This is a genomic window from Mesorhizobium sp. M0292 (assembly GCF_040321695.1).
In the GTDB taxonomy this organism is placed as follows: Bacteria; Pseudomonadota; Alphaproteobacteria; order Rhizobiales; family Rhizobiaceae; genus Mesorhizobium.
Map to the genome: position 1 here is coordinate 57,672 of NZ_JAMYSB010000019.1, position 57,671 is coordinate 115,342.

General features: G+C 58.3%; 34 protein-coding genes and 2 pseudogenes (2 of these 36 cut by a window edge). 14 read left to right on the forward strand and 22 right to left on the reverse strand.

Annotation, left to right across the window (positions count from 1 at the left end):
• The 10 genes and pseudogenes from NKI96_RS24455 to NKI96_RS24500 form a co-directional block, all read right to left on the reverse strand.
• Nucleotides 1-155 carry the 5' end (the start) of a helicase-related protein gene (locus NKI96_RS24455; RefSeq protein ID WP_352806636.1) on the reverse strand. 2,944 nt of this gene lie to the left of the window's left edge, so only the first 155 of its 3,099 coding nucleotides appear in the window; it begins with the start codon at nucleotides 153-155; its stop codon lies beyond the left edge, outside the window.
• Nucleotides 152-2,002: a phospholipase D family protein gene (locus NKI96_RS24460; protein WP_352806639.1), complete on the reverse strand. Its 1,851-nt coding sequence runs from the start codon at nucleotides 2,000-2,002 to the stop codon at nucleotides 152-154. Before NKI96_RS24460 ends, NKI96_RS24455 begins: the two co-directional genes overlap by 4 nt.
• Nucleotides 1,999-3,120 (reverse strand): DUF6361 family protein, encoded by a 1,122-nt coding sequence (locus tag NKI96_RS24465; RefSeq protein ID WP_352806641.1) that lies wholly within the window; start codon nucleotides 3,118-3,120, stop codon nucleotides 1,999-2,001. Before NKI96_RS24465 ends, NKI96_RS24460 begins: the two co-directional genes overlap by 4 nt.
• Nucleotides 3,121-4,788: 1,668 nt before the next feature.
• Complete coding sequence (locus NKI96_RS24470; protein WP_352806643.1) at nucleotides 4,789-5,166, reverse strand: hypothetical protein; 378 nt, start codon at nucleotides 5,164-5,166, stop codon at nucleotides 4,789-4,791.
• 27 nt (nucleotides 5,167-5,193) lie between these two features.
• Nucleotides 5,194-5,805, reverse strand: coding sequence for a hypothetical protein (locus tag NKI96_RS24475; protein WP_352806646.1), 612 nt, complete (start codon nucleotides 5,803-5,805; stop codon nucleotides 5,194-5,196).
• A 506-nt stretch (nucleotides 5,806-6,311) separates the two neighbouring features.
• Nucleotides 6,312-7,484: pseudogene (tuf, locus tag NKI96_RS24480) on the reverse strand (elongation factor Tu); the annotation flags it as partial.
• Nucleotides 7,485-7,975: 491 nt separating this feature from the next.
• On the reverse strand, nucleotides 7,976-8,827 hold the full coding sequence (locus NKI96_RS24485; protein WP_352806648.1) for a hypothetical protein: 852 nt from the start codon (nucleotides 8,825-8,827) through the stop codon (nucleotides 7,976-7,978).
• An 897-nt stretch (nucleotides 8,828-9,724) separates the two neighbouring features.
• The gene (locus NKI96_RS24490; protein WP_352806651.1) at nucleotides 9,725-10,351 is read right to left on the reverse strand and encodes a M12 family metallopeptidase; all 627 of its coding nucleotides are present in this window, start codon (nucleotides 10,349-10,351) and stop codon (nucleotides 9,725-9,727) included.
• Nucleotides 10,352-10,936: 585 nt separating this feature from the next.
• On the reverse strand, nucleotides 10,937-12,151 hold the full coding sequence (locus NKI96_RS24495) for an MBL fold metallo-hydrolase (RefSeq protein WP_352806654.1): 1,215 nt from the start codon (nucleotides 12,149-12,151) through the stop codon (nucleotides 10,937-10,939).
• The gene (locus tag NKI96_RS24500; RefSeq protein ID WP_352806657.1) at nucleotides 12,151-13,995 is read right to left on the reverse strand and encodes a gluzincin family metallopeptidase; all 1,845 of its coding nucleotides are present in this window, start codon (nucleotides 13,993-13,995) and stop codon (nucleotides 12,151-12,153) included. The genes NKI96_RS24495 and NKI96_RS24500 overlap by 1 nt, the downstream gene beginning before the upstream one ends.
• An 821-nt stretch (nucleotides 13,996-14,816) precedes the next feature.
• Between NKI96_RS24500 and NKI96_RS24505 the strand changes: the two genes are divergently transcribed.
• The 4 genes from NKI96_RS24505 to NKI96_RS24520 all read left to right on the forward strand — a co-directional run bounded on the left by NKI96_RS24505 (nucleotide 14,817) and on the right by NKI96_RS24520 (nucleotide 18,704).
• Nucleotides 14,817-15,905 (forward strand): peptidoglycan-binding domain-containing protein, encoded by a 1,089-nt coding sequence (locus tag NKI96_RS24505; protein ID WP_352806660.1) that lies wholly within the window; start codon nucleotides 14,817-14,819, stop codon nucleotides 15,903-15,905.
• Nucleotides 15,906-15,921: 16 nt separating this feature from the next.
• Complete coding sequence (locus NKI96_RS24510; protein ID WP_352806662.1) at nucleotides 15,922-17,796, forward strand: cell wall hydrolase; 1,875 nt, start codon at nucleotides 15,922-15,924, stop codon at nucleotides 17,794-17,796.
• 15 nt (nucleotides 17,797-17,811) lie between these two features.
• Nucleotides 17,812-17,976 (forward strand): aldehyde dehydrogenase family protein, encoded by a 165-nt coding sequence (locus tag NKI96_RS24515; RefSeq protein WP_352806665.1) that lies wholly within the window; start codon nucleotides 17,812-17,814, stop codon nucleotides 17,974-17,976.
• Nucleotides 17,977-18,416: 440 nt separating this feature from the next.
• Complete coding sequence (locus tag NKI96_RS24520; protein WP_352806668.1) at nucleotides 18,417-18,704, forward strand: hypothetical protein; 288 nt, start codon at nucleotides 18,417-18,419, stop codon at nucleotides 18,702-18,704.
• Between the two features lie 1,284 nt (nucleotides 18,705-19,988).
• On the opposite strand, the gene NKI96_RS24525 is transcribed toward NKI96_RS24520, so the two are convergent.
• Both NKI96_RS24525 and NKI96_RS24530 read right to left on the reverse strand, forming a co-directional pair.
• Complete coding sequence (locus tag NKI96_RS24525) at nucleotides 19,989-20,885, reverse strand: HNH endonuclease family protein (RefSeq protein WP_352806670.1); 897 nt, start codon at nucleotides 20,883-20,885, stop codon at nucleotides 19,989-19,991.
• A 4-nt stretch (nucleotides 20,886-20,889) separates the two neighbouring features.
• A complete protein-coding gene (locus NKI96_RS24530; RefSeq protein ID WP_352806673.1) occupies nucleotides 20,890-23,757 on the reverse strand; it encodes an AAA family ATPase in 2,868 nt (955 codons plus the stop codon).
• Between the two features lie 566 nt (nucleotides 23,758-24,323).
• Here NKI96_RS24530 and NKI96_RS24535 point away from each other — a divergent pair.
• Nucleotides 24,324-24,440, forward strand: a pseudogene (locus tag NKI96_RS24535) (ornithine cyclodeaminase); the annotation flags it as partial.
• 307 nt (nucleotides 24,441-24,747) lie between these two features.
• Here the strand turns inward: NKI96_RS24535 and NKI96_RS24540 are convergent.
• A complete protein-coding gene (locus tag NKI96_RS24540; RefSeq protein WP_352806676.1) occupies nucleotides 24,748-25,308 on the reverse strand; it encodes a hypothetical protein in 561 nt (186 codons plus the stop codon).
• A gap of 19 nt (nucleotides 25,309-25,327) precedes the next feature.
• Here NKI96_RS24540 and NKI96_RS24545 point away from each other — a divergent pair, with 19 nt between their 5' ends.
• Nucleotides 25,328-25,900 carry a hypothetical protein gene (locus NKI96_RS24545; RefSeq protein ID WP_352806678.1) on the forward strand — a complete coding sequence of 191 codons (573 nt, stop codon included), beginning with the start codon at nucleotides 25,328-25,330 and terminating at the stop codon, nucleotides 25,898-25,900.
• 604 nt (nucleotides 25,901-26,504) lie between these two features.
• On the opposite strand, the gene NKI96_RS24550 is transcribed toward NKI96_RS24545, so the two are convergent.
• The 3 genes from NKI96_RS24550 to NKI96_RS24560 form a co-directional block, all read right to left on the reverse strand.
• Nucleotides 26,505-27,662 (reverse strand): patatin-like phospholipase family protein, encoded by a 1,158-nt coding sequence (locus NKI96_RS24550; protein ID WP_352806681.1) that lies wholly within the window; start codon nucleotides 27,660-27,662, stop codon nucleotides 26,505-26,507.
• Nucleotides 27,663-27,994: 332 nt separating this feature from the next.
• On the reverse strand, nucleotides 27,995-28,324 hold the full coding sequence (locus NKI96_RS24555) for a hypothetical protein (protein ID WP_352806683.1): 330 nt from the start codon (nucleotides 28,322-28,324) through the stop codon (nucleotides 27,995-27,997).
• Nucleotides 28,325-28,813: 489 nt separating this feature from the next.
• Complete coding sequence (locus NKI96_RS24560) at nucleotides 28,814-30,595, reverse strand: S8 family serine peptidase (RefSeq protein ID WP_352806685.1); 1,782 nt, start codon at nucleotides 30,593-30,595, stop codon at nucleotides 28,814-28,816.
• Nucleotides 30,596-30,606: 11 nt separating this feature from the next.
• On the opposite strand from NKI96_RS24560, the gene NKI96_RS24565 reads away from it, so the two are divergent.
• Both NKI96_RS24565 and NKI96_RS24570 read left to right on the forward strand, forming a co-directional pair.
• On the forward strand, nucleotides 30,607-37,815 hold the full coding sequence (locus NKI96_RS24565; RefSeq protein ID WP_352806688.1) for a hypothetical protein: 7,209 nt from the start codon (nucleotides 30,607-30,609) through the stop codon (nucleotides 37,813-37,815).
• Between the two features lie 9 nt (nucleotides 37,816-37,824).
• On the forward strand, nucleotides 37,825-44,256 hold the full coding sequence (locus NKI96_RS24570) for a hypothetical protein (protein ID WP_352806691.1): 6,432 nt from the start codon (nucleotides 37,825-37,827) through the stop codon (nucleotides 44,254-44,256).
• Between the two features lie 197 nt (nucleotides 44,257-44,453).
• On the opposite strand, the gene NKI96_RS24575 is transcribed toward NKI96_RS24570, so the two are convergent.
• The 3 genes from NKI96_RS24575 to NKI96_RS24585 form a co-directional block, all read right to left on the reverse strand.
• Complete coding sequence (locus tag NKI96_RS24575; RefSeq protein ID WP_352806694.1) at nucleotides 44,454-45,326, reverse strand: hypothetical protein; 873 nt, start codon at nucleotides 45,324-45,326, stop codon at nucleotides 44,454-44,456.
• A gap of 326 nt (nucleotides 45,327-45,652) precedes the next feature.
• Nucleotides 45,653-46,447: a retron system putative HNH endonuclease gene (locus NKI96_RS24580; protein ID WP_352806697.1), complete on the reverse strand. Its 795-nt coding sequence runs from the start codon at nucleotides 46,445-46,447 to the stop codon at nucleotides 45,653-45,655.
• The gene (locus NKI96_RS24585) at nucleotides 46,444-48,675 is read right to left on the reverse strand and encodes an AAA family ATPase (protein WP_352806700.1); all 2,232 of its coding nucleotides are present in this window, start codon (nucleotides 48,673-48,675) and stop codon (nucleotides 46,444-46,446) included. Before NKI96_RS24585 ends, NKI96_RS24580 begins: the two co-directional genes overlap by 4 nt.
• A 375-nt stretch (nucleotides 48,676-49,050) precedes the next feature.
• Here NKI96_RS24585 and NKI96_RS24590 point away from each other — a divergent pair, with 375 nt between their 5' ends.
• The 5 genes from NKI96_RS24590 to NKI96_RS24610 all read left to right on the forward strand — a co-directional run bounded on the left by NKI96_RS24590 (nucleotide 49,051) and on the right by NKI96_RS24610 (nucleotide 54,552).
• Nucleotides 49,051-50,979 (forward strand): gluzincin family metallopeptidase, encoded by a 1,929-nt coding sequence (locus NKI96_RS24590; RefSeq protein ID WP_352806702.1) that lies wholly within the window; start codon nucleotides 49,051-49,053, stop codon nucleotides 50,977-50,979.
• A complete protein-coding gene (locus NKI96_RS24595) occupies nucleotides 50,961-52,313 on the forward strand; it encodes a ComEC/Rec2 family competence protein (RefSeq protein ID WP_352806705.1) in 1,353 nt (450 codons plus the stop codon). The genes NKI96_RS24590 and NKI96_RS24595 overlap by 19 nt, the downstream gene beginning before the upstream one ends.
• A 487-nt stretch (nucleotides 52,314-52,800) precedes the next feature.
• Nucleotides 52,801-53,055 carry a hypothetical protein gene (locus tag NKI96_RS24600; RefSeq protein WP_502900300.1) on the forward strand — a complete coding sequence of 85 codons (255 nt, stop codon included), beginning with the start codon at nucleotides 52,801-52,803 and terminating at the stop codon, nucleotides 53,053-53,055.
• Between the two features lie 62 nt (nucleotides 53,056-53,117).
• On the forward strand, nucleotides 53,118-53,312 hold the full coding sequence (locus NKI96_RS24605; protein ID WP_352806708.1) for a helix-turn-helix transcriptional regulator: 195 nt from the start codon (nucleotides 53,118-53,120) through the stop codon (nucleotides 53,310-53,312).
• Between the two features lie 55 nt (nucleotides 53,313-53,367).
• Nucleotides 53,368-54,552: a tyrosine-type recombinase/integrase gene (locus tag NKI96_RS24610; protein WP_352806711.1), complete on the forward strand. Its 1,185-nt coding sequence runs from the start codon at nucleotides 53,368-53,370 to the stop codon at nucleotides 54,550-54,552.
• A gap of 866 nt (nucleotides 54,553-55,418) precedes the next feature.
• Here NKI96_RS24610 and NKI96_RS24615 read toward each other — a convergent pair.
• From NKI96_RS24615 to NKI96_RS24625, 3 genes are all read right to left on the reverse strand, one after another.
• The gene (locus NKI96_RS24615; RefSeq protein WP_023744399.1) at nucleotides 55,419-55,874 is read right to left on the reverse strand and encodes a VOC family protein; all 456 of its coding nucleotides are present in this window, start codon (nucleotides 55,872-55,874) and stop codon (nucleotides 55,419-55,421) included.
• A 236-nt stretch (nucleotides 55,875-56,110) separates the two neighbouring features.
• On the reverse strand, nucleotides 56,111-56,347 hold the full coding sequence (locus NKI96_RS24620) for a tautomerase family protein (RefSeq protein ID WP_023737317.1): 237 nt from the start codon (nucleotides 56,345-56,347) through the stop codon (nucleotides 56,111-56,113).
• A gap of 23 nt (nucleotides 56,348-56,370) precedes the next feature.
• Complete coding sequence (locus tag NKI96_RS24625; protein ID WP_023744398.1) at nucleotides 56,371-57,081, reverse strand: SDR family NAD(P)-dependent oxidoreductase; 711 nt, start codon at nucleotides 57,079-57,081, stop codon at nucleotides 56,371-56,373.
• 364 nt (nucleotides 57,082-57,445) lie between these two features.
• Between NKI96_RS24625 and NKI96_RS24630 the strand changes: the two genes are divergently transcribed.
• A protein-coding gene (locus NKI96_RS24630) for a sensor histidine kinase (protein WP_352806718.1) crosses the window boundary here: on the forward strand, nucleotides 57,446-57,671 show its 5' portion. It continues 401 nt past the right edge of the window; the window shows 226 of its 627 coding nt (coding positions 1-226); its start codon is at nucleotides 57,446-57,448; its stop codon lies beyond the right edge, outside the window.

Genomic DNA, 57,671 nt, shown 5'->3' on the forward strand with positions numbered 1-57,671 from the left:
TCCGACATCGAACGTGCGATCTCCTTGGCGACAACGGTCTTGCCCAGGCCCACCTCGTCCGCGACCAGAAAGCGCCGCCGTCCGCCTAGGTCGGCGAAATTGGATAGCGCCGCCATGACGGCGGCCTGCTGAAACGGTTTGGGCGACGCGCTCATCGGCCTCTGCCCCTGTCGCCAAGACCCTCTTTGAGCTTTCTCCAGAGATTTTCGAAACGCCTAAGCAGTTCGCCGGCTTGCGCGTCCTCGTGTCTAACCTGCTCGCGCACCGCCGGAAGATACTCGGTGACCCTTCGCTCGATCTCGCGAAACTTTTGCCGGTCGCGCGACCAGGCCGCCAGTATCTCTTCCAGCGTCGGCAAACCGGGATCTAGTCCGATCTTCTGACTCGGAAGTGTCGGCTCTTTTCGCTTTTCGGTCGTCCAGTCTCCCTCGTCGCGGCCGTCATCGGCCAGCAGTCCGGCCAGCCAAAGCAGGAACCCCCTCGCCCCCAGCAAACGCACGAAAGCGGCACGGTCGCGCTCCTCACCAAAAGGTGGATCGACCGGCGCACGCTGCAGCCAGGAGAGGCCTTTTTCGCCGCGGCTGACGCGCAGGCGAACAAACTCGCTTCGTTCCGACAGCGGCATGGCTCCAAGTTGCAACGTTGTTGAATCCCGCGGCCACACCATGAATTGACCCTGCAGGGAGCCGGCCTCGAGCACGAAGTCGACTTCCTCCGGATGAGGTCCGTCAGGATGGATATCAGAGATGTGCTGCAGGCGGGCCTCGTCACCATCGAAACTGAGCGTGGCGGCCCATCGCGCGGCCACCTGCGCGCGGGCGCGTTCGAGGGCCTCCTCCTCCAGCATGGCGGCATCCGGCTCGTATTCTTTTTCAGGCGCGCTAACGAGCCTTGCTGAGTTGGTGAGCGCCTTGAGCCCTTTTTCTACTGCCTCGGTGATCCGCAGTTCGGCCATCACCTCCACATTGCGGCCCGACCAAGCGCGATCGGTGGCGTTCGCGCTCCCAACCCACAAGGTCCGGTCACGCCCCACACGCACGAACAAGAGCTTAGCATGGAGGCCCAGACCGATCTCTTCCTCTTCTTCCTCTTCGTCATCTGCCGCCGTGGGTTCGGCTGTGTCGTGAGACTGCGGCGCCTCCGGTTCGGGATCGCCGACCGGATAGTCCGGGGCGTCGAGGGCCAGAAGTTCGTCAAATGCGCTGAGCGAGGGGCCCAGGCGCTCGATCTCGCGCATGGTCGTCAGGAGCACACGCCGCGGCGGTTTCTTCTCCTTTGGCGTCTGGCTGGCCAAGAAACGCTTGTCGATGAACGGGCTGACAACCACGACCTCATCGGCATTGGCCGGCGGAACCGGTATTGGCAGAGCGCCGGACCCGGTCGACCAGCGGATCCGCTCAACGGTCACGCCCGGTGGTGCGCGCCAAGCGATCATGGAGACTGCAGACGCCAAAGACGCCGGGCGAATACCATTGAGCGCTGCGCGCTCTGCCAGAGCACGTGCGAGTTCGCCAGACCCACTTATCGGCTTTGCGCCGTCTCGGCCCGAGACCAGCAGCAGACCCATATCGCGGTTGACGCATTCGGTAAGATTACGGCTTCCGATCCACAGCCGCCAGCCGACCTCGTGATTGTTGTTTCGTGTGCGCACCAGGGCGGCTTTGGGATGCCAGCTATGCATCGCCTCGTCGAAATCGACCTCACGCACGAATTGGTCAAGCACAGCGGCGATGCGCGGCGTTCGGCGCATCTTTGCCAGGCGGCCACGCTGGATAATGATGCGCATCTTGCCACGGAGCCGTTCGACCGCGTCGGCAAGATCGCTCGGACTGCCACGACCCGCATCGCTGTCCTTGCCTGCCAGGGCAAGCAAAGCGGCGCCAATGGACGCCAGATCAGCCGAATAGGAGGCCAAAAGCGCCAGGTCGACGTGTTCATCAGGACCGGGGCGAAGAGCCTCGAGGAACGATAGCGCCGGCCAGTTGTCGACGGCAGCGCTCATTCTGCATCCATCAGGTCGTTGAGAAGCGTGCTGACCTGCGACCATCTGTAATGGAGTGGCGTTGCAAGACCATGTTCATCGCTGGACCACTCCAGACGTCTAGCACGACCATTGGGCGTCGGCGCCAGGCGTGCTCGCGGCCCCTTGCGAGCTTCCGCCGCTGTGTAGATGTAAAGGAGCGGAACGGGATCTTGTGTCTTTGACGCTATCCAGTCCTTCGTGGCTAAGACGACAGCCCGCAGTTTGACCGGCAACGCCCCGATATCGCCCTCAAGCCCCTTGACATCGAGATTCGCCGCAACAGGACCGAGTTCCCTGGCGATCGCTGTGAGATGGTTGCGATGGCGCGTCGACATCTCGCGTTTGTCGACCGCCTCAAGTGTATGTTCTAGCAGTGCGTCATAGACCGCGCGGCCTATACCGGCGAGGCTTGCGACCTGCTCGGCCCGGCCAAGCGCGAACTGGTCTGGGCCAGCCAGCGCCCGCGTCTCGGCAGCCCACATTCCAGAGGGCGCGCCTATCTCTGCCCGCACCAGCCTGGAGAGCAAGGAAAGTTCTTTCCCACCAATGGGACGCAACTGGCCGAGGTGTTCGCGCAGGAACGATGCCTCTTTAGAGGTCAGCCGTAGCGTGATGGGGCCGCTTCGCCAGCTACCCGGTCGTTCGGGAAGCGCAAGGAATGGCGGCTCGGGACTCAGGAGCGGCTGGTCATCGTCATCAATCGCTGCGCCGGCACCCTTCAGCTGCCGATGAGCTTGTGACCGGGAGATGGTTCGCCCGTCGGCACGCGACCGTAGAATCCCCCAAACTGCCAGCGCATTCCAATAAACGGTAGACGGCGGCTGACTCGAAGCTTTGGGAAAAACCCGCCCTCCTATCACTTGGGATTCGCCCGCGTTCTTTAGCCGGCCAGCCAACTCCCTTTCACGCTCGCGCAATGCCCGCACGGCGGCCGGTCCTATCAGGCCGGCTAAATCCTCGAACAGCCAGGGGACGAAGAATGCATAACGGGCGCGGGTGTGCAGCACCGAGGTGCCCGGGAAGAAGCGGTCTGCATAGCGCTGATGGATAGTCAGAAACCCGATCTCGTCACGCACACCTGTGGATTCTTCATCCATCTGCGCCTTTGCGCGAGCCAGCGCCGCGCGCGACAAATAGGTCCATCCCAAGGACGGCTCGATCGGCGCGTTGCCTCTCATGCGTTGTCGACCAGTTCCGGCGTGCCCCCTTCCGGACAAGGGAACCTTGCCGGCCCGGCATGATCGCACGATCTGATCTACCGGCTTGTGAATCAGCCCCGCTGACGCATGGCCCAATTTGCAGCGACAGCGGGATGTTCTCTATAAACGGACTATCCACCGCCATTATTGAAAGTCAACAGTACAGTCAATGAAATCCGGGTATTGTACCGAAGGGGCCTTGAGGTTGAGCTTTGTGAACAAATGCTCACGGTTCAGATATTCGCAGCCCTTCACACGGTGTTTTGCACCGCCATGAGCCCCTAAAGATCAATGTAGCTGTCTCGCTAGTGATTCACCTGCCATCCAGATTGTCAGCAATCCATGCGATCGAACTCTATCTGACCGCGCTTTTGCTCCATCGTGGACACCCAGTCAGATTCGCAAAATGCAGCACGACCTATTGGCGCGAACGTAACACTCGCTGAAAGCCGGGCTGCTGCTTCGCACGAAAGCAGCCAAGCATCTTCACTCCCTAAGCCAGAACCGGGAATATCTCGTCACCCGTTACGGCCCTGAGCTGGCAGCAACCGCCTCGCAGATAAACCGCCTCACCGCCACCCTTGAAGAGGTGGCGGCAAAGGTCACGATATTGATCGCGCTGCCCCCTAGAACGCCGCGGCAGTCAGAGCTTGCGGGCGGCGAGGCTCAAGATCGGGTTTCTGCGGCCTCGCCGTCCGCTTCGGTTGCCAATCCAATGACATGATGCACCAGGAATACGTCGATGTAGTACGCAACTTCGTCGCGTCGCATTGGCAACTTGTCTGGGGTGATCAGCTCAGTAAACAGTTGATTGTCGACGTAGTCACCAGCATCCCAAAGGCTTCTGGTTAGCACCTCGTTGTTGGGTTCTATCCGCTTAAGGCAGCCTCGAACGCTGCGTTGGCGGCATCAATAAGTACAGTGCGGTCGGCCCCGGCGACTGGCAGGGACACAATAACGGCATGGGAATCCATGACGAGTTTTCCTCTTGAAATGGCGGGTATCTTGCCTCAGTATTTTCGGCCGCCATGCCGACGCTGGTTTTCAAAGTGGCGGCCAATCGAAGCGCCAGGCGCCACCCTAAGCTCACATGCGCAAGAGCAGGATACGCTGGAATTCAGCACACGCAATGCAGCGCGAAAGGGAAATCACCGGGAAAAGCTTTCCCAGAAAACCCTGCAGAACTCGCTGGGCCACTAACGTAGAGGGTTATTTAGACCCACCGAGCCCGCGAAGTTCGAGCCGAAGAATTCGACCATGCCTTTCCGATCTGAAACGGATCGGTCATGACCTTTAATTGCCTATGAGCTGGTAAGCGCTGGGCATTAGGAACCGATGCGCAAAAAGTGGCATCGTAAGCTCAAGGATGCGGGCGCATTCGTCGTTTTCCGGTCACGGCAACAATTTTGCTCCGAAAAAGCTGAGCTGTGTCAGCGGCCATGCGAAACCCAAAACGAACGCAAGAGCGGAGATCGTCAGGCTTGCCGCCCAGGCAATCGAATACCGCCGGCTCAATTTCCACGCATGCTCCGCCTTTGCATGCTTTTCGTGTGACTGACTAATCAGCTAATTTCGAGTTCGATTCGCTTCGTCGGCGAGCCGCTTGGGAGACGCAATCACTTCGGGCATCGCTTTAATCGCTTCATTGATCTTTTCCCGGTTGTGCGACGCTGCGAAATGTTCGCTTTGCTCGTCCGCTCGCAAGGCAAGAAAGAACAGGCTGGAGCCTACTCCCACGACTCCGATTAGAAACGACCAGAGGGAGGGCTGGAGGAAGCGAAAGACGTAGGCTGGATCGGGTAGGTTGGCGGCCAGCGAAGTCATCGATATTGCGCCGCCCGCCGAGCCAACACCAAGCCATATATGCAACTGCCGCCTATAAGCTTCGCTCTCAGCGTTCTTATTTTGAACGACCCGCAATGTGTCAGTGGCGTCTATTTTCATTTCATCCATTCCGCTCGACAACTACCGTCAGGATGAGTGCCAAAACAATGGAATAATGCGATGACGGATAAACAAATTTCTACCAGTCCCCTCTGACGAATGACTCGACCTAAACCACAATGAATTCTCGACCTGATCATCAACTGATAAATCCGGCCTAATGCCAGTCAAACGTCTCATCCAATCGTGTAGAACAACGTTGGCTTTCTGCTGGCGAAGGTAGATAATGATCTCACCGTGATCTTGGTTCTCAGATCCCGTCAGATAGGTACATAACTGGCGGAAACCTTTTTCCAGCCAACTATAACCATTGTGGATTTTTGCCTCGGCAACCCACAAGAATCGACCTTTTCCTCTTACCAGGATGTCACAGTGACCACCATTTTGAGTGTCATGGGAGGCGTTTATTAGAAATCCTTTTAATTGCTCGACTACATTGACCGTAAGAGCATCCTCGCTATGACTTTGGTTTAGGTGGCGATTTTCAACCAAGCTGTCATAGGAAAAATCTAGGACCCGTTCCAAAGCTCTAACTCGACCCTTGTCGGTTGCGGCAAAGTGATAGGCAACGACCGCCCCGTTACACATGTCTCCAACCAATCTAGCGAGGTCCTCAAGAGTGGGGCCATCACTACTCATTCAAACACCCTCAGTCGTTCGGGGCTCACGTAGAATTCGGGATAGATTCTGGACCTCACGTTGTCCAACTGGCCCAAGACCGGATGATCTATTCGGTTTAGCAAGAGGGCGTTGTCAAATTGATCCGAATCGAGCTGTATGCGCCTTCCAGTAGCATCGACAAAAATTCCGCGCACGTTCAACGGCGCGATCTCTAGTGAAGCTAAAACAAAGATCGTGGATACTAATTCAAAATTGATAGTGTCTTCCGCAACCACTCCCTGTATGTCTTTTAGAGAGAAGGGAGTTTCTGATGGAAGGTCAGAATCAAGCAATGCGTCGATAATTCTAATTGCCAATTCAAATATATGTGGGTTATCGGACACTTTCTCTATCTCCCGCTTCAAAGCCTGATAGCCACGCCTCTCTGCGGACCGTGCTTTAAAAGTGGCTTGTTCAGTTGCAATAGCTAACTCTGCGCCAATTGCAACAACGCCTGTTTGGACAGGAAAACGCGGCCTCTCGTCTTCGATGATACTTGCGACCACTCCGGCACCGACGGTGCGGCCGCCTTCACGGATGGCGAAGCGCAGCTTCTCTTCCATGGCGATCGGCACGATCAGCTCGACATCGACCGTGATGTTGTCGCCCGGCATTACCATCTCGGTGCCTTCCGGCAGCGTCACGATGCCCGTAACGTCGGTCGTGCGGAAGTAGAACTGCGGACGGTAGTTGGTGAAGAACGGCGTATGACGGCCACCTTCCTCCTTGGTCAGGATGTAGGCTTCGGCCACGAACTTCTTGTGCGGCTTGACCGTACCCGGCTTTGCCAGAACCTGGCCGCGCTCGACACCTTCACGGTCAACGCCGCGCAGCAGCGCGCCGATGTTGTCGCCGGCCTGGCCCTGATCGAGCAGCTTGCGGAACATCTCAACGCCCGTGCAGGTCGTCTTGGTCGTCGGACGGATGCCGACGATCTCAAGTTCCTCGCCGACCTTGACCACGCCACGCTCGACGCGACCGGTGACAACCGTGCCACGGCCCGAGATCGAGAACACGTCTTCGATCGGCATCAGGAACGGCTTGTCCAGCGGACGAACAGGCGTCGGGATGTAGGCGTCGACCGCAGCCATCAGCTCGCGGATCGCGTCTTCGCCGATCGTCTTGTTCGAATCTTCAAGAGCAGCCAGCGCCGAACCCTTGATGATGGGAATGTCGTCGCCGGGGAATTCGTTCTTCGACAGCAGCTCGCGAACCTCGAGCTCGACCAGTTCGAGCAACTCGGCGTCGTCGACCTGGTCGACCTTGTTCAGGAACACAACGATCGACGGCACGCCTACCTGACGGGCAAGCAGGATGTGCTCGCGGGTCTGCGGCATCGGACCGTCAGCGGCCGAAACGACCAGGATCGCGCCGTCCATCTGCGCGGCACCGGTGATCATGTTTTTCACATAGTCGGCGTGGCCGGGGCAGTCGATATGGGCATAGTGACGACTTGCTGTTTCGTATTCGACGTGGGCCGTAGAAATCGTAATGCCCCGCGTTTTCTCCTCAGGCGCCGCATCGATCTGGTCGTAGCGCTTGTATTCGCCAAAATACTTGGTGATCGCCGCCGTCAGCGACGTCTTGCCATGGTCGACGTGGCCAATTGTGCCGATGTTCACGTGAGGCTTAGTACGCGAGAAGCTGAGCTTAACCATTCAACCGCAGAGTCATTGCTCAATTGCCCAAAAATCGGTGACCAGATTGGCTTCGCCGTATAGCGGCTTAATATATCATACAGCACTGATCTTGGCGAGCAACCGCGATAGATTTTGCAAAATAATCAGCCCAGATTCTCCAAGGCCGATCGATCTGGCACAGTCTAACAAGGCTTGTAGAATTCCCTAGCGATCCACCGGCTCGAAGCCCAGATGAGTGCCTCGATCAAGTTCGCACCGCAGCTGAATCAGACATTCCCACCTCCTTCTTAAGGGCGCGCTATTCCACTAGAGGCGCAACACAGAAAGTTCGAAAGGTTCCAAGAACCCCAGTCAATCCTGAATTGTAGAACTTTTGAACGACCGCTATTGGGCCGCAATGAGACTGGCCGCTTTTGGAGAGCGAGGGTGTCAAGTGGACTTACGGAATCTGTCTATCTAGCCAGGTACCGGTCGAATCAAGGTCGATGCACGGCGACCGATATTGATGATCACTTCGTTTCCGATATCCCGGGGCGCATATCCAGAGTTCCGGCAACAGAATCATCCATTTTTAGTGTGAGGAAGGGGGTAAGCCTGATCAAAGCGGCTTGCTCGATCTCACGCTCCTCGCCCCTTGTTTTCCCTGGCTGTTCTTCGGTTGTAGGTAACCGATCAGGGTTTTTTGATACTTCCAGGCGTAGCTTTGATGCACTAAAAGCTGACCGCAAGACCAGGAGTCCAAGAACAACAACGATCGAAATAAACGCAAGGATATAAATGGCTTTCGAAGGGCTATGTTTTAAATGCTCTATCCGAGAGATCCCTTTTATGAAATTATCCCAAGTGCTTTCGTCATGAAACGCAAAAGGGAGCGCGAACAAGGCGGCAACGCCGGTGCCCAAGAGTAGGAAGCTAAGGGTCGACTGCACACGACGCTTCGCTCTGACTGCGGGCTCTTTAACTCTACAGTATTCCATGGCGTGCCCAGCTCTTCCGACTCGCTTTGCCCGTGCCTTGTGGAAGGCGGCAAGCAGCGGCTGCAGCAGATCAATATCGATGTCCTCCTGTTTAACCGCGATCGCGACCATAGCGAGAGCCTTGGAGAGCCTGCTGTCCGAGATAGTACGCTCGGCCACCTCCCGAACTTCGGCAGCGCTTTCCTTTGCTGTCGCCAACTGCATGAGCATGACCGGCGCGGGATCGAACACCCTCGCACGCTTTTTGTTGTTACACGGGACACACGCTGGCAGCCAGTTCTCGCATGAGTTGACATCGAACTCAGCTGGAAGGCCGTATAGCTGGAGAACTTTTGCGAGTTCGGCGGGCGTTTTCAGCAAAGTCTCGGGGATGATGTGATCCACTTGCATCGACTGAAGGTCGATAGGGCGCGTGCAGAAATAGCACTTCTCGCCGTGGACCGAGTAGATGGCCCATCGTTCGGCCGCTGAGAATCCTCGCTTACCCACCAAGCCCCCCAGGCTAGATGGCGATTATGAGCTTGCTGAAGGGGATTTTCAACTTGGTGTCTGCTGCACACTGCCGTCTGCACGTATTCGATGAACTGGAGCGCCTGGAGCGCCGGTGGAGACAGTGAGCATCGCGATACTGTAGTTGCCGTTTCCGCTGGCAGCCCCATTAGGACGATGTCACCTGACCACGAAGATAGGGCCGCGCCGGCCAACACTAACTCCTCTTGGGGTGCAGAAGGCCGCCAGTTGAGTCCCCGCGATAATAGCATCTTTGTTGAGCTCGGCGGCGAGCCCTTCCATCCTCGTCCGCGCACCGCAAACGAACCAGCGACGGCGTGGTTAAACGCATGGCACCGCAGGTAGCCACGAGATCACACAAGTCCCTTGTCGGCGCCAGCGTCGGGTCGAAGTAGAGTAAGCTCGGGAAAGCGAACCGTTCCCCCCAAGCCCTGTTCGCCGCCTCGAGGCGCGTCTGGGCGTGAGCCTGTTTGGATCGAACGACGCGATCTGTATCGCCGACGCCGGCGATGCCAAAAGCTGGACACCAGTTGGACTGCGCCCGGACACTACCAGGTTTTCTTTCCGTGTGAGTTAAACCAACGGCACAGTGGATCTCCGCCGGGCACTTGCACCCGAACCCTGCTGTCCGAGCAGCGTTGGAGGTCGCGCATAGCGATCAGAAGGGATGCGCTAGCTCAGCACAAAAGATAGCGTTATGGATTTCGAACTTGCTATCCAAATCATGCACCCTGCCTCAAGAATGGAACCAAGCGCTTCCACTTACAGCGATCACTTAGGATAGAGGGAGCCCGCAAACTCGTAGTCGAGTTCATCAATGTCGGTGCCGCCCGCGATCGGGTCGCCGGATTTCGTGATCTCGCCAGGGATTTCATAGCACATGATCGAGTTGCTGTCGGAGCGGGGCGTGCCGAGGAGCGAACCATCCTCGATCGGCGTCAATACCTGCTGCTCGACCTCATCCTCGCTCCAGCCCTGCGTCTCTCCGAAATACTGAACAGCGCGTTCGCGGTCGATCAGTTCGACAAGCTGTCGGCGCATATGCTCATGCGGGAAGCCGAGCGTGTGCCCGGTCTCGTGACGCACGACGCGTTTGAACTCGGATTCGCTGGTGGCCATGGTGAACGCTTCAAGGTTCATCGTCGGCTGATCCTTCTCGATATGAAGGATATCGGTACCGAGATACGACCAATAGCCGCCCTGATCACCGCCAGCTATGCGCGCGATCCGGACCTGCGCCTGCTTTCGCGTCTCAACGAAGGAGACGTTTGCGCTCTTGGCCCAAGCGTTCATGTGCAAAACGATGCGCGCGCGCAAGTCAGCCGGCGCGTCGTCAAGGAAGCCGACCGTGAGCCGAACCCCACCAGCAGGCCAGCGTCGAGGAATGAGAACTGACAACGTCGCGCGGTTTGCCGCCCCCCCCCGTTCGTACCAGTTCGTCGATGACTTGGTCAGGCAACCTCCGTGGTGTGCAGGTCAGTCGGATCGTCATTGCCAGTCTCCTTTCTCGATCAGCAAATTACTGGGTCGGCGGCACCAAGACCGCCGCGCGGGAAAATCCTATTGTTGTTCGTTGTCTGGCCGGTCAGCAGGCTTCTCCGGCTTTACCGGAGGCGTCGACGTACTCGTGGGTGGTGGCGCCGGCTCGGGTTCTGGGCCCGGTAACGCATGTGTCGCGAGCGCCGCGATCCTGGCGAAGAGAAATGGCGCCGATTATGGAGGTAACGGCTGGTCCGATCTTGCCAAGGCTGCAGGCGAGCGCTGAGGTAGCCTCAAGAGCTCGGTCATTTCGGGGACCGACGCCGGCGCCAAACTTCGTGCCCAACTCGGCCATAGCTTTAGCCGGCGCAACTGGCTTCGGAGAGAAGAGCCCAGAGCTCTGTACGACATACAAAATGACGCAGATGACGCTCATGACAAGCGTGATCAAAGTGACCCAAGCTGCGCCGTCCATAATTCAATCCCCCTCGATTGCTCCGCTCCTCACCCAGTCCACTCGATGTAAAGCCCCTTCGACACCTCGAACGGCGCGCCGGTTACGTCCTGTTCGGCGTCCGTCCGCGCGATTTTCGCGTGGCGGTCGTTGAGTGCGGCCAGCAACTTCGCCCGCGGAATGTTCGGCCATTGCTTTACCGGCTTGGTCGAGAACAACGCGGTCAATGGCTTGGGGATGATTTCCTCGACCAAAGCCCTCGGCGTCGCGTTGTGGCTGCCGTGATGTCCAACTTTGAGCAGGTCTACCTTCTCAAGGACCGCGCGGCATTTCTGATCGGCCATGATCGCTTGCCACGAGCCCCATTGCGCGTCGCCCGGAAACAGCATGAAGTAGCCATCCGCCTCCACGACGATGACCAGGCTTGTGTTGTTAATGGCCTTATCCAAGGCCGCCGCCAACACGCCGGAGGGCTGAACCAGCGCCTTCTTGACTGCCGCCCTTTCCTCGAAGCGAAATGTTCGCCGAGGTCCGAGAGGTACGTAATTGGGGGCGCTGATCTGGTAGTGCTGGGAAAACGGCGGACCGACGCGCCGCTTTGGAATGCGTGTCGGCCATTTCAGATATCCCGCGCCCTCGGGCGGATCCATGCTTGCCAACGCCTTCGCATCGTGCGTCGGGCCAAGCACATGAAAGGTAACGCCCGCCAGGCCATTTACTGTCCGAGCTTCGCAGGTCGTATTCTCAGTGGGCAAAAACGCCCGCCGGGGCGCCCCGGCGAAGCCGCTGTGGAGCGTGGTCATTGCTTTTTCATTGGTCAACGCGTTCAGCGCGATGGCTTGGAGGTTGCGTGCCCTCGCCTGAGCGACCGTTTCTCGTGCTGGCGTGATTTCGAGCGGATTTTGGTTGCTAGGTGCGCCGGCAAGTGCCAACGCCAAAGCCGAATGGCGTTCGCGGATTTGGGTGGCGCGCGTGTCCGTCGGATCCTCCGTCCAAGGCATCCAAACTTCGCCCACCTCGACGTCGGCCCAGCGCGGATCATCGAAGCCCCAAACGTGATCCTTATGCCGGTGCGTCGCTATCACCAGGGCAAGGCGCTTTCCGGAAGTCTCGATGATGTCGGAGACAATGTTATCGAGCTGCGCCTTCTTTTCGGTGATCGTCCCGCAATCGATCAGCACATACTTCGAGCCAGCATCATCGTGAAACCCTAGCAAGAAGCAGTCACCGAACCCGACCTCATACATCCGGATCGTGTGTCGCATCACAGCGCATCCTCATGTAGTGCTCGAAGGCTCATCCGTGCTGCCATGCGGTTTTTAAACTCGGACTGGTCGAGATAGTTGGTTCGTGGATCAGCCTCATCGAGATCTTCGACGAAAGCACGCTGCTTGGCCACTCGAGCATCCGCACGGGCCGAAATCGCAGGGTCAAGCGTATGCGCTGGCAAGGGCTTCGCTATGACGTAGCGCAAGGTCCCGTCGACCCCGATGATGGCAGTGGTGCCTCCCCTCACCGGAACGCCTCCCCATTCGGGGTCGGAGGCAGTCGTCTTGTCAGTTTCGACGAACTGCGCGACAAGCTCGATCTGGAGCGCACCGGAGGGCGCGACGCGGAATACGGCGTTAAATGCCGACACATACACATCCCGGCGCCCTGTGAGCTGCAGCGCCTTGCTGTTCTGCTGCGCATAAGCGACCAGCGCGTCCCGCATCATCTTCGACGAGTCGCTGCCGGTTTCCTCATTCATATCATCGCTTATTGACGCAGGCCGCTCATCCGACCGTTTCGCAATCTTGGGGTCAGTCGAGATCTTTGTGAAGCGAGCCGCTTCACGCCGCAGCAGTTCCGGCAAGAGGGAGCTGAGGCTGTCGACCATTGGTGCCTTTTCGGGGTCGGCGGCAGGCCAGCGCAACGATTCCTCTGCGAGCGACGTCGCCCCATCGGGATAGATGCCGCGGCGCCGAAATCCTTCGATTAGTGCTGCGCGCTGCCCCCAGGCGTCGTCTGGGTCGAGTTCGAAATCTGCGGTCACCAGCGCTCGCAAATAGTCCCCGAAAGTTATGTCTACCGGCGGGAGATAGTCGAACGCGCGGATGCACATATTGAGCTGACGCTGCGCCGTCTGTGCGGCCTCGCTCGCGATCCTGGCGATGAGATCGGGATGGAGTTCGCCCGGCGGAAGCTTCCCACTGCCCCCTGTGGCGATGCGAACAAGGTCCGCAATGCGTGACCTGAACGTGGCCAGGAACCCATCGAACACCGCCGCCACCAGGATAGCGCCCCGCGCGTGCGGCTCGGTCACATTGCCGTAGCGGCGCGGGTCGGGCGTTTCCGTATCTATCGCCGAGCGGAGAGCTTTGCCGGTGCCGGTTGCTTCGCCGAACTGTCTTGCCAGGTTCACCAGCAGCGAACCATCGACGATATCGCCTCCCCCAAGTCGAATTTCATCGATCAGCAGATCGCGGTAGGAAAAGTGCTGGAGAAGCGCCACGATGTCAGAAAAGCCCTCGTGAAACGCCAGAACGTCGACATTTGACGGTTCCAGAAAATAGCGGCGGAGCCGATCGACGATCGCATGCGTCATTTCATGAACGATGATGTCGTGGCTGAGGCAGGTGAAAATCGTCTGATTGGGGATGTTCCGTCCAGGCTTGGCGGGGTCAGCAGAGAAGTAGCCGAACAGCACCGCGTGTAGATCGCGATCGTAAAAGGCATTCTCACCTTCGAAAGCGTGCGGAAGCAGACGCAGCTTGTTCCGTACGTCGCTCTTTTTCAGCGAAACTCGGCGACCGAGCGCCCGATCGAAGTTGGTCAGGGTTCGCGAGGCGACCGCATAGACCATTTGCTGATGGAAGTGCGGATCTGCTTCCGAAGGCGCGAGGCCAGACTGCATTAGGATAGAAGCATGGTCGAGATTGACGGCATCGTAAAACAAGTCATTCCCAGCGTCGTAGTCGACGACCTCTAGGCGGGCGCCGATCGGCCCGGCATCGAGCGGTTCATTCTCAATGCTGATGGTGGTCGTTCGAGCGGCTTTGTAACCGCGCGCTGGATCAGTCGCATAGATCCGCAATGGGCGCAGTGACGGCCGCGGAATGTCGAGCATTGCAATCCCCCACCCCACCCAAGCGGAATCAAGATGCGACAATTCGATCGTAAGATAAGACCTCACTCTAAGAGTAACGTAAGGCCCGCCTCATGGCTAGACTGTAAGTAAAATCACTCGGTTACGATTCGTCTCATCTCGACGGAATCGCCAGCAGTGTCGCACTCTGCGCCTCTTTTGATCGCCATCCGAGCACAGCCTGCTGAATCGTAGAGCGGGCCGCCTTCGCTCTTTTTGCCAGGACGGGTGCGTTCTTCCAGCTAGCAGACCAGCCTGTGGCTGCAAGCAGGCTGGCAGCTTCTGCCGTCGCGAACGCATCTTAAGCCGTCGTTCCTGCTGGCATAGTTATGGACGGATTTTCCGAACACGATGGCTCCTTACGGGAACGTCCGAAATACCGACCCATGCTGACTTTCCATTCAGATACGTCGAAGCAAAAAGAGGTGAGCGCAATAATCAGTTGATAGATGTGCGTATAGCGGCTGCGCGACGTTGCATCGCGGCCCGAATCGGCGCGTTCATGACGGTCATTTCCTTGCCTTTGTCCGCCATGGCAGGGCAATTGCTTGCAAATTGAGTGCCACAACTAGGGGCGAAAAATGCGGTTTCGCAGCGGTACGCAAAGAATTTGTTCGACCTTAACATTGATGGCGATCATCGTCCTTAGTGCGTGTACGACGGACCCCTCGTCTTCAATGGTTCTTCGGGCAGATCGGGTAAGGGCCGCCGCAAGCAACAGGGTGGACGTGGTCGCCTCGATGGTCCGGTATTCAGGGCTCCCGGCAAAGCCTAGTCTTGAATCGCCTGACTGGAAACTGGTCGTGCTCGGGGGCTATGATTATGTCGACGAGGACCTTTGCAAACCATTTCTGAACAGCCTGTTTGTTGCTGAGCGGAAGTTGCGCGCCACGCACAACCAGATCGAGGACGTAGGCACTGCGGCTATATCCATAATGTCCTTCGCGGGAACATCTGTGGAAGCGATAGGCTATGTAGCGGCTTCCTTGGGGCTCGCCCAATCAACTGTCGACAACTATCAAATCATTCGCCTAGTGGATCTTGGGCCATCACGCGTTCTTCAGTTGGTCAACCGGGCTCAGTCTGCCTACAGAGAACAGACAATGAGGCGTGGCGGCGACTATGATCATGAGATCCTGGCGATGAATGCGGTCGCCGGCTACCTCGACCTTTGCCGCATATCTACTATCACGTCGCTCATCGACAAGGCGGTCGACAACACAGACTTCGTCGCCGACACATCAAGCACCTTGCCCGCGCCGCAGCTTCTGACTGTGGGCGGCATGCAAGTTTCTCCAAATGCTGCCCTGAGGAATGGCGAGCGGGGTCAAGCGCAATTCGTACCAAAAGATCCTGATTCACCCATCATCGTAACACCACGTGGTCCCACGAGGATCACCGGCGCTATAACCAACTATGAGAGGGACATTGACCTTTCGGATGGCAAGCTTATTCAGCAGGCGCTTTGCGTGAAAGATGACGGAAACTTCGGCGGTCTGGAGAGCAAGACGAGGCTCGCCATCGAGCAGTTCAAGCTTGCCTGGGCCTACACCGTCAAAATACCAGGCAGTGATCCTCCCAGAACCATCAACGGGCCTGATCAACGCCTGGCGATACTTTCAAAGGGGTCGCAGGCGCGTTGCAAAGCGTGGGCTGACAACACATTTGAGATGTTCGTATTCCCGGAAGCTCAGAACGTCGTGGAATTCAAGGAGCGCTTTATTACGACCTTGAATGAAGAAAAGATTTCTCCCGAAATAGTGGCAAAGATAGAAAAAGGTGATAGCTTTGGACCTAATTTGCGCGAGGCAATTAAGGCGTTTCAACAAAGCAAGCAGTTGCCCATCACAGGCATATTGGACAAGAAGACTTTTGACCTGATAGTGAGCTAATAATGAGAGCACGCCAATGACGACAGCAATCGCGAAGTTTGGCTTCTTTCTCAGATCGAAAGCGGGAGGAGAGCTTACCAATCATTTCGTTCTGGCCGAGACAGAGTTGACCGTGCTCGATGAGAGTTCTGTGGACGGCAAACGTTGGGTCAGTGTTGACGACCAAGGCACAAAGGGATGGACGCGGCAGGATAACCTGCGTGAAGCAGAACTCCTCCGTTCGATAAATGAAACGGAACTGGCGGCCGTCGCCGTCGCCGTTGCCAAGGACCTCCAAACCAATGCGGGCTACCTGTTAGCTGTTGCCCATGTGGAGAGCAGAGACGACTGGAGAAATGGGGTCATAACCGCGAAGGAGGACAGCAAGAGCGCTGTCGCGCCATATAGGTTTACCCAAGATAGCTGGAAGCTTATCGCGGAAAGCGATCGTGGACGGGAACTGGGGTTGCGTGACGCGGGACTGAGTTTTCCCGATCAGCAATGTCTCGCTGTGGGACTTAAGAGCAGGCAGGATGCTGAAGTCTTGACCAAGGACCTGCAGCGCTTCGTAACATCGATCGACCTGTACCTTGCCCATATCTTCGGCGCAAAGGCTGCGATGGCACTGCGGGAGCCTTCAGCGCAGACCAAAAAGCTCGGCGATATGGTGGATAAGCTCGGGCTCAGCGCAGGCGCGCTTCAGGACCTGCTGGCCAATCGCGGCGGGCTGACGGTGAATGCCGGGGTTGACGCGGTCGTCTCCACGTTCCTAGAGCGTTGCGGTGATGCACTGCAGGCAGGCCTGGACCGGGCAGCGACGCTTCTCCGCGACTTTTCGGTCGAACTGCCCGATGGTTCAGACGCGAGCTTCAGCGATATCCCCGCCGACTTCAAAGGGGTCGTGATCAAGGTGGAGCCCGACGACGTTGATGCGCTGGGTCGGCTGTGCAGCAAGGAAGTGGGGGTGTTTGAAACGTTTGGAGAGCAGGTCCTTGTCGACGGGGTGGGCGCAGTAGTTGATACTGTGTTCAATCGAATGGTCGATAACTCAAAAGAATTTGAAAACACCATCCAGGCGGTTATCGACGAGAAGTTTCAGTTTTCGCCGATCCTTGAGACGCCGAACAGAACTTGGCGCGAATTGGATCCGTCACCGAAGGTGTCTGCGATCGTTGACGCGCATTTAAAACGGCGCGCCGCCGGTGGTTCCAGCGTCATTTTGGGCGCAATGCACTTCTTCAATCCTCACTCATCAGATCCGGACTGGGGCGCAGAGGTAAGGGCGCATCCAACGTATATCGGTGGCAATCCCGACACCAAATTCGTACACTATCATGGATTTCCGAGGAAGGCCGGGGCATTCTACAAGCCACCCGGGCCCTACCTGATCTTCTACGCGGGCCGGGGACATGCATTCAATGGCGACGGTTCGGCTATGGCCGCTCTATCGGTCCCGGCAGCCGACGACGAAGTAACCAAGTTACTTCGTGACCATATTGCCAACGGCAAGATTCGTTTCCAACCTCCGAAAGACAAGTTTCGAGGCATGCTCCTTGGTACCGGAACCGATGGTTCAGCAACACCCTCCCTTCGGCGACTCGTTCTTCACTTAGCAAGCGTTGTCGATACGTTCATCGAAATAAGCTCGATTGTTCGCCCTGGCGGCGGCAGCTTCCACCAACTGGGCCAAGCCGTGGACATCGGGAATGAGGATGTCGCCGGGAGGCTTTTGCCAAAGGTTGCGATACAATCTGTCGTCGATTCCTTTGGAATCGACGAGATCATTTTCGACTCCCGTAAGATTGGCCAAAAAACAAACCGATTCAACTTCGATGGGGGTAGCCCGCACTCCTTCGATGATGCCACGATCAATGACCACGGAAACCACATACATTTCGCTGTGAAAGCTTAGACTACAGCACGGTGTTTGCACAATGCCGGCCAGTGCTGCGCGTCCGACAGCCGGCTGATTGTCCACGACAGCGTAGAGAAGGCGCTGACAGACCGCATCCTTGAACTCATGGCCAAGGTGCGCGTCGGCGACTCATTAGGCCCGGAAACCCGTGTTGGCACGATCGTCAACGAGACGTAGACGTGACGTCGCGGGTTCTAAGCCTCATCGAGCAGTGCAAGTCGCAAGGCGGAAATTTGGCTACGACAGCCAGCAAACGGCGGATGTGCACTCGGAAGGGCGCTGGCGGGACGTGCGGGAGTGCGCACGCATTTCGCGCCACTTTCGCTATGGCTTGCGTGTAGCCAATGTTTCAGCAATCCTCGGTCGATGAGCGTGCGGGACGTTTGGCAAACGATTAGAGATAAATTGGCCTCTAGCCCGGCTGGTGCTGTTGAGTACTGGAGCCACTTGCCGATAACTGATGCTGGCCGGACTTCTCGTCTCGAGGCGTACTATCCGCCAGCGGAGTTGGAACGACAGCGTGAAGGTGCTGAGCGGGCAGCTGAGCGCGCTGCCTCCCACCTCGCCGCTGAGTTTGAGAAGGCAAATCTGCGCCGAGAACGACGCCGCGGCGGACAATGATCCGTCGCTCTTTTCCCGAAGAGCTTGAAAGCGCCGCCGATCGCATCGCGGATATCTCGCGAGCGGATTTGCAGGTCATCCTTCGTCACGCTGCCCTCTTGCTGAGAAACATCGCTGGCGTGCCCCTGAAGCCTGCGGTCGCGGTCGCTCTGGATTCGATCGCCACCGAGATGGGAATTGGCCGGTCGGACCTCATTCAGAGCGTGTTGCGCGAGTGGCTGGAGACCAACGCCTACCTGCCGGTGCGAATCGACGAGGAAAGCGAGACAAACGGAAGCGCCTAGGCACAGTTCCACGATCACGCCATACGCGTAGGCGGCCTTTCTGTTACTTTGTTCTGCCGGTGGACTTGATTGCCAGCCTGGCCGTCGCCCTTACCCCAAAGCCCCCGCAGCGCGGCTAGAGTGCTCCGTGTGGACGGCCCGCGCGCGGAGGTGCGATTGCGCGGTGGCATATTATGGCCTTCCTGTGTGAAAAGGTGTGGGGTGGATTGCCGATTGCACCCGGGCCCTCATAGTCGCAACATGAAGGTGCAGTACGTTGAACTTGTCTTATTTGAGCAATCGCTCGCCAATACCGACGGTATGAATCGCCCGTTTTCGACGTCCGTCTCGACGGCGACATGCGATTTCAGAGAATGGCGGCAATTGGATACGGTGCGGAAGGCACTGTCGCGATCGTCATGGACAGAGACGGACAACTTACCTCGGCGCCTATCGACGGAGGCGAAGGCTGGATTGCCGAAATAAGGGCTTGGTACTCTCTGGCGATGGGCGAGCAAATATCTACCAGTTACTGCGAGGCCGCTGCCAAGCTGCTTGCGAAACTGCGGAACTCCGGCAACCTCGTTTGAAGGGCCGCGGCAAAACGGGCGCGCTCGCGCTTGCCGCACAGGTGGCGCGGTCACTATTGCCTTATTCCAGTTATCGCAGCGGAACATCGACCAACTGGCTGAAGGCAAAAATGCCACGCGATCGGGAATTTCGATCTGTTGAGAGTTGAGCAGGAGCTGGCAAACCGACATTTGCGCTGCTGGCCGATCGGGAAACCGGGCAGTATGTCGGCTCGGCGTTCATTTTCTCAACCGCGAGATGCGCGGACTCGAATCGGAACCCGAGCCCGCTATTAAGTATGCTCGGGATGCAGCTTCTCTCCGCGACGAGTCGGGATACCGTCGCCCGCCGATCTGCAGAGCGTGATTACTTTGGTTCAGCGTCGGAGCCCTCCTCCCGATGCCTTTCGACACTTCGCGTCCTCGAGGATTTGGTGCTAGGCGAGGCTTACTCGGACCGTCGCCGATAAGAAAACACCGGTTCCTCAATAGTGGGTTTGGCAATGTAGCGGTCTTCCGACTCGCCCCCCCCCGATCGTGAGCGGACGCCTCCATGATCAAGTCTGTCCCACGGCGTAACCGGACGTTCCAATCTCCTTCATCAGCACGTGTAATTCGGCTGGAGGAGTAAGACAGAAAGTTCGAAAAGCTTCCAAGAACCCCACGCGGACTGGAAACCGCGGCGGACAATTCGGTTTACGGACATCCCGGCGAACTTACGCGGTCGACTAGGATATCAGCCGCCTCCGCCGAAGTTGTCGGCCGTCATGCGGGCCTCATGTGACTTCACAATGAGATCTAGAACATTGGGGCTCAACAGATCTCTGTGAGGTGCCAGCCCTCTCAGCAAGCCTTTCCAGCATGCCAATGTATATGCGGCCTTTTCTTTAGCGATTTCATATACTCTGCGTTCACAATCAGCCACCATTCGCTGGTTCTGATGCGTCTTTGCGGCCATCAGATCGCCTACCAATTTTTCGGCCGCCATCATCATATCCAGCCGGTTTTCACGAAGATTCTCGCGGTTGAGGCCAAGAATGCTGATGGTGGCTTCGCCCTCTGGGGTTCGGCCTTTCAATAAACCAGTTTCCTCCAGTTCGAGATGGGTCAACGGATCTTCCTGCACCGGATTGATCAGGAGCGGTAACTCGAGATCCAACGGATCCTCCGGACTGTAGGCCCGCTTCCCCTTTATCGGAAAGCAATCCTCCTTACCGTAGGAGGTTAAACCTTCTCCGTCATCGAACGCGTGCTTGCGACGCCGGTTGCAGTCGATGCACGACATCAAAAGGTTGTCCACATCATAGGCCAGCCAGAAATAACCAGGATGCGGAGAACTCTTGCCCTCGATACTTGTATTGACGATGTTACCGAATTGATCGGTCACCCTGCCCTTGGGTCGGAAGTGTTCGACATCTCCAGGCTGGTTTTCGATCTTGCTTTCACAATAGGCACATTTCTGGAGGTGTGTTTTCAAGATAAATTCACGAAAATTCTTGTAATACTCTCCGATTGTTGGTTTCAGGGGAGGATTCTTACGGAAATCAGCGATGTCTTTTTTGCGCAGTTCCAACGCCTTATCCAATATCTGTTGGTATTCGGCGGGCACAACCGTCTTCTGAATCTTGCGCACGTTATCACAACTCACTCTGTTGTTTGTAAGAGTCACGAAATTTGGCGATCTCGTCGCTTGAAAGTGCTTTAACTGATATTTGGGGTTTGGCCTCAACGCCCGACCATCCCACCTTCGCGAGCTCCTTTCCAAGCTCAACGAAGGTCTCGTCCTCGGCTGGATCGCGCTTCAGCTTGTTGTGAAGCTCCAGATACTCGGCGATCTTCGTTTCGACTTCGGCGGAGCGTGCGTTGCGTAAGCCCACCAGGTCACTTTGCATGATCTGATCCGCGGACCTGCCATAGGTTTCCTGCGCCGGCCTGCGAATTGCAGTACCTCCGTCAGCCGTTCGTTCAACGAAGCGGACTTCCTTGGCATAAAGCGAACTGGCAATCAGGGCGGAATGTGTGGTCGCTATGATTTGAACGTTTGGAAAGAACTGCTTCGTGAGCGACACCAGCCGCCTCTGCCAGTCAGGATGCAGGTGAACATCGATCTCATCGATCAAAACAATAGCGGGGCATAGATGCGGATCCTCTTCGATCTCGTAGACGTCATAAAGCCTCTGCATCAGGACACCGATCCAATTGAAGATCGATGACATTCCCTGGCTTACCGAGTTGAACGCAATACTCTCCTTCTTCGCGTCCAGGCAGCGAAGCCTCAGCATCGTCCTTTCATCCAGGTCGGCAAAACCGACGAAATCGCCGGGAACAAGGTCGGCGACAATCTGATCCAGCAGTTTGCGGATCGCCGCAGCCTTGGCGGACCCTTGCGCGCTCTGGCTCAGAATGTTTACGACCCACTGCTTGAAGTCGGCCATACGGGGATCAACGTCGGCCAGGATCAGCGGCGCCACGTCGGCCGGTTCGGGAGGCCGTTTCGCCAGGGTGCGAGGTCCGCCCGGCTCGGGCGCCGGTGCGCCCCGCAAAGATGGAAAACCCAGGACCAGCGCCTGCCCTGCCTCGACCGGCGATATCTTTCGACCGACGGCTCTCGTGCCACGATCTTTGACGAAATTTATTTCAAAGGTCTGCTTCCCGAAACCGAGTACGATCCTGCCGCTTGAACATCCCTCCTTAAGTAGCGAACCCGCGCTTCGCTGGATTCGTTCCTCGCTGGCGATGAGCGCGATTCCAATGGCACGAATGATAGCCGACTTACCAACACCGTTTTGACCCATGATCACGGTCCAGAGTTCTGCGGTGCTCTCTGGCTTGCCGTCTGCCGTGAAGTCGACCAGCAGCTTTTGAAAAGGACCGATGTTCTCGAGTTCCAGCCGCTGGATCCTCTGAGATGCGAATTCCCGATCTATACTTGCCTTACTCGTTGCTGGCGGACTGTTCCTGACGCACTTGGCCAAAAGGTCGGTGACAAAAAGATCGACCGCCCGGTCATCGGGATCGCGATATTGAAGAACCTCCACACCATACCGGGCGAGTGACGCTGCATTCAGATCGTTGCTGGGCGAATAGGGCACGAGCGCGAAATGACGGGCACCTTGCGACTGCAGTGGAGAGTTCAAAGCCTGCAAATATTCCTTCAATGTCTGCAACGACATGCCAACGAAGAAAAAGCAGCGTGTGTCCAGCATCAAGGCGATCTGGCGCATATATTCCGGCGAGAGCAACAAGTTCTGCCGATACTCCGCAAGGGTGAGCGACAGGTTGCTTCCGTTAATGTTACCCAAGACCCTCAGATAGAAGGGACGTTTCTCGAGCAACGCATCACGCAATGCCGCCCCTTCTTCCGGCATCAAAACTATTTTTCGTTTCGACGTCGTGCCCGAGTTATCGAACGCTGCGGAGAAAATGTCCTCGCCGATATCGCTGAAGGTGAACGAAAGCACTCCCGACCAGGGCAAGCTGGCCAGTCTCCTGTGCAGTTCGAGATCGACCGTTGCGGTGTCCTTCAGAAGGGAGCGGATTTCGGCGATAAGACTCTCGCGCGGCACCACGGTCAGCAAGGCATCGAACAGGTTCGAAATCTGGTTGATGTCCGGGTCTCGTTGCAAAACTTCGGCGATCGTTCTTTTAAGCGCGGGCGGAATGGAACTTGCGAAATGTTCACTGATCGCGACCATCGACTCGCGCCAGGTGGGAAGGCCAGCCTTCACCGCGAGGTCTGCGCCGATACCGAGAACCGCCGAACCGCGCGCGAGCGCGTCTAGAAGCGCCGCGGGAACTTGCGGGACAGGTCTCAGCGGAACTGAGTCCGTCGCCTCGGCAGAGCTTGTGTTCACTATCCAGTTGTCCGCACGTTGCGCGCGCGCCGCCAGTTCCGCGGCCCGCTCATTATCCTTTTTGGCAGCTCCTTTTCTTCTGAGATAAAAATATGAAAAAATTGAAAATATCGTCCCCGAAAACAAAATAAGTGCAGTGATTGCAAACAAATTTTCAATCTTACCAAAACCTGATACTTCCAATATGGCAGCCCTGGATTTTATCAACGACCCCTCGTCCACCACTGAAACGGCCAGTTGCTCGCCCAACAGACTATTGAGTCTGCCGACGATATTTCCTCGTACGGAAAGATCGGCCTCAACAAGTATGTAGGATTCACCGTTGCTGAGCTTATTTGTCCTAATACCTGTCAAAGTCAAAGGTATTGCCGATGGAATGTCAGACGGAAAAATGATGACTGTAAAAGCCGACAGCCTGCTGGCAATAAAGGAACGCACCTCGGGGGTTATGGCCAAAGACGCGTCATTCTGAAATGTTATGTAAACTTGTGCCGTTGCGACTTGATCGCGCCTTATGCTTTTTGGGTTGAATTCAACGACCTCGATTCTTGTCAGGAATGGCGCGCTCGACGACGAATTCTGGGCCTGAGTCACGCCGGTGCCGATAAAAAGCGTGAGGATTGCAGCCAACACCCATAGAAGCCGAGCCATCTTTCCCGAACTTTCAAGACAGAGTGATACTATTAGGAGCCATCATACCAGATTCCATCCACAGGGAAACGGCGTGCACAGGCACAGCAATCGCTCTAGCACTTTGAATCCACCGTATTGGATTCGATTGTTCTTTTTGAGCATAAAACCCGTTGTGCTGTGCGGTAAGGCTATCATAAGAATATCTAATTTTCGAGATCTAAAAAACAGACCACGCATTCAATGAAGATAAGGAAACTGCACCGGATAATTCGTCTGAGCGTTTTTGTAGCATTGCCAGCGACTCTTCGTCCGGCACGCCCGGATAGGCGCCCACCGTCGTCGACACGACACTGGCTCGGGGCTTGCCATCAATCTGGGGTTTCAGCTTTTGCTGAGGCAGCAGCCATGCCGAGCAGGCTCCCCATGCCACGCTGGCGCAAAGACGCGCCCGTCGCCCAATGCCCTAAGGCTGTGTGTAAATCGTCTTGGCGGTCGTATAGAATTCCCCCGCGTAGCTGCTTTGCTCATCGGGTCCATAGGATGAGGCTTTCCGCCCGCCGAATGGAACGTGGTAGTCGACCTGGCAGATCACGATGTTCTATTCAGTCGGTTTCGCCATCGAGGATTTTTCGGCGCTGCGCTATGTGCACGACCAGCTACAAGCGACCGGCCTCTATGAGGAACTCGACCTGCTGGACCCAGGCAAACTGAACGCCGCAGCGGACAATGAGGGTCACGGCTATCCCGGCGAACATCCGCATAGGAGCGGTCGATATCGTCGGCAGAAGAGCGTCCGAAAGGGCTGTAGGCGGCTCTGTCGTGGGAACGAAAAAAGAAGAGAAGCAGAACTGTCGTGTGCAATTTTTGCACACGACAGTTCATAACTATCTGATTTTCTTTAAGACCCCATCCATCAACATTGCTCATGGCTGATCTCCAAGACGGGTCGCCGAGAGCCTCTCTCTCGACTGTCAACCCGTCACACAGCCAAGACCGCAGCCTCTCACTCTAGCCGAGCGCTGCGGGGCAGCTTGACTCGCAGAAGCGACTGCCCGAGAGCACGGGGCTCGGGCAACGCGCTGGCCTTTCCCCTTCATCCTCGGGCCTCAGGTACAAGGTGGATTGGAGCTTCTTCTTGCCCTTGAAAAACTCCTTTCGAATGTCTCCCCACCCATTATGGAGTGGCATCGTTAGGTCGTGGTCGATCTGATCAGGACTCAATTGGACATACCGGGTGGTTCCGATGAACCGCCGGTTTGCCAGGAAGTCAGCATTCTTTAGCGCGTGCTCGATCCGGTCGAGTGCGGGCTTACGCATTTTGATTTCATAGTTGCTACCGTTGATCAGCTGGGCTCCGCGCAACCGCAGCAGGACTTTGCCTTCGTCCTTGATCTCGTTGAACTCTTTGAGCATATCGGCCGACGACAGCAGGAACGATCGCTGCTCATCTTCCTTTCCCGCAAAGACCAAGAGAAAAAATTCGTTATAAGGCGAGCCGTTCTGGTCTGTTACGTATGACCTATGAACCTTAATGTAGGTGCTTCCATCTTGTATGAATTTGACCTGCACTACCCCTAGGCGCGGCGAGATGGAAGAGGTCGCCGAGGCCTTCGGCAAGATTATCCAAGCCACCGACCCCTTGGAGGCACTGCGCGTCTATGAGGAAGAGGTGTCGGATCATGTCGGTCGAGGCGCATTTCGAGATGAGATTAGTTTCCGCTGTGAGTTCTTCGACGAGGATTTCTTTGTAATCGTGAAAAATCACCGTGCCCGGCTTGCCAAACTCAAGGACCTAGGGATTGAGGGCGCCTATTTCGATCTAATTCAGAATTATGAAGCAGCATCTCTCAAGCAAGTTCTCGACGTCCTTGAGAGCGACCCAACTTTGAAAGCCGTCCAAGTCTCCGTTTCTTACGACAAGAAGACCCTCGCCGCTCCAACCGTCGGGGTATTTCCAGCCTCGGCCCCAAAGGGCGAACCGGAAGTCACAGAAAGCGAGGAGGGACGGCAAATCTTTGTCGTCGCTCTTCCGGACGGCATCCACGATGTGACATCCGCGGATAGGGAGGGATTTCTCAGGGAGCGCATGTGGCGTTTCAGAAAGGTGTTTCTGACGGAGCTCGATAGAACCTACCTGGGGGAACACCTTGTGGACTGGTAAGCAGCGCCCCCGGCGAGGCGTGCCGCTCGACTTGTCGCTACTTGGTCTTCTGCGCTTGCTTTCGTCGCTCTCGCCACGTCGACACCAACATGACCTGGAAAGAGAATGCCCAGAATGAAGCCGAACTCGCTATTGCGCGTGTCATGGTACGCGCCGGAAAGCCGCTCTAGGCTGTCAACTCCGAAGCGATTGCTGGCGACACTGACGGAGACGGTTGCTCAGGAGAATGCGGTCGGCGCCGGCGACTGCCGGCGCTCCAAGGAAAAACGGCGTATAAGCCGCAGTTCTGCGCGCGTCCGCAACAGCGGACATTTGTCGCGCGCAGGACGGAGGAAATTCGCCCCCGTAGCGGGCGGTGAACGGGACAGCTGTAGGAGCGTCAGCATAGCGCCGGCCGCAGGCCGGGACGCGGGACCGACTGTCCCCGTCCGCGGCGGTCCGCATGCTGTGACACGGGTGGAGATTTGTCGGCCAAGGTCGGCAATCGACAGCCTGACAGATCGATTGGGCAGATTGCGAAAGGCGTGCGGGAGGCAGAAGGCAACAAAAGCAGACTAGGCATCTGCTTGAAGCGTTGCCCGTAGGTGCACATAACTCGTTCTGGCTAGTAATCGCCAGGGAATGGAAATTTGGCAGGCGCGGTGATTGATATCCCAAGCTTTGCTTGAAGCGGCTCTCCAAGATGCGCACGCAGGCCCGCATCGCAGATGGCATAGCCCCAGTTCATCAGCTTGTTCTGAACCGCACGGGGCATTCGTTCAAGCCTGGTTGGCAATTCGGCAAGCGAAGTTGGATCTCGCGACGCACACTTCAAGGGATCGTCGGTCAATTTGTAGTCGTCGAAGTTCGTGCGGACGCCCCAGTATGTCCCGCTCCGCTCACCACTCTCAAAAGACTTTATCAGCTGGCGTTTACGCAGGCTGCGAACCTGATTGTCGACGGTATCAAGAATGCGAAGGGAATGTCGGGGCCAGTCATGGTGTGGATTTTCTTCGGCAACGATCTTTTGTCCCGCATCACTAACCAGGACCGTTGCGAACCGCTTGATCGTTTCCAATCCGAGATTGTCGTAGACCCCACCGTCGCTCAGAATTGCGTTTGTCGTGAATGGAGGGCGGTTTAGGTCGGCTCCCTCTACAGGCTCGGCAGGTTGTGAGATTGGCAATGTCAGGGGCGATAGAAAGGGCGGGAACGCAGAAGACGCAGCGACTGCGACACTAAGCTTCACGTCAGGGTTCCTGATAAGTCCTACCCTGTAGTCGCCCATGTATGGTCGCGAGAAGCGCCAGATCGCAGCTGATTGAATGTTGGTGGCATTGATCACGAAACGAGGAGCCGTATCCGCCGTGTCATCGGGCAGCTGTCTTAGGGTTGCCCCTTTGAACAGAACGTCGTCGTAAGTATCGGCCAGACGCTGGCTGATCGTGCCCGGTAGAAAAATGCCCCCGAATATGGCTCCGACATCGACAGACGTATCCGCCATAGCTCGAATCCCGTCGACGAACAGGTCAAATCGAGCCGCTTGGCCGCCCGAGAACTGAAGTTCGCTCCAGCGCAATCCCAAATACGCGGAGGTTATCGAACCTCCCGATACGCTGGATATCCTGCCAATTTTGCCAAGCAGCCCTACTTCGTTGAGACGATACAAAGCGCCAACGTGAAACACCATCGCGCGATAACCGCCACCTGACAACGCAAGTGCAATCGAATCATCTGAATTGCTTTCGGGAGGCTCCGCCAAATCTGTCGGCTCGATGGGCACAGCAGTCTCCTCTCAGGATCGTCTCTTGCTGTCAACCCTTAGCTACTGTTTTGGAACCTGCAAGCGAAATCTAACCCAAGTCAAATTTCGCCAACGATGCCTCCTATTCTGTCATGGCGAGCGTTGCTTTTACCCAGATGCGCAATTCGAGTATCGGACGTCGGGCAATACAACCGTTAGCGGTGCCGTGTCGCTCTCTGGCAGGCAGGAAAGTACGGTAGAAGATCGGCTTGCAGATCCTGCCGCAATTTGTACGGCTACCGACACAGCACGGAGTATCATTGCTGCCTTGTCCTCCTTCAAGCGGGTGTTCCCGCGGTTTATGCTATCGCTCAGCCTCCCGCCGCCAGTGCCGCAGGCGCGGGTTTCTCACGAACCGCAGCAGCAAGAATATCGAGCTCGAACATGGGTTCCCAGTCACTCCCGGGAACCCGCGACCCGGCGACTTCTCCCATTCGCCCCCTGAACACCGCTGAAAGACACCAAGGCCAACTTATCGCCGCCACATCGAAAAGATCCCGGCTTCCAAGCGCAAGTGCCGCGACTGCGGGGACAACTTGAATCCCCGCGTCTTTCGAATAAATGAGGACGAATGCTTCGGTCGTATAGGCCAGCATCTTTTTCAGCTGATCAGTCAGACGGTTATGGTCGTTTTGGCCCATGGACTTGCCAGGGGTGAGTTTCTTCGCCTGAACCAAAGTCGTTGTGCTGATGCGCCACTCAGGTTCGTCGCAACGAACCGTATGAGAACATCAACCCCGTTCTCGGCCTCGTCGCGCTTCTTTGTGAAGGTGGCTCGCAGGACCACGCCAGCCCGTCCCTCCTGCAGAGGCCCACGCGCGGCAAGCCGGGTCGAATTGACCAGCGCTCCAAACAGATTCGCGGTCGTCGATTCCTCATCGGGCCAATCGGTCCCGAAACATTCAGCAAAGAGCGTCTCTTGCTGTTCCCCTAAGTGGACGGCAAGGTCGTGTAGTTGCTCCTGGAATTTCTTGGCGCTCACCGCTCGGTCCAGTATTTGACGACGAGATGACTGATAACAGGAATTAATTGCCGATCGCAATTGCTTCGGAATAGCGGCTTCTAATCGACCGACAAGCTTACCTGGAAAGAATTCAACGATGCTTGGCGCCGGACCGCGCAGGGCCTGATCAGGGCGCGGTGACCAGTTTCAGGGCCTTGTCGACGTCAAGCCTCCCGGCGCCCCAGACATTGTCGTCAAGAGACTTGTTTGGATCCGTGCGCAGGATGGTGACGATCTGCGCTGGCGTGAGCGTCGGATTCTTCTCCAGCATCAGAGCAATGGCGCCGGTGACATGCGGCGCGGCAAAACTGGTTCCGGCTCCCAGATCATAACGATCAGTGGTGCCTGGCGGCGGCTCTTTTTTCTTTGGGTCGGGAGGAATCGCAGCCACGACAAACTCCCCCGGTGCGGCAAGTGTCAGTGCCGGGGTAACCGCGTCCGCCGCCGGACCTTGGGCTGAACTGCCTGCGATCTTGTAATCGGTGATGGCATTGCCCTTGCGGTCCTTGGTCACGAAAGAGGCGACAGTTACCATGTTGGGAACGGCGACCGGAACGGTGATCGTCGTGGCGTCCGACACCAGGCCCGCCGGTCCAAAGCTGACACCGCGACGAAGCAACGCGCCCCATGTTATCCACGCGTGCCATTTGACGTCGGCGGTCTTGGGTGCGCTCAGCCGGATCGTCCATGTCCCGGCTATCGGCTTTAACCACAGGACCACCGCGCCGAGCCCAAGCTGGTCCGGTCGCTTTCGATTGCTTGCCATGATCAGCGAAGCCGGCGCCGTGCAAAGTCCGTCGTAGGGGACGTCGTAGGTTGAACCATTCGGCGGAGTGATGGTAGCGCCCAACCTGGGATCGCTCCCGCCGTAACCGTACCAGATCTGAACGCGGATCCGCGAGGCACGCTTGGCCACCGCTGCGGTCATCGTCAGCTGCAGGCTGACGGCAGTGTTTTTCTTGATCAAGCCGGTGGCGTGTCCGCCAAGACCGCCGCCATTGCCGGCGCTCTTGACCAACGAAATGCCACTGGAGTCGATAAAGGATTTGAACCAGCGTTCGACCTGCCCATCCGGCAGGTGCGGACCGTGATGCTCGCCAGCGCTGAGGTTCATCACCGCGGGCTTGCCCTGCATCAGCTTGCGCAAAAAGCGCATCGCCATCGCCCAGTCATGCGGAGAGCGCTTGACCACGCCGATCAGGTCGGCCTCGGGCGCAATGCCTATAGTTTTGCTGTAGGCTCCGGTGCTCAGACGACCGTTGCCTGCCGCAATGCTCGCCACGCGAGTGCCATGTCCGCTGCCGCGCAGCATCCTGAGGTTTCCCGAAAGTTTTTCTCGGCGCTTTGCCTGCTGCTTGGTCTCTCCACTTATTGGTTTGCTAAGCGCAAAATCGATATCGGCCTTGGAATAGACCAGCCCTTTCTGGAAGCCGTCTGGCGCGCCCAGACCGTCAATCGGGGCAGTCTTGCCGCGGGGATTCATGTCCCACAGCGTCAGGAAGCGCGACGAGCCGTCGGGATTGCGCAGTGATTGATGGAAAACATCAATGTCGGCGTCGATCAGCCCGATAATGACGCCCTTGCCAGTCAGGCCCTTGAAACTTTGCTTTCCATCCGTGCCGGTGACGACTTCGTTCGGCGTGTTGACGACTTTGCGGCTCACATCCAGCTCCGGGATGAAATTCGGCAGAAGCTGCAGGTAACCAATGTCGGGATCATCAAGCAGCCGCCCGACTGTGCCCAGCGACATCTCGACAAGAGCCGTTCCATCTTCGATCGGCGCCAGCAGTGTGATGCCTTTTTTCGTCAGATCTTCGTCAGAGCCGCTCCAATCGAGCATCAGTTGCACGAGGCGCTGCTGCGGCTCGTACTGAAGCAGGAGTTCGAGATCTGGGTCGAGCGTTGCCAAACCTGCCCCCATTGCTGGTCGTCGCCGTCCGCCATCATCATTTCAAAAGTAATGCCACAAGGCAACATTTTTATTCTCGCACACTTTACTTATTGCATGTGGCGCAGATTTGTACTTTGCTGCTGATGAACAGGGGAGCGGTGTTCTCCCCGGCGGTGGGGACTGCCATGAGCAAGACGGCGTCGGGCAAGACTGCTGACGATCATATTGCATTCATCGCCATCCTGGCGACGCTGGACAAAGATCGACCTGGGAGCTTTGAGGTCGTTGCGGTAGGAACCCGCGCCGGAAAACCGGAAGAGTGGCGCTATGCCCGTCTCCCGCTGAAGACATTTCTCGAACTGGGCCAGCGATCACGGACTATCTTCGGGAACACCGTTCAGGACGGCCTGGTCGATCCTGGCACCACTACACCCGACGACGCGCCGGGGCCGACGCTGGCGGCTCAGCCCCAGGCTTATTCCAATGTGGTGCTGGTTGCGTTTTACACGTACGATCAGGACCCAGGGGACGGGGGGCCACAACCGGTCGCGCGGCTCGACACCGCGGGCTTCGTCGAGAACGCAGATCGAAGTCTCGATCCTGGACTCCCGACCTCCGGCAAATGGCATGTATCGACGCTCTATATCGTGCCGCATGCTACGCAGGGCGGCGTTCTTACCGCCTTTGAGCTGCAAGCACATGTGCCGATGGCGCTCAACGGCCACAATGTCGGCTCAACGGACAAGAATGGCGATCGGTTCGACAGCCGCATTCTGCTTCAGTTGTCGGCCACGCAGAAAACAAAACCGCGCTCGCTCTGGGACAAAGCCTCTTCTTCGGGCTCCGTGCCGGCGCCGAAGGCGGAACGGGATGCACTGTTTGACAAGCTGTCGCTGTCCATCACCACGAGTTCCTTTGATTCTGGTGATAGCCGCCCTTCCCTCGATGCAAACGACAAGCGGCTGTCCGAACTGGGCTACACGACACAACAAGGCACGATGAACGTCATCCCGCTCTGGGCGGACAATGGGCTTAAACAGCCTAGCGCAGCAATCACAGTTCGCCGGTGGTGGGGATTCAGGGTCGCCGAATATCGGGCCGGGACAAATATTGCGAGGCGGATAATCCTTCGCCTCGAATGTCAGTACGATCCGTTCATCGACGGTGGATCGGATAGTTTCCGCGGCGCCGTCAAAGCCCTGCTAACCGATCTGGCGCCTGATGCCACCACTATAGCCACCTCGCTCAAAATCCCTATCTTTTCGCAGGAACAGCGGCTGCAGGATGTTTCGGCCAATCTGGCCCCCGGCAAGCCGGTACGGTGGATCGTCGCCGCGCGCCTGGAGGCGAAGGCCAACTCGACAGCGCTGGCCCAAGCCCTGATGGTGGGCCTGGAGACCACCGGAATTGCGGTCGAAAATTCGCTGCGCCGAATTGCCGATGGCTCCCAGATCAGTGTGCTGCCACAGCTGTCAGATTTTGCGGTGGCCGGGGCGGCACTCCCTTGGCATATAGTCGGGCAGTTGGTTGAGAACCGCGCCTGGCGCCGCCTGATCCGGCCGGCCACCGGCAAGAACCCAGCCGATCCGCGCCGAACTGTGCTCTGGAACGTCGTCGAGCCAAGGATGCAGGACGACTACTGGAACCCACCCAAGACGGCCATCGGCAATTTGCACGTGACGGCGGCGGCGACGTTTCGCGGCATCGTGTCGAGCGACGGCGCGGTCTTGGGGAGATCGATCCGGCTGGCAATCCTGGCGCCTGGCCGGGCGACCTTCGACAGCACCGAAGACGTCCCCTGTACCCTCTGGCCATCATACCAGCCAGCTGTCACCGCACGCGACAATTTTGGCGACGTCGACGAGAGCGTACGCTTCGGCCTGTACGTCGAAGCGATGCCAAACAATCTGGATGTGGTGATAGGGGCCTTCCGACTGAACCTCCGGGCTGAACGGCCAGGCGACCCGCAGCAGATGCGCGACCAGATGTGCCTGATCCGTCAGTATAACGGTTCAGGCACGCGACTGGCGCATGGCGTGGAGCTTGCGCTGACCTTGCCGGTCTACGGCTTGCAGCCTGGAGGACAAGACGCGCCGAGCGGGGCGACGAGGACGGCAACCCGGGATCCGACACGCCAGCTGCTGGCCGATGACCTCAGGCCCAACGCAAGCGATCCACTGCTGTTTCCTGCCACTGATCCGGCGGTGAGCCGCTACGAACTGGTGGTGCGCGAGACGGCCGGGCGCGGGCGCGACCACGAGGTCCGGCTCAAGCTGCGCAGCGTCAACGATGACCGGACATCCTCAGCGACCGGGATGGTCCTGGTGATCGATCCGGAGCCATTCAGGGTTGCTGGCGTTCGCTACATCGAACCGCGCGCCGCGTCGAGCGACGAAGCCAATGAGGTCGCGGTCTGGAATGCCGGAGGCGAGGGTGGGCTGTCCTGGCGGGTCAGGGATGAGAATGAGCGCGTCGAGTTGCTGCTGCCACCGCAGGTCATTGGCGAGGCGATGGAGAAGAACCGGGCCGACGACGCTACGAGGCCGCCCGATATTTCGCCGGGCAAGCCGGCAGCGGTACGGTTCGGAGCCCCGACGGTCGTCGAGATCGATCCCACCTATGCCGATACCGGTTATCATGAACCGGGCTGGAACCTGCGGCGCATTCTTGGCTTCCCCGGCCAACGGTCGCCCGGCGCGCGCCTGCGCCAGCTTCGGGCTGAACTCGTCTATGGCCTCACCACAAGGCTGGTGCCCCAGACTGACATCTGGATAACCGAGATCGGGGCGACGATCGGCGTACCACCGCAGAAATATCCTGACGCGGCGGCTCCCCAGAGCCCGAAGGGACAGCACATCGCCTTGGCCAACGCGGTGATCGGCGCGGAAAAGCGGAGACTGTCCGTTGAAAAGCTCTGGGCTGGCGCACCCGATCAACCTCTTCGGATAGAACGAGGTCTTTCGTTCGGGCTGCGGCACCGGCGTCGCAATGCCGATGGCTCGCTTACCGATGGCGGACCGGCGACGCCCTTCCGCTGGCCGATACCCGGCGATATCCCGGCGGACCTGCCATTGTCACCGTCGCAGCGCACTATTATCGACGGCACTTTCACTGTGTCGCGCGATGATCGTGACTCGTTTTCGGGCGGCGTACCCTGGGCGTTTGAAAGCGCCAACATCCTCAGCGAGGTCTATCGGGAGCCACTCAGCGAATCGGGCCGCATCGAGGACGTCCACCTCTCGGCACTTGGCGCATGGGCCGGGCAACGGGCGCTGTTTGCAGAAGACAAGTCGGTGATCGATACCGAAGTCACGATGGGGCGGCTCCAGCGCTACAAGCTTGAGCGCATCGGCCGCATCGGCGCGCTGTGGCATCGGGCCAAGCACGTCATCATTTACGAGCGCACCGTTGTGCCGCCGCGCCAGTTCTACAATCGCCCTCCGATTGGTGCGCAGCAGGACGATCATCTGGGCCGGCCTGTGCTGCGCAAGGTGGAAGAATATGTCGAGCTCCTTCAGCCGACCCGGCGCTACCCCGAGAATGGCACCTCAATATCGGCAGCGGGATTTCTCACCGGTGTCGAGTTCAAGTCAAAGCGTATCCCTGTCGACAGCCGCTGGGGCGGCGATGTACGACGCGAAGGTTGGGCGGTCCCGCTGTGGAACACGGCATTCGCGGAGCCGGCAGCTAGCAAGCTCACAGGCGCGCTGGACAATCCCGACGATCCATCGCTGGTCTACCCCAAGCCACAGATCCGCTGCCTGTTCGCAGCGGCTGACGGCGGCGAGGCCGCGATCGAGATCGATGAGCCACAGAAGTTGGTTTTCTACACCTCGACGCTGGCGGGAGAACGCGGCGACAATACAGATGCGTGGCGTGCGGTACGCGATGTCGATTTCGTCGACCTACCGGTGCCAGTCGCAGGTCAACTGAAACCGAACAGCGAGCAGCTGACCGACGCCATGCTGGCGCCCGAACCGGCACACGTGCCCGGCTATGAGCGGCTTACGCTGAAGCTCAAGCTGACCGAGGAAACGGTGGCTCTAATGCATGGGCGCGCTGGCGATGGCCCAAGCGCAATGATGCACAACGTCACCATCGCACGATCGAGCCCTGCGAGCGGCACCAGCGCCGCCATATCGCGCGCGGCTCTGGTGGACCTGAGCATGTTTGCGGCCAACACGCGCGCCGAGATCGACGGCGCCATCGGCCGCGCCTTGGGCGTGCTTGAACGTCTGGACCCCAAGCTCAACCGATCCGGCACCGTCACAGCCAAGGATACCATCAAGGCTGCTATTCGTGCTGCGCTCCAGAAGCCGCTCGGGATCGCCTTTGAAAAGGTGCCCCCTGTCGCGGCGAAACTCGGTGGTGCGGTTCCGATGGACAACGGCACGCTGCGCAGCCGCCTGACCAGCGATGCCACCGCCGAAGTGTCGCGGCTGGCCAACGCGGCAAGGGCCTTGCTGGACGAAGCGCTAGACGGCGTTCAGCGCCCGCTACGCGCGGCTGGTGGATTCGCTTCCGGGGCACAGGCCCTGATCGAAGCGCTGAATATGCCGGGTTCGATCGATTACTATGAACTGCCGGAAGATCAACGCATCGAGTTGGTCGACACGCTGCGCGACGTGCGAGAGCGGCTTTGGGATGTCGCCGACGACGTCAAGGCCGACCTCAAGGGGCTGGCCGAGCGTGCGACGTTCGACATCGCGAAGGTCGTCGTCGCGGCCGGCGGCGAGATCCGTGCCCAGGGTGCGGAGATCGGCAAGTATCTCATCCTGGTGAGCACTGCGCTGGACGAGCTTCTAACAGCGCTGAATGCCGCCGCGGGCACGATCGACGATGCTGTGATGACTGCGGCGGTCAAGACAAAGGCTGCTCTCGATCCATTCGCCAAGGCGGTTGCTTCGGTGCGCGGCAAGATCGACACCGGAAGCAACTCCACGTCTCTGCGAGCCTTGATCACGATTTGCAGCGCCATCGAATCCGGGGCCGATCTTGCCACCACGACGTTGATGCGCCTGAATGTCGGCGACCAGATCGGGCCGGTTGATGGTGTCGTAAGAGGCGGGCTGAAACGTATCATAGATTTCGCAGCCACCCTACGCTCGACGCTTGAAACGCTGGTCGACGGGGTGGCAGACGCTAGCGGACCGCTGGCCGCGCTGCAGGCGCAGGCGGACCAGGTTGTGCAGCAGACGGTCTTGACGCTAGACCAGGCGGTCGATGAGCTCGCCGAGCAGCTCACCGATGAAACGTTGATGGAGTTCATCGTCAGGGCTGTCGTTGCCCTGTCGCAGCAGGTCGAGGGAGACGATTTCACTAGTTGGGCGAAGGATGCCATTGACGCCCTCAAGGACCTGTCGGCGGGCATCGTCCATGCCACCAAGACGCTCGAGGATGCCGTGCTTGCGGCAGACAAGGTTGCGCGTACCGTAATCGATCAGTTCGAAGCGGCGGCCAGAGCAAAGATCACCGCGGCGGTCGACCAGTTGTTTGCCGCTGCCAATGCCATCGAGGACTTGCTGCGATCGGTGCTGAGGACCGATCTTTCCGGTGCCGTCCTTGCGGCATTCGGCCTCGACCAGCCCGAGGCAATCGCCAGGCAGATTCAGGACGCGGCTGAAGCCGCTGTCGATCGTATCGCGCAGGGCGGTGAGCGCTATCTGGAGCAAGTGAAGGCCGAAATCTACGCGAGCGCGGCGCAGGCCACGCGCCAGATCGAGGAGCGTGGCCGTCAACTGCTCGGCAGCATCCAGAGTTCGGTGGCCGAGGCGCTCGGCAGCGATCCCTTGGCTCTTGCCGACCAGGCGGTCCGCCTGGCGCAAGAGGGCTCAGACGTTCTTAGACTGATCCGGGCTGTCGGTGACCCGCCCAAGAACGACCGGCTGGGGCTCAACAGACCCCAGGTCGCCTATGTGCTCAAGGAAGTCGACAAGATCATCGACATCACGCCCGCGGTGTCGCTGGTCAACCGGGTCTCCGACACGCTCGCGGCCGTCGACCAAGCGGGCAAGGCGATTGGCGACCTGATCCCTGGCATGGGCTTTCGCCTGCCTACTGGCAGGCTTGCCGAGAACATGGTCCCCGACGCCCTTAAGGACCTCTCCGTCGCCAAGTTGATCCCCAATATTGGTGGGCTCGACCTGCGCGGGCTGCTGACCCGAGCCGGCTTTCCGGATCTCGACGATCTTGAGGCCGTCAAGATCACGCAAGGCTTCGATAAGGCTGAGCGTCGTCTTTGGATGAAGGCGGTCATCGACGTGCCGTTTACTGAAGCGGTCGACATCATCACGTTCGGACCGGTGACCCTGGCCGTGGACAAGGCGCTGTTCTTTGCCGAATCCAGCATGACCGCCGGGCTCGAAGGGTCGACGCAGCGCATCACCGGCAACATCACTGGCGACTGGCGTGTGGTCTGCGGCGGGCAGGACATCATCACCTTCAGGCGGACCGGTCTGTTTTTCGATGAGAGCGGCAAGCTCGATTTCAAGATCGCACCGGAGCGGGTTGAGCTGGCCGACGCACTCGACTTCCTCACCAATTTCCTTGCCGTGTCCGGCAAGGGAGAAGGCCTTGTCGTCGAGCCCTTGATGCGCGGAAGTGTTCCGGCGGGTGTCGCAGCGACGCTTGATCTGGCGTTGCCCGATCTGACGCTGGGTGCCTTTGCCATCACCAGCCTTTCGCTGCATGTGATGTTTGGCGTTGCCGCAATTCCAGAGTTCGAAATTATGTGCGAGGTCTCGGTGGCGCAGCGCATCGCGCCGTTTACACTCAGCGTCTGGATTCTCAATGGCGGCGGCTACCTGACGCAGCGCATGTCATTCCGGCCGACATCGCGACCCAAGGCGGTTTTGAGCTACACGCTCGATGTGGGCATTGTCGCCGGTGTTGGACTCGGATTCAACTTCGGCGTTGTTTCGGGCGGGGTCTGGCTGCAGATAGGCTGCTCCATCGCCATCACCTGGACCACCGAGCAGGGCGGCAACTCGACCGTGGTCACTGTTTTCATCCTGGCGCGCGGTAATGTCGACATAGCGGGACTGGTGACCGCCAACATCATGCTGCTGCTCGAGGTTTCTTATGACGGTGCTCGGATGATCGGGCGCGGCACGCTACGCCTGAGCTTCAAGATCAGCATGTTCTACACGCTCAGGGTCAACCAAGGCGTCGAATACACCTTCATCGGCAAGAAAAGCGAGAAGGCCGGCAGCGACGACTATGCCGGGGCGTATGCCTAGGGGGGCACAATGGCTGCAAAACTGATCGTGCGGGTGCAAGCCGACTTGTTGCCACTGCTGGCGAACAAGGATGGCACCACGACTACCCAGATTGGCTTGCGGGTTTCAGCGCTGGTCGACCTCCCGGTAGGCGACGTCTTGGCGGTTACTCCGCAGGAACTGCTGCCGGATCTTTGCCCGTGGCACTGGCTGCCCGCGGCCCCGAACTTGCAGCCCAAATGGAACCCGCACGACGCCGAAGCATGGCGGCTGTTTCGGCTGGATGGCGGCGCGCCGATCGAGATCACGGCCAAGCTACCTGCTCCTGTGAACTTGGATCCCGGGCTCAATGGAGACTTCGCTTCCGCCCTCGAGCAGACGCTCGGGCTCATTGTCGACGAAGGTGCGGAAGCCGCAATCTGTCTGCCGCCGGGCGATCAGCTGATCGAGCACCGCACCGTGTTCGGCATGGTTGAGAGCCTCACCGGATCGCCACACCCGGTGCCAGCCGGCCTGCGCGTGTTCACCGTGCTGTCGGTGGCCGAGGATCTGTCCGCTGTCCGCGTGATTGCCATCCCGCGCTTCCTTCTCCCGGGTGGGGGCAGCTTCGATGTCGACAATGTCGCCTTTGTCGACATTGACCCGACGGGAGTGATAACCGCCGATGCAGCACCTGTCGATGCATCGAGTTGGGCCACTTCAGTGCAGTTCCAGCTGCGTGCCAGCCTGGTAATGTCGGAGATGACGCGGACCGCCGGTGCGGCGCGGCTTGTCGATTTGTCCAAGCTCTCGATCGGGCGCAGCGCACATGATTCCGAAACCGGTGACGAGGACTATGCCGCGCATCTGCCGGCGCGGCTTGCCGAGGCAATCGATCCGGCGGCACGCCTCATCAGTGCGCTCGATGGTGTCGTGGAGGGTCTTCGCGCCAGCCAGGATGCCGGTGATCAAGACACATTTGCGCAACTCAGAGCGGATCTGGCAGTTGTGGCGGACGGCAAGCCTTCGGCGGTGATGACGCTTCTCGAAGCCATGACTATGAACGTGTTTCGGCCAATGTCGCGGGCGTCGGACGCCGTACCAGCTGTAGCGCTTTCGCGGTTCGGCACATTGGCCCGGGAGCGCGGGGCGGATGGCTGGCGCACTGCGGCCGCCCAAAGCGCTGGTCAGATATTCCTTCGCATGCTGGACCGCGATGAAAGCGCCAACGGCGTGGTCCCCAATCCCGTTCGAGCGCCACTTATGTCTTACGCGCGCCTCGGCGCCACAGTCGGGATGACGCCCGAGGAAATCGCGCGAGCTCCTAAGGAACAATCGGCCGTGGACACGGAGGCCGGTCTTCTGGAATTCGTACGGGGCCATTGGCTGGCGCCGCTCGGCGATGCTCCCTACGTTTCACGCCCGGTGGCGGCAGGCGCACCGCGTCAGCTTATCGCCCAGTTGGTGAGCGCGCCAACGGTCGGGCCAACGATGCCGATCGTCACGACGTCCGAGGCAGTGCTGGATGCCGGCATGCTGAGCGCGCCTGGCCCTCGCTTCAATCTGGAGCTTTCAGGAATAGGGGACACGGCTCAGCTGTCACTTGGCGCCACCAAATTGCGGTTTGAGCGCACCGCTGATGCCTTGGTCACTGTAAGCGCGAATGGCGGCGCGCCGATCGATGTGGCTGCGCAGGGCAATATCGCATTGATCTTCGCTCTTGCCTTGTCATCTGATCGGTCGAGCCTTGTGGTGAGCTTTGACGCGACCGGGCAATCCCTTAACGTGTTGGCGCCGGACCTGGCGCGCGCGCCATTCTCGATCACACTTGAAGCGGTGGCCGGCGCTGTCAGCGACTTCCAGCCGCATCCTGGCGAGCCCGCCTATGCACAGCGGTTCGCTGACGCGCTGACCGCGCAGGGTGTGCGCACGGACCTGTCGCTCGCTTTCGCGGGCCCCTACCTCCCAGGTATCCTCGCCGGCCGGCAGGATTGGGCGAATGAGACCTGGCCCCCCTCGACCGAAGGCTTCGCTCAGGCTATTCGCGATGGCGTCGCCGGGCTCGTGCAACCACTCTTTACACAGCTGTCGGCAACGGTCGCCAATCCAGCCTGGCTTACCCTTCTGATGACGAAGGTGATCAGCAGCGCGCGTGATGATGCCATAAAGCTCGCTGCCATGGCCGTGCCGACGGCCACGCTTGAGCGCATCACCATGGATGCGCCCCCGCTGGTGGTCCGCATCGACCAGTTCCAGGATTTCGGAACTGACGATGCTTGGGGGCGACTTGCCGGCTATGGCGCACTGCTTGGCCGCACCACGGCACGTCCAAGCCAAGGCAACGCGCCCCAGGAATGGTGGACGCTCAACACGGCCGAACTGCTTGCGGTGGCGCCGAAGCAGCCCGACACGCCAAAATCGGTTGGACTTGTCGACCCCGTGGCGATCCAAGTCGGGCAAGGCGGCGGCGTTCGCCAGAGCCTGCTGTCGTACAACAATCGATGGCTCGCAACGGGTCTGCTGTCGGATACATTGCAGAATGACGCGCACGACCAGGCCACCCGCCCACGCCGTCCGGAGCGACTGGAGCCGCCATCGGCCAAGGCGGGCTACACGCTGCCGGCATTGTCGTTCGGCTATTCCTTCTGGATCCTGCCTTACTTGATCGGGCACGGCGGCGTGTTGCCGCTATGGCTGCGCGCGGACCCGGCCAACCCGCTTATTCGCCGCGAAGCGCCGGGAAAGCGTATCAGCGACACGCTCACGGGTGCGGTCGGCGACGCCCGATCCAAGACATATTTGCGTAGCCGCCCGATCGGCGCCCCGCGGTTCGTTGAGACGCCGGGCAAGCCGGCGCTTCCCCCGGTGCCCCAGAACGTTCCGCCGCTTGCTGCCGAACTGCCAATCCGGCCGCCGCCCATAACGTTGGAGCCAGGCCAGTCCGCGATGTTTTTCCGCGATGTCTCAGGCCAGCGCGGCATAATCTCGTGGCAAAGACCGGTCGAGGGCGAAGTGACCGGTTTCCGGGTGTTTTTGGGCGATGTGTGCAAACCAGGCACGACCTATGACAGCAAACGAACCGCCGTCGCCGAACTCGACGTGATCCTTTGGGGGACCAAAGGCGACAGCATGTCGCCCGAGCCACTATGGCAAGACAAGTTCAACAATGTCGTCAACGACTTTCGTTTATCTCTGCTCATCGATAGTGACGGCACCCAAATCATCAGCCGCACCGAACGACAGCAGGAAGTGCCCGCCCTCGCCGAAGATGAAGGGCGCTTCGATGTGACATCTGCGTCTTCGAAATGGGGCGATTGGCATGACATGTTCCTGGAGGTAGCAGTCCCGAAATCGGGTGCCGCCGCGCAATTCGAACTCCCGGTGGTTGTCGAGATTCAGCGAGGCAAGAACGACGATCTTGTGCTGGTCGATTCTCTCGTCAAGGGCAAGCCGCTGGTCGCGCCCGAGGCAAGCCATCGGTCCCGGGTCATAACGCTTTTCGACCAAATCAATCACGCCATCAAGAAAACCGTGCCTGCCGCGGTGACCTTACGGCGGCCAGGGATTGAGTTCGGTTCCTTTGAGCGCTGGATCAATCCGGCCCTGATCGAGACCACAGGTGGCCCGGAAAAACACAAGAACGCAGTCTATAAGGCGCTTAACAAAGCCTACGCGCTGTCGACAAGAGAGCCCGAACAAACCAGGACGCGGCCAGAGGTGAGCTTTGAGGATCCCGCTGTCACGGCGTTCTGCTTCGAACTCGTCGAAGTCTTCCCGCGCCAGCAGGCGATCGGCATGGGGGTAACGTCGCCCATCACCGGCGACGGCGTCTTCGCGCCGGACATGGGCAGCGTGACGTCCGGCGACGGGCGGCTGGCGCAAGTCGAGTTCGGCTATGGAGATTCTGCGAAACTCGTGTCCTCGCAAAACGGGGTGAAGGCCGTGCTGCGGCCGGGACGCATCTATGAGTTGCGTAGCTATGCGGTGGTTGCCGGTGGCAAGCAGGATTTCTCGCCGTTCCAAACTCTTGAGCGGCTTTCCGATCCTGTCCGCGCCACGCTGCGCAAGGTCAACATTGGCGGCTCCGACTATCTCCTGGCCTCGCCGAACGTCGTGACCATCGAGGTGGCCACGACCGATTTGCCGGCGGTCTATGAAAAGTCCGGCTGGTCGATTGATTCACGACTGATCATCGTGGACCGTCCGCCCACCCAACGCGAAGACACGGCGCGAATCTACCTTCCGCTCGGCCTTGCCGATCCAACCGCCCAGAAGGAAGAACGCTATCGCATGACGCGCTATGCCGCGACGGCATCGCTCTATTCCCAACGCTGGAGCTGGCGTGGACATCCGCAGGCTGAGGTCGCCGCCATGCCCGCGTCCAATTCGCTGCTCAACGGCGCCTGGACCCGGGCGCTTGCGGAGACGGCATTCACAGGGCGACGCGACGAGGATGTCGGTGATATCATCGTGCGTCGGCTGGAGAAGGCCCACATCTATGGCGGGCGAGGCAATCTGAGCGAGTCTTTGCCCACGCCCCCGTCGACCGCCGTCTTCACGAAGTCGCTCGATTGGCGAGCCGGGCTCAATCTGTGGCGTTTCGGCTTCTCGTTGACCAGTCGCTATGCACCGCTTTTCCCGCGCACCCTGTCGCCGGAAAAGCTCGCCCATCTTGATCCGAATGGCGCAGCAGCGTGGGTCGTTCAGGCGCTGCCCGACCGGCCAAGCGCCCGAACCATTGCGCGCCCCGGTCTCGCGCTGGTGCTGCCACTCACCGAACCGCTGATGGCCGGCGGCGCGACGCCGCCGCTGCTGGCGCTGTTTAACGAGCGCGTTTACGCCAACTTCAACCTGGCGGATGGAATAGACGTGGCGGTCGATGTGGCGCGCCACCCCTTCACGGTGGTTGAGCAGCAGGCAGAACTGAAAAGACTTAAGGATGAGGATCCGAACAAGCACGCCGATGCAATCCGCGACCTGGAGCATCTTCTGGCCGGCCATATCGCATCACCGACGGATACGCTGAAGCATTGGCAGGAATTCGGGCCTGACCCGATCCGCACCGGTGGCGCGCATGACGGCAGCCCGATCTTGCTCAGAACCGATGGCCCGCTGGGCTATACCTTCGATGCCGAGACCGAAGCGGGGCGCTTTGACCATGCCGGATTGCTGATCTCCCCGGTGGCGCAGGACTATCAGCCCTGGTCGATGATCAAGCTGCGCTTCCGCCGCCTTGAGGCACCCGAAGCCCTGAGCGGCTACAAGGCCATCCCTGTCTCGCCGGCAGATGTCAACGTTCCGCTGGCCGGGCACCGGTTTCCAGCCGCAGATGGCGGGACACCGATCGATTACGAGGGACTGCTGGTCGAGGTCGCGGCTCTCAGGGACGGTGATGAGGCAGAGTTTGCTCTATCGCTGGGCAGTTTCCAGGCGCCAGCTGGCTCCGCGGTCGCTGTCGATCCTACCGTCACCATTGCGGTCTCCCGCCAGCAGGGCAATTTGACCATCGCTGCCAGGACCTGGCTCGGCGAGGCCGGGACGACCAGTGTTGCAATCTCACCGCAAGAGACCGCGGCACTGCGGTTGGTGGTATCTGGCCGCGAACGGCCGGAGGGGGTCGACACATGGACGCCGCAAGGAGATGTGGCGATCAAAGTGCGAATTGGCGATACACACGCCGGCACGGATGTGCTCGAGCGGCTCGACCGCGATCGCTGGCTGGCGGTCAACTGTGTACCGCTCAGTGGAACTCAGCCGCTTGACGGCAATGCGACCGTTGCGACGAACATCCGCAGCACTGTTCGCAGCGGCAAACCAGAGGCGGTGCTCAAGCCGGTGCGCCTCTCTTCATTCACCCCGTCTGTATGGTGCCAATTTGCCGAGTCCATGTCGGTACTCGCCGCAACGCTCGGCCAAGACGAGCAGACGCGCCACATCTCGATTGGCGAACTTTTGGCGAAACCGGTGATCGACAACACAGGTATGACAGGCCTCGCATTGAGCCTGGCGTCGGCCCCGGCCGATAAGAGTCCGCCCCCTATCCGCTCGCTGGCGACAAGCCTGAGCACGGATGTCGATGCGCAGGTCGACCAAATCCTCCTGGCGGTCGTCACGCGCTACGTCACTGATGCCTTTGCTCGACTTCGTGAACGACCGGTTGGCGTGGTTCACCTCACTGACACCGAAAACCGGCCGTTGCGCGGCACGGGCAATTCACCGTTTGTCATAGCGCTTCCCTCCGACAAGACTGCGGAAGCATGGTGGGGGGACGAGGTCAAGCCGATCCAGCGCGGCAATGGCGGCAGGCTGCGTTTCCTGCGGATGCTGGTCCCCCGTTCTCGCGAACTCGGTGGGTTTGCCAACGCGACGACTCGACGGCTCAGTGATCTGTTCAGCCAGTCGCTTCTGACACCCGACGACCTTAATCCAGCCGATGCCGCCGGGCAGATACTCGGCATTTCACAGCCAATCGAGTGGCGATGAGGCCACGGCACCTCGGTTCAAACAAAGTTACTTGCCCCGCTGCAGTCTGTGCGCTGGCGACATTCAGTCCAAGGCAGCTTGCGTTCACTGCGGCGGGTCAATAGCGAACTTTGCCTTGATCATGCCATAGGTGGCCCTGCGACGATCAACTGCATCAAACATCGGAGCCAGTTCCGATCCAACCTGCTGCCCAGCAGTCATGGAGTCGGTGGAAGCTCGACTGTCAGGTCAACGATAGCCCTCGACGCAAAGGAGATCACTGGCGGCTGGTTGCCGGCAATCACCTTCTGCGAGAAGACGTCAAGACGTTCCGTCGATGCATTTCCTCCAGCCGGAACCTGATCCGGGTACTCCACCGTGATCTTGTAGGGCTTGCCAGCCTCCACAAGATATCCGCCGGACGGCGGAAACCGGGACAAATCTCGCCCCATGACGCGCACGAAGCGCTCTACAATCTTCTCTTTGCGCAAGGTGCCAGCAATACCCGCGTGCTCGATAGCGGTGCCATTCGGCGCCTGTTCTATTTTCACTACGACGGTTTTAGGGTCTTTCAACGCACCGCTAACCCGCACTGAGAGCCATGCTTTGGTCTGATCGATTGCAAGCGGGACGGGCTCGGTCGGAGCGGAGCGAATGCCAAGTCGTTCGAAGATGCGCATCATCCCAGCACTTCCACCGGCCAGGATGGCTGCACTGATCAAGAATGTCAGACTCGAGCCGGTCGGAGCCGCAGTTGTCACTCCGGCGAATGCAGATATGGCGCGATTAAAGACGTCAAGCGTAGGAAACCTGTAGGTTAGAAGCGCACTCACGATGTACATGATCGGCGTTCGCCATCCGGCGACGGGAAGGAACTCTCGAAAAAGCCGCCATTGAAAAAGCAGCTGAAAGCCCGACTCGAACAAAACGACCACCCCAAAAAATCCCAGCAGCAAGGCGCCAATGGTCGAGTAGTCAGGTTGAGCTGCACTCGTCTGCGCGAACGCGGCCTGCGGAGTTGCAGCCGCAAGTGCGATCGCAAAAAGGCCGAGTCCCCCCAGGCGACAGAGCGGCCGCCAGCCGACCGACAATCTGGGACCCGATCTGCAAACCTTGCGCTGCGAATACAATTTCCTGCTTCTGATCTTGCCGCTCGCACAAGCGAGTCGCGGTGCCGTCTGGTCTAGCGCTGCCGCCAAATACCTAATCATGTTTAGTGCCCCCCGATTGATGGTTGGCTCGCGCATCAAGGGACGGCCAACCGGATGCTTGCCGGGCAAGCTCCGCGGCAAGATCTTCGCCGCTCAATACCATCTCATGAGCAAGGCATCAGAATCTACAAGAATATTTCATGGAGTAGACGTTTTTTCACCTCGGAAACTGCTTCTCCGTGGAGAAGTGCAGACTGCGGCAAGAACTAATTTCTACTGACGCAATCACCTAACCCATTCATGCGAAAGAACGCCCGCCGAAAACCAGCAAAGGGCTGAGTGGAACTTGTTTCGTCCCGGATCTCGTCCGCAGCCTCCTTTTCTTTGTCCAAGGCCATAATTTGGTGAGCCGCATGCATCTTTGTAACAAGCAATCTGAGGGTAGTGAGACACTTGCCGCGTTCTTCCAGAAGCTCAGTCCGGTTCAAACCGAGGATCTCGATGGTCTTTTCAGCTCGTATCTTGTTCCAAGGGCTATCAGGGCAAGCAACTACGTAGACAAGCTTCAGGGATTCTTTCACATAATAAGCGAGGAGGTCTTCTGGATCATCCGCGGTGCTGCAAGGATCAATGAGGTAAGCCGGTTCGTCGGCTAATGGCTTATCCTCACTGCTAACGCGATTGGCTTCCGTTGCCACTGGGAAATGGTTGAGCTTGTAGACCTGGTTGCAGTGCCGGCAGCAAAACAGAAGATTATTCCAGTCATAGGCCAGCCACCAATAGCCGTCATGGGCCGGAGCCAATGTGACCTCGGCCTTCGGCCGGAAATGATCTATGTCCGATTCGCGGTTTACATCACGACGCCTCTCGCAATAACCGCACTTTTTCCTTTGCATCGTCCAGAGCGCCTGGCGCACGGTCTTGTTTCCCCACAAGGAGGGAAACTCCTTTGACAGCGGTTTGCGTTTTGCAGCGATCTCCTTGATCGCCGCCTTTGCGTCAACGACGTTCGGACTTATGAGCGCAATTGGAGCATCGGCAGGGCGGTCAATACGGATCATGACGTTGGACTTTCGTCTTTCTGTGCGTCCACACGCCGCTGCAGCTCCTCGATGTCTCGTCTAAGCTTCGTCTGCAAAGCTGCGTCCCTTTGATCGTCTGCGGCCATAACAGACCGGGATTCCAGAGCCTCCTCCTTGACCTTTATGTCCGTCTCGTTGCCGCTCACGCGGGCATCGTTGAGTTCCTCAACTATTCTTTGAGTGGTCAGATCGCGAGCTGACTTCAGACCGAATGCGCTCGATGTCATGATCTGATCGTAAGTCCATCCGCGATATGGCTCGAGTTTCTCTGCCAGCACAGTGTTTGACGTCTGCTCGAAGCGATACATTGCCGCATGACCCTCTTCGAGGTCCGACAGGCCACCCGCGCAGAGCGGGGAGTGGGACGACGCGATGAACTGGACTTGCGGAAACTGCCGGCTGAGCTCGAGCACGATCTCGCGCTGCCAGCGCGGGTGAAGGTGCTTTTCAATTTCATCGATTACGACGACGCCCGAAACCTGTCCCTTGATGAGATCTGGGTTGTAGAGGAACGTCCAGCCCAAGAGATCGGAGAGCCATGCGAGCGTCGCAAGATAGCCATCGCCGATTGCGCCTACTGGCACGAAGGGCCCCCAGTTCCCCTTTATCGAGAGGCCGGATTGGCCGAACTCGGTGCTGTTTGGTGGAAGCCGCAATACCTTCTCGATCTGGCGGCAGATTCTCTCCATATCCGCTCCAGCGCTCATCAAACGGCGGAGCGCGAGTTCGGGATTTTGCAGCAGCGCCTTCGGGTCGAACAGGCTCATTACGGCGTCAGTAATCGCATAGCCAGAATAGGATTCGCTGCCGAAGCCGTTGCGAAGAGCGCCATAGGCACAAACGAACAGAGCCTCGCGCGGGAAGAAAGGCGACATGGTTTGACTTAAGTCGACGCGCTGATCCGAATTCCGCGTAAGTTTTGTCTCGGCCCAGATCTCCGGGTCGGCGGGATCGGATGAGAGAAGCTGCACGCGAATGCGGCCTTCCGTCATACCCTGCCGAAGCAACTCACCCGACATCCTTCCCATAAGGCCGCTGGCGCCGGTCTGGTCGCAAAGCGCCATTGCGATGCTGCGCAGGATTGTCGTTTTGCCGAGACCATTGTCGCCAAGCAGCATAGTCCACGGCCGTGGTTTGCCATCTTCTGAAAAGTCGATCGTGATCGAGTCAAAACACCTGATGTTTTCAAGCTCCATGCTGAGGATCTTGAGTGTTCTGATCGATTTTCCCGAAACTTGCGTACGGGCGCGTACGTCCGCCAGCATCCTTTGAATGATATCAGAGCGCACTGCATAGCTCGGCATAAGAAAGCCGCCGCTGGCATGCAGGCCAACGGCTTGTCCACTATCGAGGTCGACGACAAGCGCACCGGAATTCGATCCTGGTACAATGCAATCGTGGCACAGCTGCATGTCCTCCAGCCGCGTCAAAAAACCGGGGGCGAGCGTCTTCTTGTCATGAAGATTGCCGTAGATCTGTCCCATCCACTGGGAGTCCTTGGACCGGCTGTCGAACGTCAGATAGCCTATGGTGGCAACGGCCTGGTTCGGAACGATGGTGGTCGCAAGTTCGATAGGCGTTGCCAGGCGGGCGTCGCCCGAATGTGTCTCGATTTCCAGAAACGCGACATCAGGTCCCGGTCGACTCTCGATATGCAGGACTCTGCGCAGCTTGAAGAGCAGCGAGTCCTGATCGTCGAATTCCTGGCGGAAGTCGATTTCCGCCGTAATCGGTCCGTCAACACCAGCCGTGAAGGAAAACTCCTCACCTACACGCTGCGCAAAAAGCTCCGCTACGTGGCGATTGGTGACGAGAATGTTTTCCGCCACAAGCCATCCGGTACCGACCCAATCGTAACTGAAACCGGTCAGTTCAATGCGACCCACGGTTCGGATCGCCTTTTCAAGGACTGGTCGTGCCACAGCAAGCCGAGAGACCCAAGTCTCATTAAGGTCTTCGTCGATCCGATCGACCACAGCTTCATTGTTTTTTATCGCCAGCAGCGGGCGCGCGCGGCGCAGTACAATGCTCTCAAGCTCGACCGCGTGGCCGATAACCACATCCGCTGGACCGCTAAGGCTGGTTTCAAGGTTCTCGTCAAATTGCGGCCTGTCCGCCTGGACAGTTCCATTAAATCTGCGCAATCGCTGAAGCTTTTGTTCATCTGCCATCGCCGCCTGCCCCACCGCAAATCTCAACGCCAGCAATATTTCTTGCCGACCGCAATTCGCATACTAATAGCCGCGGCAGGTCGAGGCTACAACGATCGGGTTGTACGATTTGACCCTTCTCTGCTGTGAGCATAGGCAGGAAGAAAACGGAAGGTGATCCCAAACAACCGAACGCCAGAATCGGCGGAAGACTTGATCGCCGTTCTGATCCATGATCGCTCGAAATGGAGCTTCCGGAGAGACTTACATTTGCAAGATTGAATCCGGCGTCATTGCAAACATCAAAGAATTTTGATTGCAAGCAGGTCCAAGTAGAAGATTTGCGGGCTTGCATGGCGACACCATTCGACTAAAGTCTTTTTCAAGCAGACTAGCGGGTAAGGCATACCGCTGGCGCGGGGGAGTGCCACAATGCCAACAAAAGCAAAACCTGTGGGAAGGACCGCGAAACGTGCGGCCAAGCCGCCGGCTCCCGCAAAGCCACCAACCGCTGCCGCCCCAAAACTCAAACGCATCACGGCCGACGGACGCGTCGATCTCTACTCGGCTCGACAATACCTCGACAGTGGCACGCTGGACGAACTGACCGTCAACATCCCGTTCGACGTCTATTTCCAGGATCCTGCGGTCCGCGAAGCGACCAAGGCGTATAATTTCGATGAGTCTTTCACTGTCCCTTGGGAGCCCGGCATCTCGGACGGCCCAACCAGTGCCCGCTTCGTTGTGATCGATTATGATGGAACCACTGGGTTAATCAACCCGTCCGCCAAATGGGATAAGACTGAAAACGTCTTTCGCGACGTCAATAAGGTCGTGCTCGATCGCAACAATCTCGACACGCCGCAATTTCACCAAGTCAATGTTTGGGCAACCTTGCAAAACGCGCTCGATTTCTACGAGAGCGGCGCGGGTCTCGGCCGCCGGATCAGTTGGGGTTTCGAAGGCAATCGTCTGATCATCGTGCCGCATGCAGGTTATGGCGAGAATGCCTATTATGATCGCGACAGCAAATCCCTGCAGTTCTACTATTTCGACTACAATGGCGAGCGGGTGCACACCTGCCTTTCGGCCGATATCATCAACCATGAATTCGGCCACGCCGTTCTCGATGGGGTGCGGCCGCTTTATCGCGAGTCCGTACAGGTCGAGACCGCAGCTTTCCACGAGTCCATCGGCGATCTGTCGGCGATCCTCATCGCGTTCCGCAACACCAAGCTTCGCAAGCAGATCGGCGAGGTAACGGGAGGCGATCTCGACAAGGACAACGCGTTGTCCAGCCTTGCTGAACAGTTCGGGCGCAAAGACGAAGAGCCTTATCTGCGCACTGCGCTCAACAAGCTGACCTACAAAGAGGTTAAGGACAGCCCGAGCCACCACTATATGTCGCAGGTGATGACCGGCGCCATGTTCGACATTTTGCGGGATGTGTATCGCTACAACCGAGATGTTCGAGAACACAGCGTGGCGCAGTCGCTATGGTTCACGGCAAGCCGGATGCAAAATCTTACCATACAACCACTCGATTTGCTGCCGCCGGTCGATGTCACCTTCGCCGATTACGCCGAGGCGGTTCTACGCGCAGAGCAGATCGTCAACCCTACGGATCCCGACGGCTATCGCGGCCTGATGCTTAAGGCCTTTGGCGAGCGCGGACTCTTGAGCAAAGCGAGAATCAAGGAGCTGAAAGAAGAGCCAGCCGTGCTGTCGCCCGTCGAGATGAGGGTGTTCCACGAAGCCTCCGAGATTGCCGCCTCGCGAGCCAATGCCTATCGCTTCCTCGACGATAATCGGCGCCAACTGCTGATCCCCTATGGGGCCGACCTCGTGGTCAGCGATCTGTCTACCGCGGTGAAATTCACGACACGTCGCCGCAGGCAAGCCAAGCACGTGCTGCTCCAATATGTCTGGCGTGAGGACGTGCCGCTTGAAGGAAGCGAGTTCGGGCAATTCAATGGCCAGACTACGGATCTATTGTGTGGCGCGACGCTCGCTCTCGATATTGACGGAAATCTCCTCGCCTGGGCGCGCAAACCCGGCATCTTGCCGCTGATGCGATCCGTCCGGGCGGAAGACAAGAAAGTTGATCGTGAAGCAGACGCTGGCACGCTACGCCGAAAAGCCTTTCTCTCGTCGCTCGCGGCCCGTATCCAGGCTGGAAACGTCGGCGGCGCACCGGCCGGCGGCGCGATGGGACTGCTGCAGAAATCGATTGCCCCGCTGAACTCCTATGTGGTTGACGGCACGGTCCGCTTCGGCCTCGCGCCGCATATCGGCATCGGCGACCATGCCGAGGATCAACACAAAGAGATGGGAGACAGATCGTGGTCGATAAGCTCTTGATCCGCGCCTACTCAGTTGGCGTTGGCGACTGCATTCATGTGGCGATTCCGAAGGCCCGGACTGATGGTGCCGACTTCCATATCCTGATCGATTGCGGAACACGGGGAAAGGCCGACGTGCTCAGGCTCGCGCTTGACCATCTCAAAACAAATCTGCCCAAGATCGACGGCAATCATCGCCTCGATCTGCTCTTGGTCAGCCACGAGCATGAGGATCATATAAAGGGCTGTGACCCCGCATGGTTCAAGGACATCAAGATTGAGAACCTGTGGATGAGCGTGGCGATGAACCGCCAACATCCGCAAGCGAAGTTTAAGCATAAACTGCACGATGACGTCGCGCTTGCCATGCGCAGCATCGCCTCGCGAAACCTTTCGCTCAGTCCGGAACTGCAGGACATCGTTTCTCGCTACAACATCGGCAACGACGGGGCGGTCACTGCGTTGACCAATACGCTACCCAAGCAAAACGATATCAAGCCTCTCTATGTCCATGCCGGCCTGCCGGCAGCCAAGCTCAAGCCTGAGACATTGGCCGGGGCCGTGTTCAAGGTTCTCGGACCGCAGGAAAACATCGACTACTATTATCTCGGCAAGGATGCCGGGGATGTCGTGCAGACCTTTGCTTTGGCCTCTGCCGGCGCTTTGCGCTCGCCAGCGCAAGTCGCGGCGCTTGATGCTGATCCGCCGGAAAACATCAGCGGTACCGATTTCCGCCGTTTGCGATCGCGCATGATGTCAACTGCCTTTGCCTTCGCTGAAGAGGAAGGCGAGGTGGTCAACAACACCAGTGTCATCCTTCTTATAGAGTGGCGCGGCCGGCGGCTGCTTTTCGTAGGCGATGCCGAATGGAACGGAGGTTACGTCGAAGGGAAGAAGAATTTCGCGTGGAACGTCGCTTGGAAAAAACATGGTTCCGAGCTCAGCAAACCGGTCGACTTTCTCAAGATCGGCCATCACGGAAGCACCAACGCGACACCATGGAATGACAAGGAGGACGGCAAAGCTACTGAACCGAGCACTATCCTCGATGCCATCTTGCCAAAACCCAAGGGCAACAAGAAACCCACCGCTCTGGCTGTCGTCTCCACTGACCGCACCAAGTATGATCCGATTCCCAAATCGCCGCTTTTGCTCGAAATCGGTAACCGTGTGAGCAACACCCGCAACTACCTCTCACTGCTTGGCGAGGACCGAGCTAGAACTCTCCCGCTCTACGAAAAATACGAACGGCAATGGTTAGACATGCCACAACCTTGGCGTACCGACATTGAGGCGATGATCAGCGGCGAAAGCTTCGTCGACGTCGCGATTGATCCCGCAGCCGGCCATTAGTCGCAGAAGCGTTGGATATCCGTTCCTTCCGGTATCGACAACGGCCGTAGCCCCGCAAACTATCGAGGTAGCGGTTGAAGTCGTATCGTTTCGGCGCAATTTACCGCGGACACGGAAGTGCCATATGCAGTCAGCGCCCTTTGCGGATGCCGTCAATCTTCGGGACTGGAGTACGCCTGGCACTACGGGGATTCGTAAGAAACAGCGCGGCGCTCAGGCACGCGACTAAAAATCGAGGCGAACAGGTCGAAGCCGCCTCAATATTGAGAAAGTCGCTATCAACACAAGAAGCAGAGCCACCTACCTGTCCGATTTGCACGCCATTGCCGCCGTTTTCCGAACCTACCTTTGGGACATCTTCCTAACAGCGATGTGCGTTCGTAAGAAATGGTCGCATTCCAAATTGGCGCGGCGCGGGATGTCTGGCTTGGTGGATTCGCGGACAGACTTCACCCCTCTGCCGATTGTACATTTTGGGTTGATAGCTGTGAAGGTTGACGCGATTTCCTATCCTCCCCGTGGCCTCTCCCGCGAGGAGGCAGCGCGATACGTTGGCGTTGGCCCGACCCTGTTTGATGAGATGGTCGCAGACGGCCGCATGCCAAAGCCTAAGCTCGTCAACACCCGTGCGATCTGGGACCGAATAACCCTCGACATCTCCTTTACGTCCCTGCCTGACAAGGAAAGTGGTCTCCGGGTCCTTTTGGAACGAAGCGGTCAAAAACCTGCAAGCGGGAGATGACTACGCAGGTTGCGTATACGCTGTCCGCGTAGTAAGATCGTTGTGTGAGCAAACGGGGTGACGTGAACGAGAACGAAGAACTCTCGCGAGAAGTGAAAGCTTGGCGAGCACGACAGGGATTCACAGCAGAAAGCGCAGCGAAATTGTTGGGCATCCCGAAGCGCACATATGAGGGCATAGAGCAAGGTCGAGGTTTCCCCTACCCATTGCTCCTTCGCCTGGCCATGCACATCGCGGCTCTTTCACCCGATGGGTAGACCAAGGGAAGCCGCGTGGAGAGCATGTCTTATAGAAACCTGGAAGGAGGGCTTGATGGCTAAACACCCGGACTACCCTGGGGCCTCGTCGCGCGTCGTCAATGGTAAGGAGTACTGGCGCTTTCGGGCCAATCGGCATGCTCAACAAATTACCCTCCCCGGCCAGCCGGGTGACGAAATGTTCGAGACAGCGTACCGTCGGGCAGTCGAAGGTTGCGCAGGCAAAGCCGAGATTATTGACCTACCGGGCCGCGCTCTGCCGCGCACTTTCGGACAAGCGGCACGGCGGCTCGAAACCACAATGGAATGGGCTGAGTTCGATACGGCCACGCAAGCCAAAAACCGCAGTTTGATAGAGCGGTTCCTCAACATGCCTGTCGACCCTAAATATGCGCTGAGATGGCGCGACGTGCCGGTCGAATACCTGGATGCCGACAAGCTTCGAGCTATCATCGAAGGCATCTTCAAAACAAACCGCACCGTTGCCAAACACCTGCTGGTCGCGGTCAAGAAGCTTTTGTGGGTGGCAATCGAAATCGAGAAGTGGATCAAGCCGCAGGATGATCCGTCGCTTTCTATCCGCGTGCGCGTGCCAAAATCGAGCAAGAACCCAGCTTGGCCCATCGCCATCCGCGAGAAGTACGAGGAGCGACATCCGATTGGTTCGCCCGCTCGTACCTGCTACGCCCTCGGCTTCTGGCTTGGCAACCGGCGCGGCGACATCGCCGACCTCGAATGGGACGAACTAGTGACCGAGGAGATCGAACTGTTCGACGGTTCGCTCGAATTGATTGAAGCCTTCGATTTTCGTCAAAAGAAAAATCGCAACCGCCACGGCGGGAGGGAGATGTTTATTCCGGTGGTGGACAAGCTGGCTATCAGCTTGGAACCGCTCGACCGCTCGAAGGGCGGCACCGTTCTAAAGAATGCCTATGGAAAGTCATTCTCGGAAAAAAGCCTGACAGGTATGATGCAACACTGGACGCGGCAAGCGGGCATCCCTGATGGCTATACGCTTCATGGACTACGCCGCACCTTCGGAACCTACCTGGCAGAATGCAATATCCAAGCGCGCGCCATCATGGACGCCATGGGCCATTCCTCAATGACGGTCACTGACGAGTACGTGCGTGACGCAAACAAGAAACGGATAGCGGTCGACATTGCAAGAGCGATCAATCAGCGTGAGGAAAAACGCGATCAGATGAGGCGGCGGGCGAACTTGCGGATCGTTCGGTGAGAAGGAAGCGCGAAGCAGGCGGCTTTGGTCGCTATTTTGTGGCTGGCATCAACCGTGGGCAAAGCGCGGGCAAGCCGTGGGCAAAGCCCAAATTTCCTCAATAAAATCAATGGTTATGGTGGGCCCGGAGAAACCCACATTATCGCAATTTGGTTTCGCGATTTCCTGTAGTTAATATCTCGCCGTAGCGCTTGATACCAACAATAACACCAACATTCTAAACCGCTGTTTTACACCACGACCAAGCGAACTACCCGGCCGCGAGCAGTCATATCGTGCACGCCGGCGATGCGGTCGTCGACCTGAGCCTGAGCGACGAGCTTTCGTCATGGGTTTCTCTCACGAGAAAGCCCGAGTACCGGGATGCAAGCCTCAAGCGACTTGTGGCGAAAAGTGGCGCGCCCGAAGAGACGCAGCGCGCCTTCGCCTAAGCGCTGATTTTATTGGTCTATTTCTTTAAAAAAGTAGCACGCCTGTAGCATAAATCAGTGACAAAAGCCCGTACTAGGCACGCTTGGATAATTAGTCCGCGGCGAGCGCGATGGAATGCTCGCCGCGTTGCGCACCGAAGGACAGCGGTTCTGCTCTTTTCCGGACGAGCCATTCATCCGGGATACGTCGGTTTTGTTCACGCGCACGGCCGACATCGGGAAGCTCGCTGTGCGCAGACCGATCCCCGGCGTCTCCGACCTATCATGTCGGCCGACCTATGGAACTTCTTGTGCGAGCATAGCCCGAAACCTTCCAGGCGATCTCCCGAACATATCTACCGAACGGCGCTCGTCCAGATTTCCGGCATGACCCGCTCAGCATCTTAGCGGAGACCGAGGCCTGGCTCGAGTAGAAGGTATACGTCCTTCTAGGGCTTAACCGTAAACGACATGCGGCTTACTCTGACCCACTTCGATGATGTAGCCGTCTGGATCGCGAATGTAACAGCGAGTTTCGCCGTACTTTTCCATCGGTTCCGTGATGAACTCAGCGCCCCGACCTTGCCAACGTCGATAGCAGTAATGAATATCAGCAACGCGGATGTTCATGAAGCTGCTGAGTGAATCGGGATCTGGGGGAACGCCGAGCGTCACCGACGGTTTGTCAGGTGTGGGGCCGCCGCCGATGTTGACGATGAGCCAGGTATTGGCGATGCGGATATATCCCGGCGCGCCGCTGCTATCGCCCAGGCTAAGAATGCGTCCTCCGAAGACCATCTCATAGAATCGAGCTGAGCGTTCGATGTCGGCGACGGTCAGAAAATGCGCGACGGTGAAGCCATGCTGCGGGGGCATTGCATAGATTTCATCCTCAACTCGTACTTCCGTCATCCGCGACTCCTATTTCGAGGTCTTCGCGATCCGCCATGGCCCGCGAGAACAGATTTCAATAGCGCTCCGCCGACACGGGTTTTAGTTGGCCTTTTGTATGATCCGTCTCTTAGCCGACGCCGGCGACGTACACGGCATTCCACCTCCACGGCGTCACACAGCATGGCTGCTTACGTCGAAAACGAAACTATCCCACCTGAACCCCCAGCATGTTTTTCAGGAAAGGCTATCAGGGCTCAAACGCCCTTCGCGGCCAGCAACTTGCGGTATTCCGCGACGGGCATCCCGCCCCAACCCCAATTCTCCATCTCCACTTCCTCAAACACTACCCAGGTCCAGTCCAGCGGCTTCCCGAGGACGTCGAGCAGCACCTCGCTCACGCCCTTGTAGATGGCTGCTTTCTGCTCCACAGTTACATGATCCACACCAGGCTCGATGCCTTCGCGGGTGAGCTGGACGGTGACAATAGGCATAAGAACCTCCCTTGACTGATGGCTCAGTGGCCAGCGCTCTGGCCGCCGTCGACATGAAGCGTTTCTCCGGTCACGAAAGCGGCATCCTCCAGGTAGAGGACCGCTCCGACGATATCGGAAATCTCACCCAGCCGACCCAGTGGATGCAAGGCCGCCAGCCTCTCGTACGTCTCTGGCGCATGCATCGGCGTCCTGATGACGCCCGGAGACACGGCGTTCACCCGGATTCCGCTGCGGGCATATTCGATCGCCAAACTACGGGTCGCGGCGTCAGCTCCGCCCTTGGTCAGCGAAGCAAGCACCGATGGCACCTTCGAACTGGCCTGCTTCACCAAGCTGGTTGTGATGTTGACGACATGGCCGCCCGCTTGACGTTCCATTGCGGCGATCGCGGCCTGGGTGGCGAAAAAGAAACCGGTCAGATTGGTAGCAACGGCGCGGGCATAATCCTCCGCGGTGTAATGCGTGAAACTGCTGGCAAGGAAAACTCCGGCGTTGTTTATCAGCGTGTCGACCCGCCCGAAACGCTGCAGTGTTTCCTCGATCACCCTCGGTCCCGTCGCCGGGTTGCCGATGTCACCCGAGATCGTGAGCAAGTCCGACCTATCGGAAGATTTGATAGATCGAGAGGTAGCGACAACGCGGTAATTTCGGCCGAGATACGCCTCAACCAACGCCGCGCCAATGCCCTGCGACCCGCCGGTGATGACAACGACTTTACGACCAGTTTCCATGACAGACCTCGGCGATACTGACCACTAACAACCAGACTGCGTCCCGTCATTTTCCAGGTAACACGTATCTGCAGTATGGCCCGGCAACCATCGTCCAATGGTATCGCATATACTTAGGTATCGGGGTTTATACAGCGACCTACCCGCTTTGCGGGCGGGTGGCGTCTCCACAGCGCCGGGCATTTTTGACTGGGACGAGCACTGCTCGCCAATACTCCGATGCCCATCCACAGGGGGGTGTGTCCGTCTTAAGTATTGCCGACACCTTGGCCCAATAGAATGTTTCGGCGCGGTCTGCTGTCATTTTCCGAAACATCGCGAACGGTGCTTCCGAGGTGCGGCGATGTTAGCGGAGGATCTGGTCATGCTAACAGGACGTGCGAATCCATCATCGGCATCGTGCCAGCCGCTGGCGTGGCATCTTGTCGAAGAGATTAGCCATCGGGTAATCAACGAATATGGCGAAGCGATAGCGATTCTGTCGCTGGCCTCGTCCAGCGGAGAGGCTACGCTGGCGTTAAGGCGCGCAGCGGATCGTCTGCGGGCGATGGCAGAGGCGCATCAATCGCTTCTCGTGCCCATCACTGAGG

Bases quoted from the DNA above. Each gene is read 5' to 3' on its own strand.
- NKI96_RS24555 (WP_352806683.1), bottom strand. From the start codon at position 28,324: ATGGGCCAAAACGACCATAACCGTCTGACTGATCAGCTGAAAAAGATG.
- NKI96_RS24545 (WP_352806678.1), top strand. From the start codon at position 25,328: ATGGAAGAGGTCGCCGAGGCCTTCGGCAAGATTATCCAAGCCACCGAC.
- NKI96_RS24475 (WP_352806646.1), bottom strand. From the start codon at position 5,805: ATGAGTAGTGATGGCCCCACTCTTGAGGACCTCGCTAGATTGGTTGGA.
- NKI96_RS24495 (WP_352806654.1), bottom strand. From the start codon at position 12,151: ATGCGACACACGATCCGGATGTATGAGGTCGGGTTCGGTGACTGCTTC.
- NKI96_RS24520 (WP_352806668.1), top strand. From the start codon at position 18,417: ATGATCCGTCGCTCTTTTCCCGAAGAGCTTGAAAGCGCCGCCGATCGC.
- NKI96_RS24620 (WP_023737317.1), bottom strand. From the start codon at position 56,347: ATGCCTATTGTCACCGTCCAGCTCACCCGCGAAGGCATCGAGCCTGGT.
- NKI96_RS24500 (WP_352806657.1), bottom strand. From the start codon at position 13,995: ATGCTCGACATTCCGCGGCCGTCACTGCGCCCATTGCGGATCTATGCG.
- NKI96_RS24465 (WP_352806641.1), bottom strand. From the start codon at position 3,120: ATGGATGAAGAATCCACAGGTGTGCGTGACGAGATCGGGTTTCTGACT.
- NKI96_RS24460 (WP_352806639.1), bottom strand. From the start codon at position 2,002: ATGAGCGCTGCCGTCGACAACTGGCCGGCGCTATCGTTCCTCGAGGCT.
- NKI96_RS24610 (WP_352806711.1), top strand. From the start codon at position 53,368: ATGGCTAAACACCCGGACTACCCTGGGGCCTCGTCGCGCGTCGTCAAT.
- NKI96_RS24580 (WP_352806697.1), bottom strand. From the start codon at position 46,447: ATGATCCGTATTGACCGCCCTGCCGATGCTCCAATTGCGCTCATAAGT.
- NKI96_RS24615 (WP_023744399.1), bottom strand. From the start codon at position 55,874: ATGACGGAAGTACGAGTTGAGGATGAAATCTATGCAATGCCCCCGCAG.
- NKI96_RS24530 (WP_352806673.1), bottom strand. From the start codon at position 23,757: ATGGCTCGGCTTCTATGGGTGTTGGCTGCAATCCTCACGCTTTTTATC.
- NKI96_RS24510 (WP_352806662.1), top strand. From the start codon at position 15,922: ATGACGACAGCAATCGCGAAGTTTGGCTTCTTTCTCAGATCGAAAGCG.
- NKI96_RS24470 (WP_352806643.1), bottom strand. From the start codon at position 5,166: ATGAAAATAGACGCCACTGACACATTGCGGGTCGTTCAAAATAAGAAC.
- NKI96_RS24590 (WP_352806702.1), top strand. From the start codon at position 49,051: ATGCCAACAAAAGCAAAACCTGTGGGAAGGACCGCGAAACGTGCGGCC.
- NKI96_RS24570 (WP_352806691.1), top strand. From the start codon at position 37,825: ATGGCTGCAAAACTGATCGTGCGGGTGCAAGCCGACTTGTTGCCACTG.
- NKI96_RS24625 (WP_023744398.1), bottom strand. From the start codon at position 57,081: ATGGAAACTGGTCGTAAAGTCGTTGTCATCACCGGCGGGTCGCAGGGC.